At 69.0% G+C, this 55972-nt stretch carries 61 protein-coding genes and 1 tRNA gene (2 of these 62 running past the window's edge); 49 read left to right on the forward strand and 13 right to left on the reverse strand.

The window, feature by feature from the left end:
* Window positions 1-230, forward strand: the 3' end of a protein-coding gene (pdxH, locus tag RIE08_02885; protein ID MEQ8716530.1) for a pyridoxamine 5'-phosphate oxidase. Its footprint begins 406 nt before the window's first position; only the last 230 of its 636 coding nucleotides appear in the window; the start codon falls outside the window, past its left edge; its stop codon occupies window positions 228-230.
* Here the strand turns inward: pdxH and RIE08_02890 are convergent.
* The 6 genes from RIE08_02890 to orn all read right to left on the reverse strand — a co-directional run bounded on the left by RIE08_02890 (window position 182) and on the right by orn (window position 4753).
* The gene (locus tag RIE08_02890) at window positions 182-1354 is read right to left on the reverse strand and encodes a cytochrome c biogenesis CcdA family protein (protein MEQ8716531.1); all 1173 of its coding nucleotides are present in this window, start codon (window positions 1352-1354) and stop codon (window positions 182-184) included. The genes pdxH and RIE08_02890 overlap by 49 nt on opposite strands.
* 37 nt (window positions 1355-1391) lie before the next feature.
* Window positions 1392-2039: a TlpA disulfide reductase family protein gene (locus RIE08_02895; GenBank protein MEQ8716532.1), complete on the reverse strand. Its 648-nt coding sequence runs from the start codon at window positions 2037-2039 to the stop codon at window positions 1392-1394.
* Window positions 2040-2326: 287 nt separating this feature from the next.
* Window positions 2327-2755 carry a WhiB family transcriptional regulator gene (locus RIE08_02900; GenBank protein MEQ8716533.1) on the reverse strand — a complete coding sequence of 143 codons (429 nt, stop codon included), beginning with the start codon at window positions 2753-2755 and terminating at the stop codon, window positions 2327-2329.
* Window positions 2756-2853: 98 nt separating this feature from the next.
* On the reverse strand, window positions 2854-3021 hold the full coding sequence (locus tag RIE08_02905) for a hypothetical protein (GenBank protein ID MEQ8716534.1): 168 nt from the start codon (window positions 3019-3021) through the stop codon (window positions 2854-2856).
* An 86-nt stretch (window positions 3022-3107) separates the two neighbouring features.
* Window positions 3108-4187: an MBL fold metallo-hydrolase gene (locus tag RIE08_02910; GenBank protein MEQ8716535.1), complete on the reverse strand. Its 1080-nt coding sequence runs from the start codon at window positions 4185-4187 to the stop codon at window positions 3108-3110.
* Window positions 4184-4753, reverse strand: a complete 570-nt coding sequence (gene orn, locus RIE08_02915) for an oligoribonuclease (GenBank protein MEQ8716536.1) — start codon at window positions 4751-4753, stop codon at window positions 4184-4186. Before orn ends, RIE08_02910 begins: the two co-directional genes overlap by 4 nt.
* A gap of 91 nt (window positions 4754-4844) precedes the next feature.
* Here orn and dut point away from each other — a divergent pair, with 91 nt between their 5' ends.
* Entirely contained in the window at window positions 4845-5285 is a 441-nt protein-coding gene (gene dut, locus RIE08_02920; GenBank protein ID MEQ8716537.1) for a dUTP diphosphatase, read from the forward strand.
* Window positions 5286-5315: 30 nt separating this feature from the next.
* Here the strand turns inward: dut and RIE08_02925 are convergent, their stop codons facing one another.
* Window positions 5316-5699, reverse strand: coding sequence for a hypothetical protein (locus RIE08_02925; protein ID MEQ8716538.1), 384 nt, complete (start codon window positions 5697-5699; stop codon window positions 5316-5318).
* A gap of 67 nt (window positions 5700-5766) precedes the next feature.
* Here RIE08_02925 and RIE08_02930 point away from each other — a divergent pair, with 67 nt between their 5' ends.
* Together RIE08_02930 and RIE08_02935 are read left to right on the forward strand one after the other, a co-directional pair.
* Window positions 5767-6360, forward strand: coding sequence for a DUF4031 domain-containing protein (locus RIE08_02930; protein ID MEQ8716539.1), 594 nt, complete (start codon window positions 5767-5769; stop codon window positions 6358-6360).
* Between the two features lie 23 nt (window positions 6361-6383).
* Window positions 6384-7178: a DUF108 domain-containing protein gene (locus RIE08_02935; GenBank protein ID MEQ8716540.1), complete on the forward strand. Its 795-nt coding sequence runs from the start codon at window positions 6384-6386 to the stop codon at window positions 7176-7178.
* Between the two features lie 77 nt (window positions 7179-7255).
* Here the strand turns inward: RIE08_02935 and RIE08_02940 are convergent, their stop codons facing one another.
* Window positions 7256-8143 carry a hypothetical protein gene (locus tag RIE08_02940; GenBank protein ID MEQ8716541.1) on the reverse strand — a complete coding sequence of 296 codons (888 nt, stop codon included), beginning with the start codon at window positions 8141-8143 and terminating at the stop codon, window positions 7256-7258.
* Window positions 8144-8210: 67 nt separating this feature from the next.
* Between RIE08_02940 and RIE08_02945 the strand changes: the two genes are divergently transcribed.
* The gene (locus RIE08_02945; GenBank protein ID MEQ8716542.1) at window positions 8211-9437 is read left to right on the forward strand and encodes a glycoside hydrolase family 3 N-terminal domain-containing protein; all 1227 of its coding nucleotides are present in this window, start codon (window positions 8211-8213) and stop codon (window positions 9435-9437) included.
* A gap of 1 nt (window position 9438) precedes the next feature.
* On the opposite strand, the gene RIE08_02950 is transcribed toward RIE08_02945, so the two are convergent.
* Window positions 9439-9511 (reverse strand) — tRNA-Lys (locus tag RIE08_02950).
* 83 nt (window positions 9512-9594) lie between these two features.
* Here RIE08_02950 and RIE08_02955 point away from each other — a divergent pair.
* A complete protein-coding gene (locus RIE08_02955) occupies window positions 9595-11040 on the forward strand; it encodes an AarF/ABC1/UbiB kinase family protein (protein MEQ8716543.1) in 1446 nt (481 codons plus the stop codon).
* A gap of 27 nt (window positions 11041-11067) precedes the next feature.
* Here the strand turns inward: RIE08_02955 and RIE08_02960 are convergent, their stop codons facing one another.
* The gene (locus tag RIE08_02960; GenBank protein MEQ8716544.1) at window positions 11068-11670 is read right to left on the reverse strand and encodes a histidine phosphatase family protein; all 603 of its coding nucleotides are present in this window, start codon (window positions 11668-11670) and stop codon (window positions 11068-11070) included.
* A 68-nt stretch (window positions 11671-11738) separates the two neighbouring features.
* On the opposite strand from RIE08_02960, the gene RIE08_02965 reads away from it, so the two are divergent.
* The 8 genes from RIE08_02965 (at window position 11739) to RIE08_03000 (ending at window position 17900) form a co-directional block, all read left to right on the forward strand.
* Window positions 11739-11978, forward strand: a complete 240-nt coding sequence (locus RIE08_02965) for a MoaD/ThiS family protein (protein ID MEQ8716545.1) — start codon at window positions 11739-11741, stop codon at window positions 11976-11978.
* 39 nt (window positions 11979-12017) lie between these two features.
* Window positions 12018-12566 (forward strand): hypothetical protein, encoded by a 549-nt coding sequence (locus RIE08_02970; protein MEQ8716546.1) that lies wholly within the window; start codon window positions 12018-12020, stop codon window positions 12564-12566.
* A gap of 110 nt (window positions 12567-12676) precedes the next feature.
* Window positions 12677-13819 carry a glycosyltransferase gene (locus tag RIE08_02975; protein MEQ8716547.1) on the forward strand — a complete coding sequence of 381 codons (1143 nt, stop codon included), beginning with the start codon at window positions 12677-12679 and terminating at the stop codon, window positions 13817-13819.
* A 42-nt stretch (window positions 13820-13861) separates the two neighbouring features.
* Window positions 13862-14329, forward strand: coding sequence for a YbjN domain-containing protein (locus RIE08_02980; GenBank protein MEQ8716548.1), 468 nt, complete (start codon window positions 13862-13864; stop codon window positions 14327-14329).
* Between the two features lie 238 nt (window positions 14330-14567).
* On the forward strand, window positions 14568-15872 hold the full coding sequence (locus RIE08_02985; GenBank protein MEQ8716549.1) for a peptidoglycan DD-metalloendopeptidase family protein: 1305 nt from the start codon (window positions 14568-14570) through the stop codon (window positions 15870-15872).
* Window positions 15873-15880: 8 nt separating this feature from the next.
* The gene (proC, locus tag RIE08_02990) at window positions 15881-16681 is read left to right on the forward strand and encodes a pyrroline-5-carboxylate reductase (GenBank protein MEQ8716550.1); all 801 of its coding nucleotides are present in this window, start codon (window positions 15881-15883) and stop codon (window positions 16679-16681) included.
* Between the two features lie 118 nt (window positions 16682-16799).
* Window positions 16800-16994 carry a helix-turn-helix domain-containing protein gene (locus RIE08_02995; GenBank protein ID MEQ8716551.1) on the forward strand — a complete coding sequence of 65 codons (195 nt, stop codon included), beginning with the start codon at window positions 16800-16802 and terminating at the stop codon, window positions 16992-16994.
* 54 nt (window positions 16995-17048) lie between these two features.
* Entirely contained in the window at window positions 17049-17900 is an 852-nt protein-coding gene (locus RIE08_03000) for an SAM-dependent chlorinase/fluorinase (GenBank protein ID MEQ8716552.1), read from the forward strand.
* A gap of 105 nt (window positions 17901-18005) precedes the next feature.
* On the opposite strand, the gene RIE08_03005 is transcribed toward RIE08_03000, so the two are convergent.
* A complete protein-coding gene (locus RIE08_03005) occupies window positions 18006-19463 on the reverse strand; it encodes an AMP-binding protein (protein MEQ8716553.1) in 1458 nt (485 codons plus the stop codon).
* Window positions 19464-19617: 154 nt separating this feature from the next.
* Here RIE08_03005 and RIE08_03010 point away from each other — a divergent pair, with 154 nt between their 5' ends.
* The 10 genes from RIE08_03010 to RIE08_03055 all read left to right on the forward strand — a co-directional run bounded on the left by RIE08_03010 (window position 19618) and on the right by RIE08_03055 (window position 29411).
* Window positions 19618-20370, forward strand: coding sequence for a CAP domain-containing protein (locus tag RIE08_03010; protein MEQ8716554.1), 753 nt, complete (start codon window positions 19618-19620; stop codon window positions 20368-20370).
* Between the two features lie 64 nt (window positions 20371-20434).
* Window positions 20435-20965, forward strand: coding sequence for a hypothetical protein (locus tag RIE08_03015; GenBank protein MEQ8716555.1), 531 nt, complete (start codon window positions 20435-20437; stop codon window positions 20963-20965).
* Window positions 20962-22092 carry an HTTM domain-containing protein gene (locus RIE08_03020; GenBank protein MEQ8716556.1) on the forward strand — a complete coding sequence of 377 codons (1131 nt, stop codon included), beginning with the start codon at window positions 20962-20964 and terminating at the stop codon, window positions 22090-22092. The genes RIE08_03015 and RIE08_03020 overlap by 4 nt, the downstream gene beginning before the upstream one ends.
* A gap of 55 nt (window positions 22093-22147) precedes the next feature.
* Window positions 22148-22816, forward strand: a complete 669-nt coding sequence (locus tag RIE08_03025; protein MEQ8716557.1) for a redox-sensing transcriptional repressor Rex — start codon at window positions 22148-22150, stop codon at window positions 22814-22816.
* Complete coding sequence (locus tag RIE08_03030) at window positions 22806-23456, forward strand: bifunctional precorrin-2 dehydrogenase/sirohydrochlorin ferrochelatase (protein ID MEQ8716558.1); 651 nt, start codon at window positions 22806-22808, stop codon at window positions 23454-23456. Before RIE08_03025 ends, RIE08_03030 begins: the two co-directional genes overlap by 11 nt.
* Window positions 23432-24691: a glutamyl-tRNA reductase gene (gene hemA, locus RIE08_03035; GenBank protein ID MEQ8716559.1), complete on the forward strand. Its 1260-nt coding sequence runs from the start codon at window positions 23432-23434 to the stop codon at window positions 24689-24691. Before RIE08_03030 ends, hemA begins: the two co-directional genes overlap by 25 nt.
* 22 nt (window positions 24692-24713) lie before the next feature.
* Window positions 24714-25616, forward strand: a complete 903-nt coding sequence (hemC, locus tag RIE08_03040) for a hydroxymethylbilane synthase (GenBank protein ID MEQ8716560.1) — start codon at window positions 24714-24716, stop codon at window positions 25614-25616.
* A 69-nt stretch (window positions 25617-25685) separates the two neighbouring features.
* A complete protein-coding gene (gene cobA / locus RIE08_03045) occupies window positions 25686-27167 on the forward strand; it encodes a uroporphyrinogen-III C-methyltransferase (GenBank protein MEQ8716561.1) in 1482 nt (493 codons plus the stop codon).
* A 10-nt stretch (window positions 27168-27177) separates the two neighbouring features.
* Entirely contained in the window at window positions 27178-28155 is a 978-nt protein-coding gene (hemB, locus tag RIE08_03050) for a porphobilinogen synthase (GenBank protein ID MEQ8716562.1), read from the forward strand.
* On the forward strand, window positions 28152-29411 hold the full coding sequence (locus RIE08_03055) for a glutamate-1-semialdehyde 2,1-aminomutase (GenBank protein MEQ8716563.1): 1260 nt from the start codon (window positions 28152-28154) through the stop codon (window positions 29409-29411). Before hemB ends, RIE08_03055 begins: the two co-directional genes overlap by 4 nt.
* Window positions 29412-29415: 4 nt before the next feature.
* Here RIE08_03055 and RIE08_03060 read toward each other — a convergent pair whose 3' ends face one another.
* Together RIE08_03060 and RIE08_03065 are read right to left on the reverse strand one after the other, a co-directional pair.
* Window positions 29416-30669 carry a geranylgeranyl reductase family protein gene (locus tag RIE08_03060; protein MEQ8716564.1) on the reverse strand — a complete coding sequence of 418 codons (1254 nt, stop codon included), beginning with the start codon at window positions 30667-30669 and terminating at the stop codon, window positions 29416-29418.
* A gap of 23 nt (window positions 30670-30692) precedes the next feature.
* A complete protein-coding gene (locus RIE08_03065) occupies window positions 30693-31529 on the reverse strand; it encodes a c-type cytochrome (GenBank protein MEQ8716565.1) in 837 nt (278 codons plus the stop codon).
* 379 nt (window positions 31530-31908) lie between these two features.
* On the opposite strand from RIE08_03065, the gene RIE08_03070 reads away from it, so the two are divergent.
* From RIE08_03070 to RIE08_03190, 25 genes are all read left to right on the forward strand, one after another.
* The gene (locus tag RIE08_03070; GenBank protein MEQ8716566.1) at window positions 31909-32511 is read left to right on the forward strand and encodes a hypothetical protein; all 603 of its coding nucleotides are present in this window, start codon (window positions 31909-31911) and stop codon (window positions 32509-32511) included.
* Window position 32512: 1 nt separating this feature from the next.
* Window positions 32513-32929 carry a 4Fe-4S binding protein gene (locus RIE08_03075; GenBank protein ID MEQ8716567.1) on the forward strand — a complete coding sequence of 139 codons (417 nt, stop codon included), beginning with the start codon at window positions 32513-32515 and terminating at the stop codon, window positions 32927-32929.
* Between the two features lie 97 nt (window positions 32930-33026).
* The gene (gene extP, locus RIE08_03080) at window positions 33027-33803 is read left to right on the forward strand and encodes a selenite/tellurite reduction operon b-type cytochrome ExtP (protein MEQ8716568.1); all 777 of its coding nucleotides are present in this window, start codon (window positions 33027-33029) and stop codon (window positions 33801-33803) included.
* Between the two features lie 19 nt (window positions 33804-33822).
* Window positions 33823-34635 carry a menaquinol-cytochrome c reductase cytochrome b subunit gene (locus RIE08_03085; protein ID MEQ8716569.1) on the forward strand — a complete coding sequence of 271 codons (813 nt, stop codon included), beginning with the start codon at window positions 33823-33825 and terminating at the stop codon, window positions 34633-34635.
* Window positions 34636-34685: 50 nt separating this feature from the next.
* On the forward strand, window positions 34686-35549 hold the full coding sequence (locus RIE08_03090) for a Rieske 2Fe-2S domain-containing protein (protein MEQ8716570.1): 864 nt from the start codon (window positions 34686-34688) through the stop codon (window positions 35547-35549).
* Complete coding sequence (locus RIE08_03095; GenBank protein ID MEQ8716571.1) at window positions 35546-36817, forward strand: cytochrome c; 1272 nt, start codon at window positions 35546-35548, stop codon at window positions 36815-36817. Before RIE08_03090 ends, RIE08_03095 begins: the two co-directional genes overlap by 4 nt.
* Window positions 36817-38046 (forward strand): hypothetical protein, encoded by a 1230-nt coding sequence (locus RIE08_03100; GenBank protein ID MEQ8716572.1) that lies wholly within the window; start codon window positions 36817-36819, stop codon window positions 38044-38046. The genes RIE08_03095 and RIE08_03100 overlap by 1 nt, the downstream gene beginning before the upstream one ends.
* A gap of 11 nt (window positions 38047-38057) precedes the next feature.
* Window positions 38058-38516, forward strand: a complete 459-nt coding sequence (gene ndhC, locus RIE08_03105; protein ID MEQ8716573.1) for an NADH-quinone oxidoreductase subunit A — start codon at window positions 38058-38060, stop codon at window positions 38514-38516.
* Complete coding sequence (locus tag RIE08_03110) at window positions 38516-39124, forward strand: NADH-quinone oxidoreductase subunit B family protein (GenBank protein MEQ8716574.1); 609 nt, start codon at window positions 38516-38518, stop codon at window positions 39122-39124. The genes ndhC and RIE08_03110 overlap by 1 nt, the downstream gene beginning before the upstream one ends.
* Window positions 39121-39693: an NADH-quinone oxidoreductase subunit C gene (locus tag RIE08_03115; GenBank protein ID MEQ8716575.1), complete on the forward strand. Its 573-nt coding sequence runs from the start codon at window positions 39121-39123 to the stop codon at window positions 39691-39693. The genes RIE08_03110 and RIE08_03115 overlap by 4 nt, the downstream gene beginning before the upstream one ends.
* A gap of 31 nt (window positions 39694-39724) precedes the next feature.
* Complete coding sequence (locus RIE08_03120) at window positions 39725-40990, forward strand: NADH-quinone oxidoreductase subunit D (protein MEQ8716576.1); 1266 nt, start codon at window positions 39725-39727, stop codon at window positions 40988-40990.
* The gene (locus RIE08_03125; protein ID MEQ8716577.1) at window positions 40990-41601 is read left to right on the forward strand and encodes an NAD(P)H-dependent oxidoreductase subunit E; all 612 of its coding nucleotides are present in this window, start codon (window positions 40990-40992) and stop codon (window positions 41599-41601) included. The genes RIE08_03120 and RIE08_03125 overlap by 1 nt, the downstream gene beginning before the upstream one ends.
* Window positions 41598-42935, forward strand: coding sequence for an NADH-quinone oxidoreductase subunit NuoF (nuoF, locus tag RIE08_03130; protein MEQ8716578.1), 1338 nt, complete (start codon window positions 41598-41600; stop codon window positions 42933-42935). Before RIE08_03125 ends, nuoF begins: the two co-directional genes overlap by 4 nt.
* Window positions 42932-45454, forward strand: a complete 2523-nt coding sequence (nuoG, locus tag RIE08_03135; GenBank protein ID MEQ8716579.1) for an NADH-quinone oxidoreductase subunit NuoG — start codon at window positions 42932-42934, stop codon at window positions 45452-45454. Before nuoF ends, nuoG begins: the two co-directional genes overlap by 4 nt.
* Window positions 45454-46662, forward strand: coding sequence for an NADH-quinone oxidoreductase subunit NuoH (gene nuoH / locus RIE08_03140; GenBank protein ID MEQ8716580.1), 1209 nt, complete (start codon window positions 45454-45456; stop codon window positions 46660-46662). The genes nuoG and nuoH overlap by 1 nt, the downstream gene beginning before the upstream one ends.
* Entirely contained in the window at window positions 46662-47285 is a 624-nt protein-coding gene (gene nuoI / locus RIE08_03145; protein MEQ8716581.1) for an NADH-quinone oxidoreductase subunit NuoI, read from the forward strand. The genes nuoH and nuoI overlap by 1 nt, the downstream gene beginning before the upstream one ends.
* Window positions 47285-48064: an NADH-quinone oxidoreductase subunit J gene (locus RIE08_03150; GenBank protein ID MEQ8716582.1), complete on the forward strand. Its 780-nt coding sequence runs from the start codon at window positions 47285-47287 to the stop codon at window positions 48062-48064. Before nuoI ends, RIE08_03150 begins: the two co-directional genes overlap by 1 nt.
* The gene (nuoK, locus tag RIE08_03155; protein ID MEQ8716583.1) at window positions 48064-48369 is read left to right on the forward strand and encodes an NADH-quinone oxidoreductase subunit NuoK; all 306 of its coding nucleotides are present in this window, start codon (window positions 48064-48066) and stop codon (window positions 48367-48369) included. The genes RIE08_03150 and nuoK overlap by 1 nt, the downstream gene beginning before the upstream one ends.
* A 1-nt stretch (window position 48370) precedes the next feature.
* On the forward strand, window positions 48371-50257 hold the full coding sequence (nuoL, locus tag RIE08_03160) for an NADH-quinone oxidoreductase subunit L (protein MEQ8716584.1): 1887 nt from the start codon (window positions 48371-48373) through the stop codon (window positions 50255-50257).
* Entirely contained in the window at window positions 50257-51897 is a 1641-nt protein-coding gene (locus RIE08_03165; GenBank protein MEQ8716585.1) for an NADH-quinone oxidoreductase subunit M, read from the forward strand. Before nuoL ends, RIE08_03165 begins: the two co-directional genes overlap by 1 nt.
* The gene (locus tag RIE08_03170; protein ID MEQ8716586.1) at window positions 51897-53477 is read left to right on the forward strand and encodes an NADH-quinone oxidoreductase subunit N; all 1581 of its coding nucleotides are present in this window, start codon (window positions 51897-51899) and stop codon (window positions 53475-53477) included. Before RIE08_03165 ends, RIE08_03170 begins: the two co-directional genes overlap by 1 nt.
* A 109-nt stretch (window positions 53478-53586) precedes the next feature.
* The gene (locus RIE08_03175; GenBank protein ID MEQ8716587.1) at window positions 53587-53952 is read left to right on the forward strand and encodes an NADH-quinone oxidoreductase subunit A; all 366 of its coding nucleotides are present in this window, start codon (window positions 53587-53589) and stop codon (window positions 53950-53952) included.
* A gap of 13 nt (window positions 53953-53965) precedes the next feature.
* Window positions 53966-54466 carry an NADH-quinone oxidoreductase subunit B family protein gene (locus RIE08_03180; protein MEQ8716588.1) on the forward strand — a complete coding sequence of 167 codons (501 nt, stop codon included), beginning with the start codon at window positions 53966-53968 and terminating at the stop codon, window positions 54464-54466.
* Entirely contained in the window at window positions 54444-55142 is a 699-nt protein-coding gene (locus tag RIE08_03185; protein ID MEQ8716589.1) for an NADH-quinone oxidoreductase subunit C, read from the forward strand. The genes RIE08_03180 and RIE08_03185 overlap by 23 nt, the downstream gene beginning before the upstream one ends.
* A protein-coding gene (locus RIE08_03190; GenBank protein ID MEQ8716590.1) for an NADH-quinone oxidoreductase subunit D 1 crosses the window boundary here: on the forward strand, window positions 55139-55972 show its 5' portion. The gene runs 336 nt beyond the window's last position; only the first 834 of its 1170 coding nucleotides appear in the window; the start codon lies at window positions 55139-55141; the stop codon falls past the right edge of the window. The genes RIE08_03185 and RIE08_03190 overlap by 4 nt, the downstream gene beginning before the upstream one ends.

The following is a 55972-nucleotide window of genomic DNA, read 5'->3' on the forward strand; positions in this document are numbered from 1 at the left end:
CGTCGGACCAGAGCGAGGTCATCGGCGGACGCACCCATCTCGAGAGCCGGGTGGCGGAGATGAAGCGGCACTTTGCAGGTGGTGCCGTGCCCCGGCCGCCGTGGTGGGGCGGACTCCGGGTGGCTCCGAGCGTCGTCGAGTTCTGGCAGGGGCGACCCGACAGGCTCCATGACCGTCTGCGCTACCGGTTGGTGGACGGCTCCTGGGTGCTCGAGCGGCTCGCACCCTGAGGCGTGACCGGCGGGCGGTACCGCCGGGCACCGAGTCTGCGTCGGGCACGGAACGTGACGAACACCGCCACGATCACCGCCGCGAGCACCTCGAAGAGCGCGGGCCAGCGCAACGGGTCGGTGAACCAGTTCCCCATCCGCTCGGGGACGTCGACAGCGGTGCGGGCGACCGGCAGGATGAACAGCTCGAACCGGTAGTTCACGGACTCGACGAGCGCCCACAGTGCGAAGACGCCCCAGCTCACGACGCGACCCTGGAGAGGATCGAGGATCGGGCGGACGGCCCATACGACGAAGCCGGCGAGGATGAACGACGCTGCCACGGCGATCTTCGTCGGGCCGACGTCGCTGGCCCAGTTCTGAAGTGTCGACTGGAACTCGAGCGACTCGCGCACCAGGGGATTCGTCGAGATGTTCCCGCGTAGTGTCTGGATCTCCCACCAGCCGAAGACCACCAGGAAGACACCGGCGAGGACGAGGAAACCCCCCGACACGCGGTTCACGTACGGAAGGAATCTGCGCAGGAACGTGGCGATCTCGGTGCGGGCCATCGACATGCCCAGGGTGAGCACCATGATGACGAGGCTCATCCCGGCCCCGTAGGCCAGGAAGACGAGTGTCCCGTCCACCACGCTGCGGCTGGTGAAGGAGGTGACGACCGTCCCGAAGAAGATCGCGGCCGTACATCCCAGGGAGACCACCGCATAGGACACGCCGAACAGGAACACCGAAGGCAGGTCGCGGGTACGGCCGCCCTTGTCCAGCCGGGGCAACATGAGCTTCGGCTCGTAGCCCGCCAACATCGAGATGCCGAGCGGCACCATCGCAGCGCCGAGTACGAGGGTCGCCCAGGCGATCCTGCTCTCGATCGCGGAACGGCTGACGATCGTGGACGCGACCACACCGATGGAACCGAAGAACACGAGGAATCCCGCGGTCAGTGTCAGCCCGACGACCAGACCACGGATGATGTTGCGAGCCGGGTTCGTCTCGTCGTCGGACTCGAGGCCGAGGAAGTACGAGAGGTAGGCCGGCAACATCGCGAACCCGCAGGGGTTGAACGCCGCCACGACGCCCTGGGAGATGGCGAGGGACAGCAGGGTCGCGAGCCCGATCTGCTCCATCAGCGAACACCCGGTGCGGCGAAGGGACCGGCGGACTTCACACGCCGAACTCCTCGGCGATCAGCTCACGGAGCTGGTCCGCGGTGAGTGGTCCGGCCCACCGTGTGGCGATGGTGCCGTCGGCGTCGACGAGGACCGTCGTCGGCATGGCGAAGCCGCGGAAGGCCTGAAAGATGCCCTGCGTGTCGTCGCGCGCGAGGGCGTAGCGCACGCCCGTTCGTTCGACCAGGGCGTCGGCGTCGGCCGGATCGTCCAGGACGTTGAAGCCGATGAACGGCACCTCGGCACCGACCTCCTCGAAGACCGCCTGGAAGTCCGGCATCTCCGCGACGCAGGGTGCGCACCACGACGCGAAGAAGTTGACCACGAGTGGCTGTCCGGCGAAGTCGTCGAGGGTTCCGGCGGTCCCGTCGAAGTAGGTGAACTCGATCCGGGGCGCGGGTGGATCGTCGCTCGTGTCCTCGGCGCCGACATCGGGTGCCGCGTCCGGGTCGTCGGGGGTGATCGTGAGGCCGCCGTCGTCCCGGTCGCCCGGTGAGTCCGCGCCAGCCGATGTCGCCGAATCGTCACCGCCGCAGGCGGCGGCGATCAGAGCCATCGCCAGGGCGGCGATGAGCAGGCGGGGGCCGCGCGCGCGACCCGGGTTCGTCGAGGATGGTTCACGGCGGCTGCGTCGGCGGGTCATCGGGCTCGTCTCACGGTTCGGGGGTCGGACCGTCGCCTGAACCCTAGGGCCGACGTGGGGGCCGGCGGCAGTCGGGCTCGCTGAAGTCGGCGACGTGGGGTGAACCCTGAACCGGTGATGGCGTATTCCGCCCTGTTCGGACCGCGCCGGGCGGATTCCGCCGCCGGGCCGGGGCTCGACGAGACGTCGCCCCGGCCCGGGATGTCGGCGGAGACCGTCCGGGGCCACGGGTCATCGGGGCGGGTGGCCCGACGGGGGTCGGTCGGGCCACCCGCCCACCCTCTGGCTCAGGCGGTGAGCAGGTACTCCAGGTGATCGGGGACCGGGAGCATCGTGTAGATGTCGTCGGCACGGGGGTTCTTGGAGGGCCGTCCACGCCGTCGCTTGACGGTCACGATCCGGCCGTCTTCGAAGAGCTGCCCGCCCCACACGCCGGCCGCTTCGCCGCGGGCGACCGCGCCCTCGAGGCAGGGCACCATCACCGGGCAGCCGGCGCAGATGCGCTTTGCCGCCGCGATCGAGGGCAGGTCTTCGGAGAAGAAGAGGTCCCGTGTCGTGGGGTCGGCGTCGCGGCATGCCGCAGCGAGCCTCCATGTCTCGTCGACCGTCCGGGCCGCCAGGTTGGCGGCGGGGCCTTCGTCGATCGTCATCTCGAGATCGAGAGTGGAGAGGTCGGTGAGGGTCTCGTCTGGGTGTCGGGTTGCCGGGGCGAACATCGGATGTTTCCTCCAGGTTCGGTTCGCGGGCGAAAATGCAAGAAGGCCGCCGGATTTCCGGCGGCCTTCGGAGTCGTTGTCGTTCTGTCAGCGGGTGCTCACAGGGGCGACTCCTCAGGCCACGGGTCGATCGTGATGGCGTAGCCGGTACGGAAAAAACCGGCAGGGGCCACGACGAGACCCTCGAGATGCGCGCCGTTCCAACGCAGGACGCGCGCGGCGGACCGGGCGGTCCGCTCATTCGTCACGTGGAGTTCCTGCTTCATCGAATCGGCTTCCTGGGGGGCTGTTCGTCCGGGGACAAGGTGAACACGCCTGCCTGCGGGCGTCAACCGAATAATCGGAAGAGTTCTCAGCCGGCGTCTCGCGGGCCGGAATCGGCCGGATCCGACGAGGTCGCGTCGTAGACGAGGACGCCGTCACGGTCGGAGACGGTGACGTGTCCGTGCAGTCGCAGATGCTCGAGGTGCGTGTACGTCTCGCTGTCGGCCAGGTCACCCCACACCGCCGGCCGGAAGATCTCCTTGGACAGTTCCCGGACGGTGGCGGAGCCATGGCCGACGGCCGCCTCGCGGAGGCGGTTCAGACGCTCGCGATGGTGATCGGCGATCTCGTCGGCCCTCCCCGCCAGATCGCTGAACGGGTGCCCGTGGGCGGGTGCCACGACCGACACGTCGCTGAAGTCGTGCATGCGCCCCAGCGAGTCGAAGAAGGCGTCGAGGGGATCGGGCTGGCTGTTGAACCCACCGATGTGGGGGGTGATCGTCGGAAGGACGTGATCGCCCGAGAGCATCACGCCCTCGACGGGGTCATACAGGCACAGGTGGTCGTGGGTGTGCCCGGGCGTGTGGACCGCGACCCAGTCGCGCCCTGCGAGGGAGATGACGTCGGCCTCGACCAGGCCGACGTCGCGCGTCGGTGTGCGGTACCACCGCTTGTCCACCCCGAGCGCGTTCCACCGGTCGACCTGTTCGGGCCTGGGCTCGCGGCGTGAGCCCCACGGAGTGACGACCGATCGCGCCCAGGGCGGGACCACCTCGGGCTCCTCCGGATCGACATCGTCGATGTCGAGCATCTCCGCCGCCTCTGAGGAATCCCAGAAGGAACGGAACGAGGCATGCGCGACCACCCGCGCCCCGGACTCGTCGCGCAGCCGCGCCGCGCCACCGAAGTGGTCGTAGTGGGAGTGGGTGACGATGATCGTGTGCACCCGCTGCACGGATTCGCCCGCCTGACCGAGACGGTCGACCAGCGCCTGCCACGACTCCTCGCCGGGAAGTCCGGGGTCCACGACGGCGACGCCGTCAGCGTCCGGGAGGATGTAGCAGTTCACGTGGCCCAGTCCCGGTAGCTCCACCGGCAGCTGACTGCGAATCACGCCGGGAGCGAGTTCGGTGAGTTCCGCCGTGGCCGGTTCGGCCTCCTGCTTCACGGCGTCTGCGCCGCTTCGGGCGCGGGGTCGTCTGCCGGCTGGAAGATCGTCGAGCGGTAGTACCGGAGTTCCTCGATGCTCTCGCGGATGTCGTCGAGGGCGCGGTGGCCGGTGGCCTTGCGCGGGGCGCCCGACATCGCTTCGGGATACCAGCGGCGGCCGAGTTCCTTGATGGTCGAGACGTCGACCGAGCGGTAGTGGAGGAACTCCTCGATCTCGGGCAGCCACGCGGTGAGGAAACGTCGGTCGGTTCCGATCGAGTTACCGCACAGCGGCACCGAGCGCTCCTCGCTGATGTGCTCACGCAGGAACGACATGGTGGCGTCGCCGGCGGTCGTGAGATCGACGGTCGATTCGCGGATCGCCGCCAGCAGGCCACTGCGCTGGTGCATGTCCCGGACGAAGTCGCCCATGGTGGCGAGAACCTCGTCGGGTTGGTGGATCACGAGGTCGGGCCCCTCGGCGATCACGTTCAGATCGTCGTCGGTCACGATCGTGGCGATCTCGACGATGTGGTCCTTCGTGGCGTCGAGGCCCGTCATCTCGAGGTCCATCCAGGCCAGCACGGCTGCCGAGGGTACCCCGCCGGTCGCGTCGCCGCCCGGAGTCACTCTGCGGCTCACCGTGGAGCCGGGCGCGACGGGTACTCTCGCCGACATGTCCGAGATCCCCATCACCCGCCTCGACCCGGATCTACCACTCCCCGGCTACGCGAAGCCCGGCGACGCGGGCGTCGACCTGCGCTCCACAGCGGACGTGGTTCTGAGCGCCGGCGGCGGCCGATCGCTCGTGCCCACCGGCGTCGCGATCGCGATTCCGGAGGGGTACGCCGGCTTCGTGCAGCCCCGCAGCGGCCTCGCCCTGAAGCACGGGGTCACCTGCCTGAACACCCCCGGCCTCATCGACAGCGGCTATCGCGGTGAGCTGAAGGTTCTGCTGGTCAACACCGACCCGACAGCGGACTTCACGGTCACGCGGGGCGAACGCATCGCGCAACTGGTGATCCAGGCCGTCGAGCACGCCCGGTTCGTCGAGGTGGACGAGCTACCTGACTCGGAACGGGGCGCAGACGGATTCGGATCGAGCGGAAAGCACTGAGGTCGGTCCGTCGGCGCCCGCCGAGCCCGTTCAGTCCCCGTCGTCCTCGTGGTCGTCCCGTGCCTTGACCAGCAGGATCTTCGGCCTCTCCCGGTCGATCTCGTAGAAGTCGACCAGGCCGCCGGCGATCTCCGCGAAACGTGCGGCCCTTTCGGCAGGGATGTCCCCCCCGTCGAGCACGGCGAGCTCGACCGTCACCCTTGCCGGTTCGGCATCGAAGGCGACCGACATTGCCGTGTCCTGCGCGGCGGGCCCGAGCAACGCGATCACGGCTTCGTCCATGGCGAGGCGGAGGTCGTCGATCTCGGTGAGGGTGTAGCCCCGACGCAGCGCGAGGTTCGCGGCCGCAGCGCGGGCGACCCGGCCGTACTCGGCTCGTGCCGGGAGCTCCATCGAGATGCGGTCACCGCTCATCGGGACCAGCTTGCCATGACATGGTCGTGCGCGCCGTGAGCATCCATCGAGTTCCCGGCCTCCAGCCGTGACCGTCTACGTCGATGCCGCCCGCTGGGAGTGGAGCGGTCACCTGTGGGCGCACCTCGTGAGCGACGAGGACCTCGATGAGCTCCACGCCTTCGCCCGCGAGGTGGGGCTGCGGTACCTGTCCTTCGGGCTGGACCACTACGACATCCCCGAGTTCGCGTTGGATGTCGCGATCGGCCTCGGGGCCGAGGCCGTTTCTTCGCGCGAGCTCGCCCGTCGACTCGTGAGCTCGGGGCTGCGTCGCCGCGTCGGCCATGGGGCGCGCCGTTGGCGACTGGCCGCCGGTGGTGCCGCCCCGTTCGACCCGAAGGTCTTCGCATCCGTGGAGGTTCCCGGTGGTGGGGTCACAGCGGGGTCGATCGTGCGCGCCGTCGATGCGGGGCTCGCCCACGTTCCCGGTGGCGAATGGCGTCTGCTGTGGCGCCCCTCCGAAACCGTCGTGATGTTGCAGTGGGATCCCTCCTCGGTCGACGCGGCTGATCACGCCGACGTGGCAGGCGTCGTCGCCGAGCTGGCCGGCGACACCGCCGACCGTGTCGTGACGGCGCGCGACCCGCGTGGGGCGACGGTGGAACTCGTCGTCGTGGCGTGAGCGCCTCCGGTACCGTCCGCTCCATGGACGAACCTGCCATCCGGGTCGGGCTCATCGGACACGGTGCGATCGGTTCGGTGATCGCCGACGGGCTGGTTTCCGGCACGGTCGACGGTGCGGTGCTGGGCGGGGTCCTGGACCCGGTGGCGCCGCGCGTGGGCCACGTCGTCGCCTCGGTCGATGAGCTTCTCGAGACCGCTGATCTCGTGGTCGAGGCAGCCGGCCACTCCGCTCTCGCGACCTACGCACCGACCGTGCGTTCCGCGGGGGCCGACCTGCTCGTCGTCAGTGTCGGCGCGCTCGCCGATGACGAGCTCCGGGCGGTCGTGACGGCCCCCGCTCCGGGGCGGGTGTTGCTCACGACGGGAGCGATCGGAGGGTTCGACACGCTCCGCGCGGCCATGTTGCTGGGCCGTCTGGACACGGTCTCCATCACCTCGACCAAGCCCGCCCGCAACCTCGTCCGGGACTGGATGGCGCCTGGGACGGTCGACGCGCTGACAGCGGGCAGTGAGCGCGTCGTCGCCTTCGAGGGCACGGCCCGGGAGGCGGCCCGACGGTTCCCGGAGTCGGCCAATGTGTGTGCGACTCTCGCCCTGGCCACCGTCGGGCTCGATGCGACGGTGGCGCGCCTCGTGGGTGATCCCACGGCGACCACCGTGCGCCATGTCGTGGCTGCCGAAGGCGCCGCCGGTCGCTACGAGTTCTCCTTCGAGAACCATCCGTCGCAGGCCAACCCCAAGACCTCCGCCATCACGCCGTATTCGGTCCTGCGCGCCCTGGGGGATCTGACGAACCTCACGTGGAGCTTCGTGTAGCACCCACGGGTTACGCCGTGTACATCTCTGGCGCAGCTCTGCTGCGCGAGGACGTCACTGGTGACGAACGGGGCCTGCTACTCGGAGTCCTCTTGCTCCTCTTGTTCTTCTCGGGGGAGGGCCGGGGGGTCGAGGGTGGCGCACTCGTCGGGAGCGAAGTCGATGTAGAGGTCCCGGCCGCTGCGGAACGAGACCACCTCGCCGAGTTCCACTTCGAACACGATGCGGAAGTCCGCGTCCGTCTCGTCGGTCGGGACGAACGTGGCGGTGACGCCGTCCTCGCCGTCGCTCACCGTCTCGAGCGCAGAACCGAGGCCGGATTCGAGTTCGTCGAGCGTCGTGCCCACGCCGTACCCCGACCTCGTGCGGATGTCGGGGTTCGTGATGTCCACCCGCTCGATCGTGTTGCGGATCACGTAGAAGGTCACACCATCGGGCCCCTGGCTGGGCGTCACCGGGACGCAGGGCGGGAACGGCGGATCCGGTAGCCCGTCCCAGGTGGTCGCCGCGGCCACGGCCGCCTCGTCGGGGGTCATTCCGAAGATGATCTCGTCGAGGCCGACCGTCGACACCGCCGAGTCCTCGGTGAAGGCCTCGTCGGCGAGCTCGTAGGTCGTGGTGGTGGTCGGACCGGGGTCGGTCCCGTCGTCGTCTCCGGCGTCGTCACCGTCATCGGTCGACCCGCTGGCATCATCGGTCCCGTCGTCGCCGTCTCCGGTGGACCCGTCGCCGTCTGTCGAGGCGCCGTCGTCGGCCGTGTCGTCGCCTCCTGCAACGGGGGGAGTGGTCGTCGTGGTGGTGGAGTCGCCGGTCGCCGTGTCACCGTCGGTGGCGTCGGCCGTGTCGTCGCCGGCGGCCGACGTGTCGTCGTCGCCACCCCCGCAGCCCGCGGCGAGTACCGAGACGGTCGCGATGACCGCGAGAAGGGCGAGGATCGGTCGGGCGGGGCGGTGGCGGCCGGTCACGCTTCCAAACTACGTGAGCGTGACGGGCGCGTAGCGTCACCCGGCTGCGCTCCTACAGTGGCGCTCCGTGTTCCGCCGAACCCCGTGCATCGTCGCGATGGCCATGTTCGTCGCGGTCGCCCTGGTCGGTGGTGCCTGCGGTGGCACCGACGAAGCGTCCTCGCCTGCGCCGACGACGGTCCTGCCGACGACGACGCTTCCGCCCACCACGACGGTCCCGCCGACGACGACGCCTCCGCCCACCACGACGGTCCCGCCGACGACCACGACGGTCCAGCCCACTCCGACGGAGTGCGCGGCCGCACTGCCCCTGCGGGTCCGGCTCGGTCAACTGCTGGTGCCCCTCGCCACCGAGGCCGATCTCGCCGACGCGACCGTCGCGGCAGCCGGTGGCGAACTCGGCGGGGTGGCCCTGCTCGGCACACCGGGGCCCGGTCTGGCCGACGCACTGGCCGCGCTGCGCGCCGCCGCGCCCTACGACCTGCTCGTGGCTTCCGACGAGGAGGGTGGCACCGTCCAACGCCTCGACGGGCTGCTCGGACGACTGCCGTCAGCGGCGACCGTGGCCGCCACCGTCGATCCGGATGCCGCCCGCGAGCAGGCACGCGTATACGGAGAGGGGATGGTCGCGCTCGGTGTGAACGTCGTATTCGCACCCGTCCTCGACGTCGGTGGGGGCCCCGGCATCGGCACGCGGTCCTACTCCGCCGACCCACAGGTGGTGGCGGACTACGGCACAGCGGTGGCGGCTGGTTTCGCCGACGCCGGCGTGGTGCCGGTCCTCAAGCACTTCCCGGGCCACGGTCGCGCGTCGGCCGACTCGCACGTCTCCCTTCCCACGGCGCCGCCCGTCGACGAGTTGCGCGCCGTTGACCTCGTGCCCTATGAGCGGGCCTTCGCGGAGCTCTCAGAGCCCGTCGCCGTCATGGTCGCCCACCTCGACGTGCCGGGACTGACCGACGGGACGGCGACGAGCCTCTCCCCGGCGGCCATCGACGGGCTGTTGAGAACCGAGCTCGGGTTCGACGGCCTCGTCTTCACGGATTCGCTGACGATGGGGGCGGTGGCGTCCCTGGGCATCGTCGAGGCCACCCGGCTGGCGCTGGTCGCGGGTGCCGATGTCGCCATCGTCTCCAGGGTGGCCGACGTACCACCGCTGATCGACGGCCTCGTCGCGGCGGTCGATGCCGGCAGCCTCGACGGCGCGGTGATCGACGACTCCGTGGCCCGGGTGTTCGCCGCGAAGGGTCTGGATCCCTGCGACGTCGCACCCGGGGTGTTCACAGGTGGGTGAGTGGGCCGCCTGGGGCTCGAACCCAGCACCTTGAGATTAAAAGTCTCCTGCTCTACCCGATGAGCTAGCGGCCCGGCGTAAGGGTAGTGCCGCCCGCCTCGCACACTCCGGCCCGCCGGGCTCCACCAGCGTCCCCGGCGCCCAATATGGTGTCGCGGTGCCAACCGCCCGTCGAAGCGTCACCGCAGGAGTCGCCGTCGTCGCTGCCGGAGCGGGTGCGGTGGTCGCGGCGCTCTCGGACCCGACCCGCAAGGCCCAGGCACAGCGCTGGATGCGGATCTCCCGGCTGTCCGCACGCCGGGCGGTCACCTACGCGTCGACCAGGGTCCGCGGCCGCAACGCCGACGAGGAACGCCGCCGGGAGTTGGATTCGCAGTTCGTCATCCGCACCGCCGAGGACGTCACCCGTGAGCTCGGCCAGATGAAGGGCGCGGTCATGAAGGTCGGGCAGCTCATGTCCTTCATCGTCGAGGGGCTCCCGGAGGCTGCCAAGGAGTCGCTCGCCAGCCTCCAGGCGGACGTTCCGCCGATGGCGCCGTCTCTGGCCGCTGAGGTCATCGCCACCGAACTCGGCGATCTGCCCGAGAAGATCTTCCTCGACTGGGAGCCCGTCCCACGCGCGGCCGCCTCCATCGGTCAGGTCCACAAGGCGGTGCTGCGCGACGGTCGTGAGGTCGCCGTCAAGGTCCAGTACCCCGGTGCCGGCGATGCCATCCGGGGTGACCTCGCGAACGCGAAGGTCCTCACGCGGGCGTTCTCGATGTTCGCCTTCAAGTCGCTCGACGTCGAGACCATGGTCACCGAGTTGCAGGCCCGCATGGGCGAGGAGCTCGACTACGAGCTCGAAGCCTCGCGCCAGGACCGGTTCCACCACCGCTACCGCGACCACCCGTTCCTGGCGGTACCACGGGTCATCGACGAGTTCACCACCGGCAGGGTCCTGACCTCCGAGTGGGTCGACGGCATGTCCTGGTCCGAGTTCGAGGCCTACGCCGGCCACGACCTCCGCCAACGCACCGGCGAGGCCCTGTTCCGGTTCCAGCAGGGCGCCATCTACCGGGCCCACGAGTTCAACGCCGACCCACATCCCGGCAACTACCGTTTCTGGCCCGACGGCCGGATCACGCTGCTCGACTTCGGGTTGGTCAAGCAGTGGACCGAGGAGGAGCGGGCCTCGCTGTGGCCGATCATCGATCCGCTGCTGGACCGTGACGTCGAGGCCACCGTGAGCTGCCTCGTGGCGGCCGGCTTCCTGGTACCCGACCACGGTCTCGACCCCCAGCACGTCTTCGAGTACGTGTCGACGCCCTACGAGCCGTTCCTGGTCGAGGAGTTCACCTTCACGCGTGAGTTCACGAAGGCGGCGCTGAGTCGCATCGCGGACCTCAACGGCCCGTACGCGGACGTGATCAACTCGATGACCCTCCCGTCGTCGTTCGTGCTGCTCGACCGGGTGGTCTGGGGAATCGCGGCGATACTCGGCCGCCTCGAGGCGACCAACCGCTGGCGCGGCATCCTCGCGGAGTACCGCGCTGAGGCGGAGCCGTGTACGGAGTTGGGCCGGTTGGAAGCGGCCTGGTTGGCTGACCGTCGCGGCTGGTGACAGGGGCGGTTGCGGGAGACGCAGCCGTCAGATCTGGGCCGGCGTGGTGGCGCGTCGGTCGTTCTCGTCGATGAGCTCCACCCGTTCGCCCAACTCGACAGCGTCCGCGGTCACCATGACCCACCGGCCCGCCAGGTTCGGGACGCGTACCCAGCTGTGGCCGTCCCGGCGTTCCAGTGCGTTGATGACCCCGCCGTGGGTGACGACGAGCATCGGCCCGGGGGCGCCCGAGGCGATGTCGCGCAGCGCCGTCGTGACGCGCCCGACGAGGTGGGCGTCGTGTTCGTAGCCGGGGGGGCGTCGTCCCTCGTGGAGGTAGCGGGGCCACCGGACTTCGATCTCGCGGCGGGTGAGTCCCTCCCACGGGCCGGCGGTCCGTTCTCGTAGCCCTTCTTCCACCCGTACCAGATCCTGGCCGGTCTCGGCAGCGACGATCCGCGCGGTCGTGTGGGCCCGGTCGAGATCGCTGGATGCGATGCCGACGAGATCGCCCATCCTCGCGACCTGTGTCGCGGCGAGCGCGGCCTGTCGTTCCCCCAGTTCCGTCAACGGAGGGTCGGCCTGACCCTGCCAGCGGCCGACGGCATTCCACGTACTCTGGGCGTGGCGGATGAGAAGCAACCGTGTCACGGGGCGACACGCTACCGGCCGCGTCGTGAGCAGTTCGTCGCCGCCCTGCGGAGCCGTAGGATCTGGTCATGGCCACGCTGCGACTCTTCGCGTCGATCCGGGAAGCCGCCGGCACGGGGACCGAGGAGATCGACGCCCCGACGGTCGGTGCCGTGATCGACGCGGCGAGCGAACGCTATGGCCCCGGATTCACTGCGCTGTTGGGAACGTGCCGGATCTGGCTCAACGGCGAGCCCGCCGACCGGTCCGACATCGTGGGTGTCGGCGACGAGGTCGCCGTGCTGCCGCCGGTCTCGGGTGGGGCCTGAGCGGGCGCAGTCCCGCCCGGCGCTAGCCTGATCATCCGGATGGAACCGGGCATCGACACCATCATCTCGGAAGGCTTCGTAGCGGGCCTGGCCGACCTCCCCCTCGAAGAGGTCCGCGCCCGTCGCACCGCTGCGCAGCGCTTCGAGAACGCCGTGTCCTACGTGCGTCGTCTCGCCCACGGCCGCCTCGACATCCTCGGTTCCGAGGTCGCCCGGCGCGACGACGGCGCGGGCGTGTTCGAGGACCTCGTGGGGGCACTGCGGTCCTCTCTCGGCGGGGGTGCGCAGAGCCGTACCGCTCCCGAGTTCGGCCTGCCGGCGCGCGCCCCCCAGGACCTCGAACCGACGGCGGAGGCCGACCCGCTGGTGGCCGACCTCGACGTCGCCGTCAGCCCGGGTCTGATCTCCGCCGTGGCAGAGGCCTCCGATGAGGAACTCGCCGCGGCTCTGGTGCGACTCAACGCGTTCGAGGACTCGATCTCCGCCCGCCGCCGGGCGCTGCACGAGACGTTGGACGCCCTCCAGGCCGAAATCGTCCGGCGTTACCGAGACGACGGTGTCGACGTGAGCTCGGTTCTCGGCCGGTGAGTTCGCTGGATCCGTGCGCGGGCGAAGGGACGGACCGCCCGACGCGTGTCGCTGTCCTGTCGCTGCACACCTCCCCGCTCGTGCAACCTGGATCGGGGGACAGCGGCGGAATGAACGTCTACGTCCGTGAGCTCGTCGCTGCGCTCGCCCACGTGGGGGTGTGCGGCACCGTGTATGTCCGGCGGTGGTCCCGGGACCTCCCCCGGGTCGTCGGCGTCGAGCCGGGCGTACGTGTGGTCCACGTCGACGCAGGCCATCCGGATCTCCCCAAAGAGGAACTTCCCGGGATCGTCGACGCCTTCACCCGTGGGGTGGTGGACGACATCGTCGCCACGGGCGGTACCGATGCCGTCCACGCGAACTACTGGCTGTCGGGTGTCGCCGGTCACGCCATCAAGCACGAACTCGATCTGCCCCTGGTGTCGACGTTCCACACCCTCGCGCGCGTCAAGGCCGAGAACGGCGACCTCGAACCGCACAGGCGTGTGGCCGAGGAGACCCGTGTCGTGGCCTGCAGCGACCGGATCACGGCGTCCTGTGTCGCCGAGGCCCACCAGCTCCAGCGCCTCTACGGGGCCCCGGCCGACCGGATCGAGTTGGTCGCCCCGGGTGTCGACCATGCGCTGTTCTCGCCTGGCGACCGCACCGCGGCGCGCCGCGCGCTGGGCCTCGACGACCGCCCGACACTTCTGTTCGTCGGGCGTATCCAACCCCTGAAGGGTCTCGGCGTCGCGGTGGCCGCCCTGGCTGCCCTGGAGGACGAGACGGCCCGCCTGGTGGTCGTCGGTGGCCCGTCGGGCCCCGACGGGCCGGAGGAGTTCGCACGGGTGTTGGATCTGATCGCCGCGCACGGTCTCGCCGATCGGGTGGTGTTCGTCCGACCTCAGCCCCATCACCTCCTGTCGACCTACTACCGCGCGGCCGACGTCTGTGTCGTGCCTTCCCGCAGCGAGTCCTTCGGCCTCGTCGCCCTCGAGGCGTCGGCGTGCGGCACCCCGGTCGTGGCGGCTGCCGTCGGCGGTCTGCGGACGCTCGTCGACCACGGCCGCACGGGGTTCCTCGTGGAGTCGCGTGATCCGGCGCGCTACGGGGCCTTCATCGACGAGATTCTCGCCAACCCGATCGTCGCCGCCGAGATGGCGATGGACGCCGCCAGCGCCGCCCGGGCCTACACGTGGTCGACGACGGCGGAGCGGCTTGCGGGCGTGTACCGCGAGCTCACGAGTTCCCAACTCGTCGACTGCGCGATGTAGGGGGCTGGGCGCACCTGTGCGGGTTCGCCCATGATGCATCCCATGAACGTCGATCGCCCGCCATCGAACCAGGACCTCGACCGTGTCGAGGGCGTCATCGCCCGCTGGGCTGCCACCCAGGAGGCGGAGAACCCGGCGGTCGTCGCCGCAGAGCGCGGTGAGCCCGGGCAGCGGCGCTGGTACCTGCGACTCCGCGGTGAGAGCCGGGACGTGTTCACGGTCTGGCTGACCGTGCGCCAACGGACGCTGCGTCATGAGACCTACTTCATGCCGCCCCCGGCCACGAACGCGCAGCGCCTCTACGCCCACCTCCTGGGTCGCAACCACGCGCTGCGTTCGATGCGTTTCTCCATCGGCGACGAGGATGCCGTGTTCGTCGTCGGGGAGTTCGCCGTCGACGACGTGGACGAGACGAGCCTGGATCGGATGCTCGGCGGTGTCTATCAGGTGGTGGAACAGAACTTCACGGCGGCGATGCGGATCGGATACGAGGGGACCTTCCGGGGCTGATTCAGAATCTCTTGCACTTTCAGTCTATTTCCATCTACTCTGATCTCCGTCCGGAGGGCTCGGGGTCGCTTGGGGAAGAGGCACCGGCCCCTCTGGACGCTCCCGCGCCGGTGTCGGAGGGGCGTTATTTGGACCATTACCGTTCTGTTACGCTTTCATGCGGTTGCCGGATGGCATGGGGCCGCTACAGTCCGGCACCGACGTACCGACGCCGTTTCGTGGCGTGCGGGTGGAGGACATGGGACGAACTCGACTGATCGCGATCGTCGCAGTCGCGGCGTTGTGCGCCGGACTCGGTATGGGTCTGGTGGCAGCCCAGACCGACGAGATCGACGACGCCAAGGCCCAGCGCGACGAGATTCGCGCCCGTGCGGCCGAGTGGGCGTCCGCCCTGGATCCCCTCGTCGCCGAGAACGACGAGCTCGAGGCCGCTGTCGCGACCCTCACCGCCAACGTCGAGACCCAGCAGGCCGAACTCGAGGGGATCCGCTCGGCTCTGGAGCAGGCCGAACGTGACGTCATGATCGCCGACGAGGCGGTCGCCGAGGCCGAGGCCGAGGTTGCGGCACTGCGCGAGCTGATCCGTGCACGCGCAGTCGAGGCCTTCATCAACCCTGACGACGACGTGTTCGAACAGGTCCTGTCCGCGACCGACATCGGCGAGGCGGCCCTACGTCGGGCTTTCATCCGCAGCGTGTCGATCAGCGACGCAGAGCTGCTCGACGAACTGCGGGTCGCGGAGGCCGAGGTCGTCGACCAGCGCGAGGCCGCCGCCGCCGCTCGCGACGAGGTCGGGCTCCAGCTGAATGCTGAGGCCGAGACGCTCGCCGAACTCGAAGTCGCCCTCGCCGACCAGCAGAGGCTCCGGGACGCGCTGGAGCAGCGCATCGCGGACTACAACGCCGAGATCGACGCGCTCGAGGCATCCGAAGCCGACGTCACGGCGCGGATCCAGGGCCTGATCGCCGACGAGGCTGCCCGCGAGGCGGCCATCGCCGAGGCCGCGCGTGTCGCCGCCGAACGCGAACGTCTCGCCCGCCTGCAGGCCGAACAGGAGGCCGCACGTGCGGCAGCCGCGGCTCAGCAGTCGCTCGCGACGGGCGAGGTCACCGTTGCGGAATCCACCGCGCTGGGTGCAGAAGCGTTCGATTCCGTGCCGCTTCCGGCGTCGGCCCCCTCGGCGCTGGTATGGCCCGTCGGTGGCGTCGTCACCTCGCCATTCGGACCACGCTGGGGTCGTATGCACGAAGGCATCGACATCGGCGCCCCCACGGGTAGCAGTATCGGTGCCGCGGCGGGTGGTGTCGTGATCTCGGCGGGCTACGACGGTGGCTACGGCAACGCCGTGATCGTGGACCACGGCGGCGGTCTCGTCACGTTGTACGGCCACATGAACGAGATCCTGACCTCGACCGGGGCGCAGGTCTCGACGGGCCAACTCCTCGGGACGGTCGGCTGTACAGGGTCGTGCACGGGACCCCACGTCCACTTCGAGACCAGGGTCAACGGGATTCCCTACGACCCGATGGCCTACCTCGGCTGAGGCCCCCGATGGCGACCCTCCAGTTCATCGGCGGTGGCCGGATGGCCACCGCACTGGTCGGTGGCCTCATCGATTCGGGGGGATACAGCGCGAGCGACATCGTCGTCGTGGAGCCCGTCGAGGATCGGCGCCGGGAACTCGAAGCGACCCATCCCGGTCTCGTCACCTCGGCGACACCCATGGGTGTCGCCGACGTCGTGTTGGCCGTGAAGCCCGATGTCGCGGCCGAGGCATGTCGGTCGCTGCGGGACACGGGCGTCGAGCGGTTGCTGTCGATCGCCGCCGGCGTGAGAACAGCGGACCTCGAGGCCTGGACCGGACAGGGTGTGCGGGTCGTCCGTGCGATGCCGAACACGCCCGCTCTCGTGGGTGCCGGCGCGGCGGGGGTGGCGCCGGGGGCGGACGCGACCACGGCGGACCTGGACTGGGCGGTCGAGATCGTCGGGGCCGTGGGCATCGTCGAGATGGTCACCGAGGCCGATCTGGACGCGGTCACGGCGGTGTCGGGTTCAGGCCCGGCCTACCTCTTCTATCTCGCCGAGGCGATGAACGCTGCGGCCGTGTCGCTCGGTCTGTCTCCGGAGGTCGCCGAACGGCTCGTGACGGCGACACTCGTCGGATCGGCGAGGCTCCTGGCCGACTCGGAGGACGGGCCGGCGGAGCTTCGGGCCCAGGTCACCTCGCCCGGCGGCACCACCGCCGCCGCCGTCGGGGTGCTCGAGGAAGCTGATGTACGCGCGGCGATCGTCGCGGCCATCGCGCGCGCCGCGCAGCGGGCGGTCGAACTCGGCGACTCGTCAGCGAGCTGACAGACGCTGTTCACGGGCGCTTCGCGTGCCTGTCGCCCATACCCATCACGTGTCCCACTTTCCACATCCGCAACAGTGGCCTAGAGTCTGCGCAGGCTGGAGTAGGGAGTTTCCTCCGATGGTGCATTCAGACGCGCAACCGCGTTTCATGACCGTCGCCGAGGTGGCGCAGTTGATGCGCGTCTCGACGATGACGGTGTACAGGCTGATCAAGGCAGGCGACCTGCCTGCGGTTCGCGTGGGCAAGTCGTATCGGCTGCGTGCCGAGGACGTCGACCGCTACCTGTCGAATCGCTACACCGAGGCGGGTTGACCCGGGGCGGTCCCGACCGCTCCGGGAGGTGCCGCGGGCCGGTAGGTTCGTGACGTGGCGCGCTACGAGACCATCTCGTTCATGTCGGACTACGGACGCGTCGACGAGTTCGTCGGCGTCGTCCACTCCGTGATCCGTTCGATCGTCCCCGACGTGGCGGTCGTCGACATCACCCACGACGTCGCCCACCACGACGTGCGGGGCGGCGGCCTGTTGTTGGCCCGCGCCGCCCAGTACCTCGTTCCAGGCGTGGTGCTCGCCGTCGTGGATCCGGGCGTCGGCGGCGATCGCAGGCGCATCGCGGTAGAGGTCGGTGGAGGGGTGTCGGTCCTCGTCGGACCCGACAATGGGCTCCTCGCGCCGGCCGTGGCGCTCGTCGGCGGGGCCGATCGTGCTGTCGAGCTGACCTCTGAGGACTTTCACCTTCCCGCCCCGGGCCCGACCTTCGACGGACGTGACGTGTTCGGTCCCGTCGCGGCGCACCTGGCCGCCGGCGTCGACCTCGCCGAGTTCGGTCCGCCACTGAACCCCGCGACCCTCGTCCCCGCCGTCGTGCCTGTGACGAGGACCGAGGACGACGGCGTACACGCGGAGGTGCTCTGGGTCGACACGTTCGGCAACGTGCAACTCAACGTGGACCCCGCCGAACTCGACGACATGGGTGAACGGGTCGCGGTCGCGACGGGAGGGACCACCACCGTGTGCCGGCGCTGCGACACCTACGCGGACATCGGCCCCGGGGCTGTCGGCGTCGTCGTCGATTCCTACGGGATGACGTCGCTCGCAGCGAACAGAGCCTCCGCAGCGGAAGCACTGGGTGTGACGAGCGGCGCGGAGGTCATCTTGTCGGCCGCCACGGACGAACCCTCGGTCACGACCGCCGTCGAGTTGGGCAGGCGGTCATGAGGCCGGCCACGACGCTCGTGATAGCGGTCCTGCTGCTCCTCATTCTCGGCGCGGCGGTCCTGCAGTTGTTCATCCTCGCCCGCTGACGCCGGTGGGCCCCGACGCTCACAGAAGGCGTCGGCGGACCTTGCCGCCGAGTCCCGTCGGGAGTTCGTCGACGAGCACGATCTCGCGGGGGCACTTGTGCCCAGCCAGAAGGGTTCGGCAGTGCGCCAGGAGGTCGCGGGGGTCGACTGTCTCTCCCGCGGCGGCGACCACGTACGCGACCACCCGTTCCCCCGTGTGTCCGTCGGGGCGCCCGACGGCTGCGGCGGCCCTCACCGCCCGGTGGGAGCTGAGCGCGTCCTCCACCTCACCGGGGTGGACATTGAAACCCGACACCAGGATCAGTTCCTTGGCGCGGTCGACGAGATAGAGCCAGCCGTCGTCGACGACCCCGATGTCGCCGGTGTGCAGCCAGCCGTCGCGAAGTACCGCAGCCGTCGCATCCGGGTCCTGCCAGTAGCCCGGGAAGACGTTGGCGCCCCGCACGAGGATCTCCCCGGTGTCGCCCGCGAGCGTGTCGCTCCCGTCGGCGTCGACGATGCGTACCTCGACGCCGGGAACCGGGAGCCCGACCGACAGAGCGGGGCAGTCGAGGCCGAGGCCGAGCGAGACCGTCGGGGACGCCTCGGTGAGCCCGTACCCCTGGGTGAGCCTGATCCCCAGGCACTCCTGCGCCGCCGACACCGTCGTGGCGTCGAGAGGGGCCGCTGCGGACACCGCCGTTGTGATGGTTACGAGGGGTCCCGGTCCCGGGTCGGCGGCGGCGAGCGCTGACCACAGCGTGGGAGGGCCGACGAGAGCCGTGGCTCGATGCCGATCCACGGCATCGAGCACCGACGCGGCGTCGAAGTCGTCGCGGAACACCACGGTCGCACCGGACCGCAGGGCCGCACCCAGAATCGAGTTGAGGCCCATCACGTGGAACAGGGGCACCGAACAGACGGTGGTGTCGTCGGGGCCGAGGATGCTGCGGCGTCCATCCACGTTCTCCAGGTTTGCCCGGAGGTTGCCATGGGTGAGGACCGCGGGCCGGGGCGCGCCCGCTGTGCCGCTGGTGAAGAGGAGCACGGCGGGTGCGTCTGCGGCCGCCTCCACGACCGGCCGCGGCGCGGCTTCGAGCATGGACGCCGTGCCGTCGTCAGCGGCCTCGTCGTCGCCGATGACGACGGACCGGGTCCGCAGCATCGCGCCCGCACCGGGATCGCGTAGACCGGCGACCACGGCCACGTCGGCGCCTACCGCGGCGACTTCGGCGTCCAACTCGGCAGCGGGCGCCCGGCGGTTGAGCGGCACTGCGATGGCGCCGAGGCCGAGCACGGCGAGGTAGGTCTCGACGAACAGGGCGCCGGCAGGCGTGATGATGGCCACCCGGTCGCCGGGAGCCACGCCGGCCGCCGCGAGTCGACCGCGTCGTCGGGCCGCACGCTCGCGGAGCTGGCCGAACGTCCACCCCCCGTCGTCGTCGACGACCGCCTGAGCGTCCGCTGGGTGTGCGTCGACGACCGTCGCGAGGTTCATCGCACGAATCGTAGGCCCCGGGACCGGTCCGGAAGTCGGGAACTCCCGGTCCGACACCGCTCACAGGCCCCTCAAGGCCGGTGTCTTCGCGGCCGATATGACACACAGGAGGATCGGATCGATGCGATCGGCAAGGACGGCTCAAATGAGAACGATGAAGCGTCGGCACCGCCTGGCGGCGACCGTGGTGCTGGTGGTCACGGCGATGCTCGCGCCCCTCGGCCCGCTGTCGGTGGCCACGGCGGACGCGGCGACGCTGGCGACGGGTGACGAATCCGCTTTCGTGGCGAACATCAACGCCGCCCGTGCCGCTCAGGGTGTGCCCGCCCTGGTCGTGTCGGGTTCGATGACCGGCGCCGCACGCAGCTGGTCGGAGTGGATGGCGAACAACCAGACACTCGCACACTCGTCGGACATCACGAGCGGTGCTCCGGCAGGTTGGCGCAAGGCCGGCGAGAACGTCGGCCGGGGTCCCAGTGTCTCGTCGGTCTGGCAGGCCTACATGGCCTCGTCGGGCCACAAGGCCAACATCTTGGACGCGGAGTTCACCCACCTCGGCATCGGGGTCTACCACGACGACAGCGGCCAACTCTGGAACACCCAGCGGTTCGCCTACGTGCCGGGAGCGGCCCCGGCTCCGACGCCGGCTCCGACGCCTGCGCCCACGCCGGCTCCGACGCCTCCGCCCACGCCGGCTCCGACGCCTCCGCCCACGCCGGCTCCGACGCCTGCGCCTACTCCGGCTCCGACGCCTGCGCCCGTCCCGTCGACACCGCCGACCCCGTCGGCCACGCCTGCGCCCACGCCGGCTCCCGAACCCGGTGAGACCGAGGATCCCGACGTCGTGGAGGCGAAAGCGGAACGGGCGATGCGTGTCCTCGACGTCCTGTCGATGATCGAGGGCTGAGACCCGCCCCCCGGCGCGCCGCCTGCCACGTCGGCGCACCCGTCGCCGGGTAGCTTTGGCCGACGTGGCGACGGGGGATGACCACAGCGATCTCGGGTTCTTCGCCGCGAACCCGGTGGGGCGCGTCCTGTTGTCGGCGTTGCTCGCCGGTTTCGTCGCCACCGTCGTGGTGTGGAACCTTCCCGACGGGGACGTGCAGGACGAGCTCGCCGGCGAGATGGCCGACCACGTCAACGCCCTGCACATCAACCAGAACTGGGCCCTGTTCTCCCCCAATCCGTCGACGACGTCGATCGAGACCTATGCCGTCGTCACCTTCGACGACGGCACCACCACCGAGTACCGGTTCCCCGACGGCGACCCGTTGGTCGGCGCGTTGCGCGAGTACCGCTGGCGCAAGTTCGAGGGCCGGGTCCGCCTCGACCGCAACAGCTACCTGTGGCAGCCCACGGCGGAGTGGATCGCAGACCGCTACGACGACCCGGTGGACACGGTGGTGTTGATCCGACGCTGGTCCGAGACCCCCGAACCAGGCACCGACGAGCAGCGTGAATGGCAGGAGTTCGCCTTCTACACGCTCGAGGCGACGCCGTGACGTCCAGGCGTGACGGACGTGCGGCGAGCCCCGGCGTTCACGGCTCAGAGGTGCGCCCGGTCGTCAGCCGGGAAGGGGTGGATCTCGTTCGCCTCGGATCGGCCATCGTGATCGTCGGCGTCGGCGTGCTGGCGGATGCGGCTCTCGGCATCGCCCACGGCGCTCTCGTCGGCGGACTGGTCGCCGTGGGGTACCTCGGCGTGACCTTCGGGTGGTGGCGCCGTTTCTGGCTCGAACCCACGTCGGCCGCCACGCTCACCGTCATGCGCGTCATGATCGGCGCAACGGTGTTCGCCTACGGCCTGTCGCTGTCGCGTGACGTCACCGTCTTGTTCTCCGAGGACGGCCTGCTCCCTTCTCCGACCTACCGGGACGGACGCTTCGGCGTGTTCCAGTGGTGGGAGGGGGACGGGGCGCTGTGGACGATGTACGCCGTACTGCTCGCCAGCGCCCTGGCGGTCATCGCGGGCCGCGGGGTGCGGATCGCGGCCCCCCTCATGTGGCTCGCTGTGATGTCGTTCCATCAGGACAACCCGTCGCTGCTCAACGGAGGCGACGACCTGCTGCGGATCTGGACGGCCTACTTCGCGGTCTTCGCCGTCCTGACGCCGTCGCGGTTCCTGTCGGTGCCGTTGTTCGGATGTCGCGACGAGCACGGCGTGCGGCGTTGGCCGCTCGCGCCGACCTGGATCGTCAGGGTCGCCCAGATCCAGTTGACCGTCATCTACCCGGCGACGGTGATAGCGAAGCTCCCCGGGGAGACCTGGCGCAACGGCACGGCCTCGCTGTACGCCCTCGGCCTACAGGACTTCGAGCGGTTCTGGATCCCCGACTTCATGAGGACGTCCGTCTACCTCGGTACGTTCATGACGTGGTTCACGCTCGCGGTGGAGATCTCGCTGCCCTTCCTGTTGTGGACACGGCGGACCCGCTGGATCGGGATCGTCGCCGGTCTCGGGATGCATCTCGGTTTCGACTACACGATGCGGGTCGGCTTCTTCATGTGGTCCCTGGCCATCGGCTACGCGTCGTTCGTGAAGCCCGAGGAGTTCGAGCGGGCGCTGCGTCGGCTGGCCCGCGTCCCCGCCCGGATGACCCCGAGCGGTCGGCGAGTCGCGCGGACCTGAACGCTCCCGGCCGCTTGTGCGTTCGTGCAGTGCAGCGGACTACCGTGCCCGGGTGATGGACGATCGACGTCGCAGACCCATCCCCGAGGCCTCTGTCGCACGTCTTCCCGTCTACCGGCGCAGCCTGATGGAGCTGCGGGAGGCCGGTGTCGCCACCGTCTCGTCCGAGCGCCTGGCCGGTCTCGCCGGCGTCAACGCCGCCAAGGTCCGCAAGGATCTCTCCTACCTCGGCTCGTACGGCACCCGTGGCGTCGGCTACGAGGTCGAGTACCTGCTCTTCCAGGTGAGTCGGGAGCTCGGCCTCACCCACGACTGGCCGGTCGCCATCGTCGGCATGGGCAACCTCGGGCAGGCCCTGGCCAACTACGGGGGCTTCCGTGAGCGTGGCTATCCCACCGTGGCCCTGGTCGACGCGGACCCCGACAAGGTCGGTACCGAGATCGCGGGCCTGGTGGTCTCCGACATCGCCGACCTGGCCGAGACGGTCGCCGGGACCGGCGCGAGCATCGGCATAATCGCCACGCCGCCCGGTGCTGCGCAGGATGTGGCCGACGCACTCGTGGCGGCGGGCATCAACTCCATCCTCAACTTCGCGCCGGCGGTCGTCCAGGTGCCCGCGGACATCTCGATCCGCAAGGTCGACCTCTCCGTCGAGTTGCAGATCCTGTCGTTCTACGAGCACCGCCACGCGGCCCTGTCGCCGCTCGCTCCCGATGCCGGCTGACCCGCCCGCAGCGGCGACCGGTGGCTACCCGGTGTCGCTTCGGATCGCGGGCGAGCGCTGTCTCGTGGTCGGCGGGGGACCCGTCGCCGTGTCGAAGGTCGCCGGGTTGCGCGAGGCGGGCGCGGTCATCGACCTCGTCGCACCCGTCGTCGACCCGAGGCTCCGGGATCTGCCCGACGTCACCGTCCACGAGCGTCGTTACGACTCCGCCGACATCGCAGGGCACCGACTGGTCATCACCGCGACCGACGACCCGGCCGTCAACCGGCAGGTCTTCGTGGATGCCGAGGCGGCGGGCGTTCTCGTCAACAGCGCCGACGATCCGCAGAACTGCCGCTTCACGCTGATGTCGCGTTTCCGGCGCGGTGCGCTGCTCGTGACCGTCTCGACCGACGGACGCAGCCCGGCGGTGTCGGCCTGGTTGCGTCGCCGGATCGAGGCCGGTATCGGCGAGGAGTACGGAATCCTGGTCGAAGTCGCGGCCGAGGTCCGGTCCGGGATTCTCGCGTCGGGCCGCTCGAGTGAGGGCCTGGGTTGGAAGTCCGCGCTGGATTCGGGAATCCTTGAGTTGATCCGCGAAGGTCGCGTGACCGAAGCGAAGGAGCGTCTCGAGACGTGTCTCTCGTCGTCATCGGACTGAACCACCGAACCGCGCCGCTCGAACTGCTCGAGCGGCTCTCCATCCCGCGTACCCGAATGGAGAAGGCCCTCGCCGACGTCTCGAGTCGTGAGAACGTCCACGAGGCCGTCGTGTTGTCCACGTGCAACCGCACGGAGGTCTACGTCGACGCGGACAAGTTCCACGCCTCCTACGGCGACGTGCGGGACTTCCTCGCCGAGAGCGGGCACATCGCGCCCGAGGAGTTCTCCGAGAGCCTCTACACCTATTACGACGTCGACGCCGTCACGCACCTCTTCTCGGTGGTCTCGGGTCTCGACTCCGGCGTGCTGGGTGAACACGAGATCCAAGGCCAGGTGAAGCGCGCGTGGGAGGACTCCCTCGACAACGACGCGTGTGGTCCGACCCTGAACGTCGCGTTCCGTCATGCGCTGGAGGTCGGCAAACGCGTCCGCACCGAGACCGGTATCTCGTCCAACATCGCGTCGGTGTCGTCCGCTGCGGTCGCGATGGCGGCCGACCGCCTAGGCGGCTTCGCCGGGCGCACGATCCTCGTCGTAGGTGCCGGCGAGATGGGTGGCGGTATGGCCGCGTCCATCGCATCCATCGACGGCGCCGAGGTTCTCGTCGCGAGCCGCCGCTGGTCACGCGCCAACGAGGTCGCTGTCAGCGTGGGCGGCCGGGCCGTCCACCTCGACGAGATGGCCGAGGTCCTGCTGACGGCCGACGTCATGTTCACCTCGACCGGTGCGAGTTCGATCATCCTCGAGCACGGCCAGATCTCCGAGATCATGGAGCGTCGCGGGGATCGCCCGCTCCTCATCGTCGACACCGCCGTTCCCCGTGACGTGGACCCGGCGTCCGACGAGATCTCCGGCGTCACCCTCCTGGACATGGACGACCTGCGGGCGTTCGCAGATGCCGGCGTGCGCGAACGCGAGAAGGAGACGGGCCGCGCCCGCGAGATCATCGACACCGAGCTCGCCCGCTTCCTCGGCGACCGGTCGGTCCGGGATCTCGCGCCGCTCATCACGAGCTTCCGTCGTCGGATCTGCGACATCTCCCAGAACGAGTTCGAACGGTTCGAGGGGCGCCTCGGTTCACTGGACCACGATGAGCTCGAGATGGTCGAGGCTCTCGTGCACGGCATCGTCAACAAGGTTCTCCACGAGCCGACGGTGCGCCTCAAGGAGGCCGCTGACGGCCCCCGGTCGGATCGCCTGGCCGACGCGCTGAGCGAACTGTTCGACCTCTGAGCCCGATGGGCGTCGGCTCACCGTGCGACCGCTGAGAGTCGCCACCCGCGGCAGCGCACTCGCGCTCTGGCAGGCCCGCCACGTGGCCACGCTGATCGCGGCACGTGGCGGACCCGAGGTGGAGCTCGTCATCACCGAGACCAGCGGCGATCTCCGCACGGACGTCCCGATCCATCAGATCGGCGGGACCGGCGTGTTCGCCAAGGAGGTCCAGGCGGCGGTGACGGGGGGACTCGCCGACGTGGCCGTGCACTCCGCCAAGGACCTGCCCTCGACGCCCACCCCGGGGCTCGTCATCGCAGCCGTGCCGCCGCGCGGCGACGCCCGTGACGCGCTCGTCGGCTGTCGCCTGGAGTCCCTCCCCTTCGGTGCGGAGGTCGCGACCGGGTCGGTGCGGCGGCGCGCGCAGCTCGCGGCCCTGCGACCCGACCTGCGCTTCGCCGAACTGCGCGGCAACATCGGGACGCGCCTCGCCCGGGCCGCCGACCACCACGCCATCGTGGTGGCCAAGGCCGCCCTGGACCGCCTCGGTGAGACGCCGACGGTCGTGGACCCCCTCGCCGTGGCGGACATGGTCCCCCAGGTCGGGCAGGGTGCCCTCGCGATCGAGTGCCGCACCGACGATGCCGAGGTGGTCGCGCTGTTGAGGGCCATCGAGGACGAGTCCACCCGGCGCGCCGTCGACGCCGAGCGGGCCTTCCTCGCGACACTCGGTAGCGGCTGCGACCTCCCGGTCGGCGCCCACGCGGTCGTCTCGGTCCACGGGGCGATCGTCATCGACGGTCTCATCGCGGCCCTCGACGGCGCCACCGTCGTGCGGGGCTCGTCGTCGGGGGAGGAGCCCGTCGAGGTAGGCCGACGGCTCGCCGAGCGGCTTCTCGCCGACGGAGGGCGTGAGCTGCTCGCGGCCGGCGACTCCACCTAGGGGCCGCGCCGCGCACCCCGCCGAGCGGGAACCCTCCGGTGCGCCGGACGGCCCCGTTAGGATCCGGCCGTGACCGTCTTCCTCGTCGGCGCCGGGCCCGGTGATCCGGGACTCCTCACGGTCCGGGCGGCCGAGGTGATCTCGCGGGCAGATGTCGTCGTCTACGACCGTCTCTCCGTGGGTGGCGTCCTCGAATCGGTGCCCGAGACCGCCGAGCGCGTGTACGTCGGCAAGAAGCCCGGCGATCCCCGCACCCGCCAGGGTGAGATCAACGACCTGCTCGTCGACCTTGGCCGCCGTCACGGGACCGTCGTCAGACTGAAGGGGGGTGACCCGTTCGTGTTCGCCCGCGGCGGCGAGGAGGCGGCCGCCCTCGCGGCGGCGGGGGTCCCCTTCGAGATCGTGCCGGGGATCACCTCGGCGATCGCCGTCCCCGCCTATGCCGGCATTCCCGTCACCCTGCGGCACTCGTCCACCTCGTTCACGGTGGTCACCGGCCACGAGGATCCCGACACGCCCGACAGCGTCGACTGGTCCGCCGTCGCCCGGGTCGGTGGGACCATCTGCATCCTCATGGGGGTCATGCGCTGGGAGCGGATCGCGGCCGCGCTGATCGACGGCGGCCTCGACCCGCACACGCCGGCCGCGGCGGTGCACTGGGGTACCCGACCGAACCAGCGGACCACCCGCGCCACGCTCGCCACCCTGGGCGACCACCCTCTCGAGTCGCCTTCGGTGGTGGTCGTCGGCCGGGTCGCGGCCACCGACGTCGCCTGGTTCGAGACGAAGCCGCTGTTCGGGATGCGGGTCGTCGTCACCCGGACCCGCGATCAGGCATCCGCGCTCAGCGCCCGGCTCGCGGAACTGGGCGCCGACGCGGTGGAGATCCCGACGATCGCCGTGACCGAACCGGCCGACGGCGGTGAGGCACTCGCTGCGGCGGTGGAGGAACTGAGGGCCGGTGCCTACGAATGGATCGTGTTGACGTCGCCCAATGGCGCCGATCGTCTCCTGCGTGCACTGCACGACGCCCGCGATCTCGTGGGTGTGAAGGTCGCCTGTATCGGCCCGGGCACGGCGGCGCGCCTCGCGCAGGGCAACGTCGTCGCCGATCTGGTTCCGGGGCGCTTCATCGCCGAGGGGTTGCTGGAGGCGCTGACGGCCCACGAGCCGGGGCGGGCGTTGATCGTGCGGGCGGCGGTCGCCCGCGACACGCTGCCCGAGGGCCTGGCGGCAGCGGGGTGGGAGGTCGACGTGGTCGCCGCCTACCGCACCGTCCCCGCTGAGATCAGCGACGTTGCCCGGGAGGCGCTCGCCTCGGCGGACGCGATCACCTTCACGTCGTCGTCCACAGTCGAGAACTTCGTCGCCGCCACCGGCGCCCCGTCCACCCCGCCGATCGTCGCCTGCATCGGGCCGATCACCGCCGCCACCGCCACCGCGGCGGGGATCGACGTGACCGTCACGTCACCGGTGCACACGATCGACGGTCTCGTCAGCGCCCTCGTGGAGGCCGTCGGCCGCACGGGCGTCGACGACGACCGGACGTAGGATCGAATCCGTGAGCTTCCCCACCCACCGGCCGCGTCGCCTGCGCACCACGGCGGCCCTTCGCCGCCTCGTCGCCGAGACACGCCTGGACGTCGACGACCTCGTCGCCCCGCTGTTCGTGCGCGAGGGCATCGGCGAACCTCAGCCGATCGCATCGCTGCCCGGCGTCGTCCAGCACAGTCGGGCCTCGTTGCGCGCGGAGGTCCGTGACCTGGTCGCGAAGGGTGTGCCCGCCGTGATCCTCTTCGGCATCCCCGAGACGAAGGACGCTGTGGGCTCGGAGGCCTGGAATCCCGACGGCGTCGTGCAGGTGGCCCTGCGTGACCTGCGCGAAGACAACGGCGACGCCGTCGTCGTGATGGCCGATCTCTGTGTGGACGAGTACACCGACCACGGCCACTGCGGTGTGGTCGCCGACGACGGCACCGTGGACAACGACGCCACGCTCGAGTTGTACGCCCGGGCCGCCGTGGCCCAGGCCGACGCGGGCGCCCATGTCTGCGCACCGTCGGGGATGATGGACGGTCAGGTGGGCGCCATCCGTACCGCCCTCGACGAGGCCGGCCACGGCGATGTGGCGGTCCTCGCCTACGCCGCCAAGTACGCCTCGGCCCTCTACGGCCCGTTCCGCGATGCCGTGGACGTCACCATCGCCGGGGGAGGGGACCGCAAGGCCTACCAACAGGACTGGCGCAACGCCCGTGAGGCGCTGGCGGAGATCCACGCCGACATCGCCGAGGGCGCGGACATGGTGATGGTGAAGCCCGCCGTCACCTACCTCGACATCATCGCCCGGGCCCGGCCCGAGGTGGACGTCCCGATCGGCGCCTATCACGTGTCGGGCGAGTACTCGATGATCCGCGCGGCCGGGGCCAACGGCTGGATCGACGCGACGGCGGTCGCAGTCGAACAGTTGACGGCGGTGCGACGCGCCGGTGCCGACTTCATCCTCACCTATTTCGCCTCGGAGCTCGCGGAGATCCTGTGACCGGTACCAATGAAGAACTCTTCGCCCGCGCGTCGGCCGTCATCCCCGGAGGGGTGAACTCGCCGGTGCGGGCGTTCGGTTCGGTCGGCGGCACGCCGTACTTCGTGGCGCGCGCCGAGGGGCCCTTCGTGTTCGACGCCGAGGGGCGCCGCCTGATCGACTGGGTCCAGAGCTACGGGCCGGGAATCCTCGGTCACGCCCACCCCGCGGTGGTGGCGGCGATCACCGCCGCGGCGGCTGACGGCTCCACGTACGGTGCCCCGACCGAGCGTGAGGTCCGCCTCGCCGAGGAGATGATCGAGCGCGTGCCCGGCCTCGAGATGGTCCGAATGGTCTCGTCGGGCACCGAGGCCGCCATGTCGGCCATCCGCCTCGCCCGGGGTGTCACCGGCCGGTCCAAGATCCTCAAGTTCGCGGGTTGCTACCACGGTCATGCCGATGCCCTGTTGGCCGCCGGCGGTTCCGGTGTCGCCAACCAGGGTCTGTCGGGCTGTGACGGCGTGACCGACGGCGCCGTGGCCGACACCGTGGTCGCGCCCTACAACGTCGTGCCGACGCTGGACGAGAGCTTCGCGGTCGTGGCGGTCGAACCCGTTGCCGCGAACATGGGCGTCATCGAGCCTTCTCCCGACTTTCTCGCAGGCCTGCGGGCCGAGTGCGACCGTGTGGGCGCACTGCTCCTGTTCGACGAGGTGATCACCGGCTTCCGCCTCGGTCGGGGTGGGGCCACGGAGTGGTCGGGCGTGACGCCCGACGTCTGGTGCTTCGGCAAGGTCATCGGCGGCGGTCTGCCGATGGGTGCGTTCGGTGCAAGCCGCGCGGTCATGTCGCACCTGGCTCCGCTGGGCGGGGTCTACCAGGCGGGAACCCTGTCGGGGAACCCACTGGCCACCGCCGCGGGCCTCGCTACCCTCGCGCTACTCGACGCTGACGCCTACCTGCGGCTGACCGCCACGGCGCGACGCCTCGCCGACGGTATGACGGCGGCCTTCGCTGCGGCGGGTGTCCCCGCGGTCGTGCCCCGGATCGGCCCGATCGTCGGGCTGTTCTTCACCGACACGGCGCCGACGAACTTCGACGAGGCCTCGGCTGCCGCCGACAACGGCGTGTACCCCCGCTTCTTCCACGGGATGCTCGACCGGGGAGTGGCGTTGGCGCCCGGCGCCTACGAGGCCCTGTTCCCGAGCCTCGCCCACGGCGACGACGAGGTGGACGCCACCGTCGCCGCGTGCGCCGAAGTGGCCGTCACCCTCTGATTCTCTATTCCGGCGTGACCTTCACGATTGCGGCGATGGCCCTGTAGGCCGCCTCGGCCGGGCCGACCTCGTCGGGGCGCAGGAGGTTGGCCATGATCCGCAGTGCCCACTCCATGAGGGGCCGGGACTGCATCCCGGCCCGGGTCAACTCCGCGATGAGGCGGGGGTTGCCGATCACCTTCGCGAAGATGCGGGCGACCTTGAAGTAGAGGCCGTACTCGTCGTCGAGCCAGCGCTCGTAGCCGTTGAGGATCAGTCCGTCGTCGGCCGCGTGGGCGGCCGCGATCAACTCAGCGGCCTTGCGGCCGGTCTCGTAGGCGTAGTCGATCCCCTCGCCGTTGAACGGGTTGATGGAACCGGCGGCGTCGCCGATCACCACCCAGTTCGGGCCGAGCTTGGGGTCCACCGATCCCGCCATCGGTAGACGACCACCGGTGGCGTCCTGCAGGGGAGCGGTCGGGTCGATCCCCCAGTGCTCCGGGACGGCGTGGGCCCACTCCTCCATGAGGTGCGAGGTGTTGACGGACTTGTAGTCCCGGAAGGTGGACAGCAGCCCGATCCCGACGTTGATGGTCCCGTCGCCGAGAGGGAAGATCCAGCCGTACCCGGGCAGGGAGTTCCCCTGGCGGTCCCGCACGTCGAGTGCGGACTCGATCCACGGGTCCGTCGAGAGTGGACTCTCGAAGTAGGTGCGGATCGCCATGCCCTGGGGCCAGCTTCGTTCCCGGGAGCAGCCGAGCGCCCGGCCGAACCGGGAGTTGGCGCCGTCCGCGATGATGACCCAGCTGGCGCGGATCTCCGACGTGGCGTCCGAGGCGACGTCACGAACCTCGGCGCCGCGCAGCAGGCCGGACTCGAGGATCGGCCGGGTCGCCTCGGTGCCCTGGAGGACCTTGGCACCCGCCGCCTGGGCGTGTTCGGCGACCATGGTGTCGAGGTCCCGACGTCGCACGACGTAGCCGTAGGACGGATGCTCGGGATGGTCGGGCCACGGCAGCTCGAGGGTGCGGCCGTGGGCGATCGTGCGCAGACCGTCGTGGCGGTGGTGGGACCCGGCGATGCGGTCTTCGAGCCCCATGGCCGCGAGTTGGGTGACGGCACGCGGGGTCAGACCGTCACCGCAGGTCTTGTCACGCGGAAAGGTCTTCTTCTCGACGACGACGACGTCGAGTCCGGCCCGGGCCGCCCAGTACGCGGCGGCCGAACCCCCCGGACCTCCCCCTACGACGAGCAGGTCGTGTCGGGTGGCCTCGGTCATGGCGGTGTCTCCTCGGGTGGCTGTCAGCCTCCGCCGCCGGCCGTCTCGGCATCGCCGGTCGCTGCGAACGCAGGTGCCAGTGTCGCCTGGATGTCGGCCACGGTCACGTCCAGCGGCCAGTTCTCCGGCAACACGATCTCGCCGGCTTCGATCTGCTCGAGCAGGATGGTGGCCAGGGTCTCGTCGGCGGCACTCATGCCGTGCTGGACGCGCTCGTAGAGGACGACCGCGAGCAGTTCCTCGGCGGTGATGGACTCCCCGAACCCGGGCATGACGCCGAACCAGCCGCCGACGCGGCCGCGCTCGGGACTGCCGTAGGGCGTCCCGGCGCCGATGCCGTTCGTGCCCTTGACGACCCACTCGACCATCTGTGCGAGGCCCAGGCCGTCGGGGTCCGCGGGGAAGGTGATGAGGACCTCGCCGGCGTTGAGCTGCGGGCCGGCGTTGGCCCCGGCGCCGCCGGCGCCGTGGCACTGCGCGCAGTTGGCGATGGCCTCGTAGACCTCGGCGCCCTCGCCGAGGAGGCCGACAGCGCCCTGCTCGGGTTCTTCGAGAGTCCCGAAGTAGATGAAGGCCCACAGGGGGAGGAACAACAACACGGGCATCACCCAGTAGGGGATGCGCTTGCGCTTCCTGGCGGCCTCGACCCACGGCCGGGTGGGGGCGGGCGGCTTGGGCTTGGCCGGTTCGATGTCGAAGGCCGGCAGGCTCGGCGCCGCAGGTGCCGAGGCGGCCGGGGTGGCCGCGCCGGCGGCGGCCGGAGCAGCGGCGTCGCCGCCACCGTCGTCGTCGCCACCCAGACCGAGGGCCTTGCGGCGGTCCCGCGAGCGTTGCAGCAGGTGCTCGGGTACTTCGGTCAAGGGATTCCTCGCTCGGTCGGTCTCGTGCTGTCTCGTCCGTGGCGTTGCGTCTCGCACCGCTGCCGTGCCGGCGTGGTCGGGGACCTCTCCGACGGACGGAGCGTACTGTAGGTCGGCGCCGAGTCGGGGGCCCAAATCACACAGACGCTCTCGCGCGTCGGCCGACACCGGGATCTGTCGGCTCCCCGCCGCGAAGTGCCCGCAGACGCGTCCGGGGGAAGAATGTGTCAGCTCCGCGTCACGCGTGGTAGACCGAAGCCCGAACCGAAACGGCGAAGCGGGCCCGCCTAGACTCGTTTGTGCGTGGATTCACGATCTACGCTGGACGCACGGCCGCCAGCCGACCGAACCCGATTCCCGAGACACGACGAGGAGCGACGTGGCCACTACCCGACCGATCGACCGCGCGGTCCTGATGTTCTACGGCGCCATGGCTGCGACGACCATCGGGCTGTTCGGCATCATCGCCCTGTGGACCGGCGTGAACGGTGACGTCGACAAGCCCTACGTGAACGTCGGGCTCGGCGCATCGTGGGTCATCACCGTCATCTGCACCGTCGCCATCCTCGAGTACGCACGACGCCGTCCCGACGGGCGACCCGTCACCTGGGGGGAGGCGATGTTCGGTGCAACCTTCGCGTTCTTCGTCATGTTCTGGATCTACGGCGTGGTCCCGCACCAGTGGCTGGTCTTCGCCGACTCCGAGCTCAACTGGCGTTCGGACCGCCTGGTTGTCGGCTGGGGCCTCCCCGGTTGGTGGCCCGGCGCCGAGAACCAGGGAATCCTCGAGTGGGCGCTGCCCTTCGAGCTCACCTACCGTGTGGCCCGTGACGTCATCGCCACCGTCATCTACGGAGCCTTGCTCGTGGGACAGGTCGCGCTGCACATCGTGTGGCAGAACCGCGGCAAGGTCGCAGAGGCGGCACCGGTGCCGACCTCACGCTACGGCCGCCCGATCGTACGAGAGGGTGTGAACGCCTGACATGGCTGTCACCGACGCCAACCCCCCGATGCCCGAGTTCCGCGGCGACTACGTGCTCGCCGAGGTCGACGCGCAGTGGCTCACCTCCGCGGTGAAGCCGAAGCAGTTCATCCACATCGACCAGTCCGAGTGCATCATGTGCGAGGGCTGCGTCGACATCTGCCCGTGGAAGTGCATCCACATGGTGTCGCCGGACGCGATCGAGTCGTCCATCGGGACCGAACAACCCGGGAGCGACCCGAGCGACCACGTGATCTTCACCATCGACGAGGACGTGTGCACCCGGTGCGCGCTGTGTGTCGACCGCTGCCCGACCGGTGTGATCATCCTCGGCAAGCTCGGTGACGGTGGCGGAGCCGGTGACATCCACCAGCGGATGCCCTCGTACGGATACGGCTACGGCATGCGATTGGCGTGAACCCCCCGCGAGCGACTACCACCTCACGCGGCCCGAGTGGCCCGTGACGACCACCTGAACAGAACGACCGAGGCGAGACGAGAGAGGATCCGACAGCGTGCCGAAGCTTCCCACCGGCGCCGATGTGCGTGACAAGGCAGGCGACCTGACCGACAAGGTCCAGGCGTCGCAGGCCTGGACGTCCATCTTCCGGCCCGGCTCGATCTTCCGGAAGGGCTACACGGACAGCCCGCGGAACCGGTCGTACGTGATCATGAACAGCGTGCTCTACCACCTTCACCCCGTGAAGGTGAAGCGCCACGCCGTGAAGGTGTCCTACACCCTGTGCCTGGGCGGACTCAGCTTCTTCCTGTTCATCTTGTTGACCGTGACGGGCATCTTCTTGATGTTCTTCTACCGTCCGACCGCGGCCGCGGCCTGGGACGACATCTCGACGCTGCAGACCTCGGTGACGTTCGGTCTGCTCGTGCGGAACATGCACAGATGGGCCGCCCACCTCATGGTGTTGACGGTGTTCCTGCACATGGCCCGCGTCTTCTACCACGGCGCCTACAAGTCCCCGCGTGAGTTCAACTGGGTCATCGGCGTCATCTTGTTGACCCTCACCCTGTTGCTCTCGTTCACCGGCTATCTCCTGCCCTGGGACCAGTTGGCGCTGTGGGCGGTGACCGTCGGTACGAACATGATGGGGTTCACCCCGGTGTTCGGTGATCAGGTCAGATTCGTGCTGCTCGGTGGTGTCGAGATCGGCACGGACACTCTCCTACGGTGGTATGTGTTGCATGTGTTGATGCTGCCGTTCGTCATCGTCATCTTCATGGCGATCCACTTCTGGCGGGTGCGTAAGGACGGAGGTATCTCCGGGCCGCTGTAGGCCACGGAGAGCAAACACCATGACCGAAGTCCCCGAACACCTCCTGAAGCGGGCCGCCGAGGCCCGGGAGCGTTCCGCCGCCAAGAAAGGCGGCGGCAGCGACGGCACCCCGTCCGCGGAATCGGGCGGAGCGGAATCTGCCGGCGAAGGTGCAGCCCAGCCGGCATCGGCTGCCGGTGGTGCCGCAGCCGGGGCCGGCAGCGACAGCGCAGGGAAGATTCCCGCCCACCTGCTGGACCGCACCAAGTCGGCCAAGGACGCCCCCCCGACGGCGGTTGCCGCCGGTGGTGGTGCCGTCGCCGCAGCAGCCCCGCCTCCTCAGCCGACCGGTCCGGGTGGTCACACCCAGCGCCTGCTCACGGTCGTGAAGTCCGGGTCCATCCAGGACGTCAAGGCCGTCCCGCAGGACAGGGTCCACACCTGGCCGCACCTGCTCGTCGTGGAGTTCGTGGCGGCCCTGTTCGTGACCGGATTCATCCTCGTCTTCTCGGTGTTCGTGAACGCGCCGCTCCTGGAACTGGCCAACTTCAACGAGACGCCCAACCCCTCCAAGGCACCGTGGTACTTCCTGGGTCTTCAGGAGCTCCTCACGATGTTCCACCCGATGGTGGCCGGCGTGATGTTGCCGGGGATGGCGCTGTTCCTGTTGATCCTGGCGCCCTACATCGACAAGAACCCCCACCCCCAACCCGAGAAGCGCAAGTTCGCTGTGTCCGTCATGACCGTGCACCTGATGTTCTGGGCGGTGCTGGTCCTGATCGGCTCGTTCTTCCGGGGCCCCGGCTTCAACTTCGTGTTCCCGTGGGTCGAAGGCCTCTTCTTCGAGTTCTGATGCCGATGACGTACCTGCCCCCCTCACCCGAAACGGAGTGCTGATCGGCCATGGCCGTTCTCGCGATCGTCATCCCAATCCTGGTCGTCGCCGCGGCGATCCTGTTGTTCGCGTCGTACCGACGTCGCGACACCCGCGCTGCGACGGGTCACCTGTCGCGTGAGACGCGCTCGCGTGACACCCACGAGGTGATCGACGTCGGTGACGAGACCGACGCCCTCAGCGGCCGCGAGGTCGAGAAGGCCGCCGCTCTCGCCCGACGCGACGCCGAGAAGGACCTCGTCAGGTCCGAGGCTGCGCTCCCCGCCGAGTGGGTCGAGCCGGACCCTGAAGCGGTTGGCGTCTCGCGCCGCCAGTTCTTCAACCGCTCGATCGTCGCGTTCATGGGGCTCGGCCTCAGCGGTTTCGGTGCCGCTGTCATCGCCTTCCTGTGGCCGCCGTTCGTCACCGGTTTCGGTGCGGACTTCAACCTCGGCGAGGTCGACGACCTCAAGGCGCAGGTGCGTGACAACAACGGCTTCCTGTACCGCCCCGAGGCGCGTGCGTGGCTCACCGAGTACCCGGTGGAGGCTCTGGAGAAGGCACGGGCCACCTACTCGGCAACCGAGTTGGTGTCCATGGAGGTCGGTCTGATCGCGCTCTTCCAGAAGTGTCCGCACCTCGGTTGCCGCGTGCCCGAGTGCGTCCCGTCGCAGTTCTTCGAGTGTCCGTGCCACGGCTCGCGCTACAACCGCGTCGGTGAGAAGCGGGCCGGTCCGGCACCGCGGGGCATGGATCGGTTCGGAACGAGTGTCACGGGCGGCAACGAGCTCGTCGTTCAGACCTCGGTGATCATCCAGGGTCCCGCCATCGGCACGAACACCACGGGCCAGGAGCCAGAGGGCCCGTCCTGTCTGGGAGATTCGTCGCATTGATCACTGTCCTCGCTGCTTCGACGCAGCGCAACGTCGGCGCGGTCATCGCCGCTCTCGCCATCGGCGGGTTCCTCGTCTACTGGTTCTTCAACTGGTTGCAGGGGCGCGGCGAGACGGGCGCGGAGTTGGAGCTCGCGTCCAACCGCAAGCCGTACATGTCCGACGACGAGCTCGAGACGAAGAAGCTCGACGTCTCACTCGCCGCGGGCCTCGCCTGCCTGGCCGTCATCGGCGTCGCCCTGCCGCTCTACTGGCTCGGTGAACCGGGTCGTCACGAGGGTCGTGAGGAGCTGAACGACACCATCTCGGAGAGCCGGGGCGAAGAGCTCTACGCCGCCAACTGCGCCCAGTGTCACGGCACCGTCGACGGCGCCGGCGGGCTCGTCGATTTCGTGCTGGTGGACGACAACGGCCTCTTCGTCGAGAACGTCCAGTGGAAGGCGCCGTCGCTCAACACCCTCATGTACCGCTTCTCCAAGGACGAGGTCACCTACGTCCTCAACTTCGGTCGTCAGAACTCGCCGATGCCGGCGTGGGGTGCGCCCGGCGGCGGTCCCCTGACCAGCCAGCAGGTCGAAGAGGTCATCGACTACATCACTCTCGAGCAGATCCCGCTCGCGGAGCTGCGTGAGCGGGTCGAGGCCGGCCTCGACGACACCGCCCGGGTGCTGGTACTGCGTGAGAATCCCGATCTCGAAGGCGATGACGCTGCGATCGACGCAGCTGTCGCGGCAATGCTCGCGGAGGCAGAGGTCGACCCGACCGTCCTCGGCGAACTCCTCTTCAACAACGAGGCGGATGCCGGCGTCTACGGCTGCGCCCGTTGCCACACGGCCGGTTGGAGCTACAACGCGACCGACCTCGCCGTGGAGAACCCGCTGGTCGCACCCGAGGTGCCCGGAGGCGGCGGGTTCGGCCCGAGCCTCGTCGGTGGTGCCACCCTGCGGCAGTTCGACACCGCCGAGGAACAGGCCGGCTTCATCGAGGTCGGGGTGATCGAGGGTCAGGCCTACGGCAACTTCGGTCAGGGCGACGGAGGCGGTCAGATGCCCGCCTTCGGTCTCTGCGTCGGCGACAGGATCTCCGACGAACGCGACATCATCGTGCGCAACGACTTCTGTGAGACCGTCCTGATCGAGGGTGAAGAGGACATGACACCTGAGGAGTTCGACGCCGCTGTGGAAGCCGCGCTGGCCGAACACGGTGGTAGCGGCACCCTCACGACCGAACAGATCGCGGCCATCGTCGCTTACGAGCGGGGTCTCTGATGAGCCTGGGAAACCTGATCATCGCCGGCATCGGCTGGGAGCCCGAGATCCGCGGCATGTTGACCGTCGCGCTCGCGGCGGCGGTTCTGTGTGGTTCGGTCTGGCTGCTGTTGATGACCAACATGGGCACCCGGCTGGGGGCCATGGTCGCGCTCGCCGGCTTCTTCGGCTGGATGGCCATCATGGGTCTCGTCTGGTGGGTCTACGGCATCGGTATCGCCGAGCAGGGCGACCTGCCGAGCTGGCAGTACATCGAGGCGTTCGCAGACGAGCCTGGTGCGGAGCCCGGAGGCCTCGAGGCCGCGTTCGTCGGCAACGTCGGCGATCTCCCCGACCCGAACTGTGACAACGACCCGATCTTCCCGCCCTACAAGACCGGGTGGACCTTCACCGCACCGGCCGACGGATGCCTCCCCCGTGCCATCGGTCTCCTGTTGGAGTTCCCCGAGGGCCCGGTCAAGGACCGCATCGTCGAGGAGATCGCGACTGTCGACGAGGAGGCCATCCGCGCCACCGTCGTCAGCCGCAACGATCTGATATCCGACGACGACCCCCGCAAGCTGGACGCCGCCGGGATCGACGCGGAGGTCGCCGAACAGGTGGAACGACGCGAGGCCCGCATCGACCAGGAGACCCTGTCGGAGCTGGCGGCGGTCGGTCCCGAGGTCATCGAGTGGGCGGTCGACGAGGGTTACCTGGTGCTCGACGGTTGGAACCTTCTCGCCTCGACCGCCTCGGGTGAGGCGGTCGCCTCGGCCGAGGCCTTCATCGCCGAGGAGTCCCTCTTCGACTTCGTCACGGGGACGCTCGTGGTCGACGGTGAAGAGGTGAATGCAGCAACGTCGGACTTCATCATCGTCGACACGTTCCAGCAGGGCGGCAAGCCCAAGCGGACCGATAATTCGGTGTGGGGCCGCGTCTGGCACAAGATCGAGAACTCGGCGCGGTTCACCCACCCGACGAACTACGCCGTCGTCCAGGCGCGCGCGGTCCTGCCCAAGGCTCAGGAGCCCGGGGCGCCGCCGCCACCCGACGAGGTGGACCGCGACTCGCCCACGATCTCCATCGTGATGGAGCGGGATCTCGGTAACCGGCGCCTGCTGCCGGGCCTGGTCACCATCGGATCGCTGTTGATATTCCTCGCCCTGTCACTCAACCTGCACATCCGCGACCTCGCGTTGTGGCGAAAGCAGGAGGAGTTCGAGGCGAACAACGGCGCGACGCCCTAGGGTCCAAGGCGATGCTCGGCCAATACCTCCCGGTCCTCGCCATGATCATCCTGGCGATCCTGTTCGCCGCGCTCAGCTTCGGTGCGTCGAAGCTGTTGGCGCCGCGTCGGCCGACCTCCGCCAAGGAGGCGCCCTACGAGTGCGGCATCGTCCCGGCGCGCGAGGTCCCCGAGCGCTTCCCGGTGAAGTTCTTCCTCGTGGCCATGATCTTCATCGTCTTCGACATCGAGATCATCTTCCTGTACCCGTACGCCATGGTCTTCAGCGGGCTCGGCCTGTTCGGCCTCGTGGCGATCCTGATATTCGCCTTCGCGGTGTTCGAGTCCTTCGTGTACCTGATCTCCAACGGCGCCCTCGACTGGGGCCCCATTCGGGCTGCCCGGCCCGGTGTGAGTGCGCAGCGCACGGCTGCATCGACGGTTCGTCGCGTCGGCACCGACGGCCGCGGCGCGCAGACCGAGGCGGCCTGATGGTCAAGGTCCCGCTTCTCGGCGAGAGCCAGAACATCCTCGACGAGGGTCTCGAAGGCCTCGAGCACAACTTCCTCACCGCGAAGGTCGAGGACCTCGTCCAATGGTCGAGGGCGCGCAGCGTCTGGCCCGCCACCTTCGGCCTGGCGTGCTGTGCGATCGAGATGATGGCGGCCGGCGGGGCCCACTACGACCTCGCCCGCTACGGCATGGAGGTCTTCCGGGCGTCACCGCGTCAGGCGGACCTCATGATCGTCGCGGGACGGGTGAGTCAGAAGATGGCCCCCATCCTGCGCCAGATCTACGACCAGATGGTCGAGCCCAAGTGGGTCATCTCGATGGGTGTGTGCGCCTCGTCGGGTGGCATGTTCAACAACTACGCAATCGTCCAGGGCGTCGACCAGATCGTCCCGGTCGACGTCTACGCACCCGGCTGTCCCCCCGGACCACAGACGCTCATGCATGCGATCCTGACGCTGCACGCCCAGATCGAAAACGGTGAACTCGCTCGTCGACGCGACGAGACGGGAAGCGGTGCCGGCATCACGGTCGAGCAGCGCGACGGCCAGACGGCCACCTCGACGATCGTCCCTGTCCACGCGCGATGACCGACGACTCGAGCCCCGACGAGGCACCAGAAGGCCCTGACGCGCCTCCACCCGACGCGGTGGGCGGGTCCGCCGAAGGCGGCGAGGACCAGCCCACCCGTCACGGTGTGCCGGTGGTGGAGTCGCCGGGCCAGACGGTGCTGCACCCCGACCGCGAGTCCTACATCGGCGTGGTCGAAGCTCTGCGCGACGAGGGCTTCACGGTCTGCGTCGACGTCTGTGGGGTCGACTACCTGCACCACCCGGGCCGCGCCGACCTTCCCGCCGGCGTGATCGGCGAACGCTTCGAGGTGGTCGTGGGCCTCATCTGCCATGACCCGCCGCAGCGGGTGCGCCTGCGGGTCCAGGTACCCGCCGAGGACCCCACCATCGCGTCACTGTTCGACATCCATCCCGGTACGGAGGCGCTCGAGCGCGAGACCTACGACATGTTCGGCATCGTCTTCGATGCCCACCCCGACATGACCCGCATCCTGATGCCCGAGGACTGGGAGGGCCACCCGCTGCGCAAGGACTTCTCCGTCGGCGCCGTCCCCGTCCAGTTCAAGGGCGCCCCGCCGCCGCGTTGAGCGGCCCGACCGACGAGGAGGCGATGACCACATGGCGGTGACAGACGAGACCCCCCGTAGCCGGGTGCGTGATCGCGACGACAGTCCGGTACTGCGGTTGTCCGAAGCGGCTGCGCAGGAGTTCGTGCCATCCGACGGCCGGATGATCATGAACATGGGGCCCCAGCACCCCAGCACGCACGGCGTGCTGCGACTCATGCTCGAACTCGAGGGCGAAACGGTCCTGCGCTCGAAGCCGGTCATCGGCTACCTCCACACCGGCATGGAGAAGACCGGCGAGACGCTGAGCTACATCCAGGGTGCGACCAACGTCACGCGCATGGACTACGCCTCGCCGTTGTTCAACGAGTTGGCGTTCTCGCTCGCCACCGAGGCGCTACTCGGCATCGAGGTTCCGCCGCGCGCCGTGTGGATCCGCATGCTGTTGACCGAACTCAACCGGATGACATCGCACCTGCTGTTCCAGGCCACCAACGGCATGGATCTGGGCGCGGTGTCGATGATGATCTACGGGTGGCGCGAGCGAGAGCCGGGCCTGCAGCTTCTCGAACGGATCACCGGCCTGCGGATGAACCACAACTTCATCCGTCCCGGCGGTGTCGCTGCGGATCTCCCCGACGGGTGGGAGGACGACGTCGCCGCGTACCTCGACGCCGTCGAGCCCCGCCTCGACGAGTACGACGTGCTGCTCACCGGCCAGCCGATCTACCGCGAGCGGCTCCAGGGCGTCGGCGCCATCTCCGCGGAGGACTGCCTTGCGCTCGGTGTCACCGGTCCGATCCTGCGTTCCACCGGGTACGCCTGGGACCTGCGCCGCGACATGCCCTACCTCGCCTACCCGGAGCTGGACTTCGACGTCATCGTCGGCAGCTACGGCGACTGCTTCGACCGCTACGCGATCCGCCTCAACGAGATCCGCGAGTCCATCCACATCATCCGCCAGATCATCGAGGCGATGCCGTCAGGTGACTATCGGATCCAGGACAAGAAGGTGACGCCGCCGCCGCGGGCCCGCATCGACGAGTCGATGGAGGCCCTGATCCACCACTTCAAGATCTTCACGGAGGGGTTCAAGGTCCCCGCCGGCGAGGTCTACGTCGCGGTGGAATCGCCCCGGGGAGAGCTCGGGTGCTACATCGTGTCCGATGGCACGTCGAAGCCGTACCGCATGCACATCCGTGGACCCAGCTTCGTGAACCTGCAGACGCTGCCCCACATGATGGAGAACGCGCTGGTCGCGGACGCCGTGGCCATCATCTCGTCGGTGGATCCGATCATGGGTGAGGTGGACCGCTGATGGCGCGTCTGTCCGACGAGAACCTCGTCGTCGCGCGTGAGATCATCTCGCGCTATCCGCGGCCCAAGTCGGCGCTGATCCCCCTTCTGCACCTCGCCCAGGAACAGGACGGCTGGGTGACCGATGAGGCGATGGCCCACATCGCCGAGCTCGTCGGTGTCACCTCCGCCGAGGTCCTCGGTACCTGCTCGTTCTATGAGATGTTCAAGCGGCACCCGGTGGGTCGCTACCAGGTCAACATCTGTCACGGCATCGCCTGCCACCTGTTGGGTGCCGACGATCTCATCCACCACGCCGAGCAGTCGCTCGGGGTGCGCGAAGGCGGCACCACCCCCGACGGCGCCATCACGATGGAAGGCGTCGAGTGCATCGCAGCGTGCACCGAGGCACCGTGCCTACAGGTGAACTACCGCTACGAGTACCGGGTGACCAACGACGACTTCGACGGCCTCGTCGACGATCTCCGTGAGGGGCGTCGGCCCGAGATTCCCCCGCACGGGACACTGGCCAGGGTGCGCCAGCACATCCCGGCCGCGTCGGCAGCGGGCAACGCCGATCCCGACTCCGGCTCCGAGCCCGCATGGCTCGCCTCGCCCGGAGGTGACGAATGACCGTCACCGACGCATCACCGATCATCACGACCCGCTTCGACGTCGCCGACGGCCACACGATCGCCGGATACGAGCGCACCGGTGGCTACCAGGGCCTGCGCAGGGCTCTCACCATGGCGCCGGGTGAGGTGCACGAGGAGGTCAAGACCGCGAGCCTGCTCGGGCGCGGCGGTGCCGGCTTCCCGGCCGGCATCAAGTGGGGCTTCTGCCCCCCGGGTGTGTGGCCGCGCTACCTCGTCGTCAACGGTGACGAGTCCGAGCCCGGCACCTACAAGGACCGCCTCCTCATGGAGCGCGACCCCCACCAGCTCATCGAGGGTTGCCTGATCGCGTGTTACGCGGTCGGCCTGTCCCAGTGCTTCCTCTACATCCGCGGCGAGATGGCTGACGCCCAGGAACGGGTGGCGGCCGCGCTCAACGAGGCGTACGAGGCCGGCTACGTCGGGAAGAACATCCTCGGCTCGGATCTCTCGGTCGACATCGTCCTTCACTGGGGTGCCGGGGCCTACATCGTCGGTGAGGAGACCGCACTCATCGAGAGCCTCGAGGGCAACCGCGGTATGCCGCGGCTCAAGCCACCGTTCTTCCCCGCGGCCATCGGCGTGTACGGAAAGCCGACGATCGTCAACAACGTCGAGACCCTGTCCAACCTGCCGTGGATCGTCTCCAACGGCGGCGACGCCTTCGCGGACATCGGCGCGGAGAACTCCAAGGGGACCCGCGTCTTCGCCGTCTCGGGCCACGTGAAGAACCCCGGCGTGTTCGAGGTGGAGTTCGGCGTCACGACGTTCCGCGACATCATCTTCGACGACCGCTACGCCGGCGGCCTCCTCGAGGGCCGGTCACTCAAGGCCTTCATCCCCGGTGGCGCGTCGGCCATCTGGTTCTTCGAGGAACATCTGGACCTGCCGCTCGAGAAGACCGCAGTCGACAAGGCCGGGTCCATGCTCGGCTCGGGCGCCATCGTCGTGATGGACGACACGACGGACATGGTCAGGGCCTGCCACAACATCGTGCGCTTCTTCGCCCGGGAGTCCTGCGGCAAGTGCACGCCGTGCCGTGAGGGCACCTCGTGGCTCGAACGGATCCTCGCGCGGGTCCTCGCCGGCCAGGCCCGGCCCGCCGATCTTCGGCTCCTGCGCGACGTGTGTGACAACATCTCGCCCGGCATGGAGTGGCCCCCGAAGATGACGACCATCTGCCCGCTCGGGCCGTCGGCGGTCTCGCCGATCATCTCGGTGCTGGATCGCTTCGCGGACGAGTTCGACACCTACGTCACGCTTTCCGACCGCGTGACCATTCCGGTCACCGCGGCTGCCGGAGGCACCCCGTGACCGACGTCGCCGACGAGAAGGCCCAGAAGACGACGGTGACGATCACCGTCGACGGCAACGAGTTCGAGGCCGAGCCGGGCCGGATGCTCATCGACGCCTGCGAGGATGCCGGCGTCTACATCCCGCGCTTCTGCTACCACCCGCGGATGCGACCTGTCGGCATGTGTCGCATGTGCATCGTCGACGTCGACACCGGGCGCGGCGCCGCCCTGCAGCCCTCGTGCATGCTCAAGGTGGCCGACGGCATGGTCGTCGACACCGAGTCCGATCGCACGAAGAAGGCCCAGGACGGGGTCCTCGAGTTCCTGCTCGTCAACCACCCGTTGGACTGTCCCGTCTGCGACAAGGGCGGCGAGTGTCCGCTGCAGGACCAGACGATGTCGCACGGCCCCGGCGAGAGTCGTTTCGTCGAGGAGAAGCGCCACTTCGAGAAGCCCATCCCGATCTCGGGGCTGGTGGACCTGGACCGGGAACGCTGCATCCTGTGTGACCGTTGCACCCGCTTCGCCAAGGAGGTGGTCGGCGATCCGCTGATCCACTTCATCGACCGCGGCAACCAGACCCAGGTCAACACGTTCCCCGACGAGCCGTTCTCCAGCTACTTCAGCGGCAACACCGTCCAGATCTGCCCGGTCGGTGCCCTCACCGCGAGCAGCTACCGCTTCAAGGCCCGCCCCTGGGATCTCGACGAGGTGCCGGGCACCTTCCCCAACCCGATGGGCGACCGCGTCACCATCCAGGCGTCGCGCAACCGTGTGCTGCGCTATCTCGGCGTCGATTCCGACGCCGTCAACTGGAGCTGGCTCACCGATCGCGACCGCTTCTCGTTCACGGCCATCCACAGCGAGCAGCGCCTCACGGAGCCGCTCGTCCGCAGCGCCGAGGGCGACCTCGTGGCCGCGTCGTGGTCGACGGCGTTGACCACGGCCACCGACGCCATCCGCGCCGCTCTCGACACAGGGGGCCCGACCTCGGTCGGCGTGATCGGCGGGGCCCGCCTGAGTACCGAGGACCAGTACGCCTGGGCCCGCCTCGCCAAGGGTGTCATCGGTACCGACAACGTCGATGCCCAACTCGCCGACGGGCTCCCCGTGGACCTCGTGCTCGGCGCGCCGCGGGCCACCATCGCCGACGCCTGTGAGCCCGGGGGAACGACGCTGCTGTTGTCGGCGGACCCCAAGGAGGAACTCGGGACGCTGTTCATCAGGCTGCGCCACGCCGCCACCGAAGACCGCGCCACCCTGGTGGAGCTCACGCCGACAGCGACGGGCCTATCCGATGTCGCCGCCCATTCGCTGCGTGTGCGCCCCGGCGATCTCGCCGAGGTGGCCCGCCGCCTCGTAGGTGCCGGTGGTACCGGTGATCTCGGACCGACCGGTGACGACGCCATCGCATCGGCGCGGGCGGCACTCGGCGACGGCCCGGTCACGCTGGTCGTCGGGCGGGCATCCCTGGCGGAATCACCGGCGGTGATCGCCGACGCCGTCCGCGTCCTGCTCGACGGACTCGACGGCTCGCGGGTCCTTCCCGTCATGCGCCGTGGCAACGTGTTCGGCGCGCTGGACACGGGCCTCGTTCCCGGTCACCTACCCGGCCGGACCACTCTCGCCGCGGCCGGCGACTGGTACCGCGAAGCCTGGGGTCAGGTTCCCGCCGAGGTCGGCCTCGACACCACGGGCATGCTGCGTGCGGCCGCGGCCGGTGACCTCGACGTGCTCGTGCTCCTCGGCGCCGACCCACTCGTCGACCACCCTGACCGCGAACTCGTGCGCTCGGCCCTCGCCGGCGTCGGCACGGTCATCGCGCTCGACCTGTTCGCAACCACCACCGTGGACCGCCACGCGGACATCGTGTTCCCCACAGCCGGTTTCGCGGAGATCGACGGAACCCACACCAACCTGGAGGGGCGTCTCTCGCCTCTGGGTCGCAAGGTCACCCCACCGGGGACCGCCCGCAGCGACTGGATGATCGCAGCCGAACTCGCCCACCGCCTGGGCGGCGATCTCGGGTTGGACTCGGTGGACGCCGTGTGGGACGAGATCGAGGCGCTGTCACCGCTGCACGCCGGCGCCACCCGCTCCATCGTGGCCGAGTCCGCCGACGGTGTCGTCGTTCCGATCGCCGACGCGAACCGCGACGGCCGGCCGCCGATGGTCACCGGTCTCGCTCCTGTCGATCCCGTCGCCGCGGTGCGCGCCGACGCCTATGCGCTGCGTCTCGTCGTGGACCGTCCTCTCTACGATGCCGGCACGACTGTCTCCCACGCGCCCGCCCTGGCCGCCCTGACGGTGCCCGCCCGGGCGCGTCTGAACCCCGCCGACCGCGAGCGCCTCGGCGTGAGCGGCGATGCCGAGGTCACCGTGTCCACCGGGCGGGGATCCATCCGGATCGCGACGGTTGCAGATCACCGTGTCCCGCCGGGTTCGATCGCCATCGCGTTCAACTGTCCGGGTGCCGACGCCGGTGAACTCATCGACGTGGACGCCCCCTTCGCCGAGGCCCGGGTGCAGACGCGGTGATGGACACGCTGACCTTCGCCCTCGACCCGCTCTACATAGGCGGGGTCGGCCTCGAAGAGGTCATCATCACGATCGTCAAGGTCGTCGCCGCGTTCACGATCCTGCTCGTGGGCGTGATGTTGATGATCTGGTTCGAGCGCAAGCTGATCTCGGACATGCAGAACCGGGTCGGCCCCGATCTCGCCGGACCGTGGGGGATCCTCCAGACGCTCGCCGACGGGATCAAGCTGTTCTTCAAGGAGGACCTCGCCCCGGCCAGGGCGGAGCCTTTCGTCTACAAGCTGGCGCCGTACCTGTCGCTGATACCGGCCCTCGCTGTGTTCGTCGTCGTGCCGATCGGCGGCGATTTCGACAACGCCGGGGGCGCCGTGACGTGGTTCGGCAACACGACGTTCCTGCAGGTGGCCGACCCCCACGTCGGCATCCTCTTCGTCCTCGCCATGTCGTCGATGGCGGTCTACGGCATCATGCTCGCGGGCTGGTCGTCGGGTTCGAAGTACCCGCTGCTGGGCTCGGTGCGGGCCTCTGCGCAGATGGTCTCCTACGAAACGGCCCTCGGCCTGTCGCTCGTCACGGTCCTGTTGTTCAGCGGTTCGCTCTCCACCCATGACATCGTGGCCGAGCAGGCCGACGGGTGGAACTGGAACCTGTGGCTCACGGGCTTCATCCCGTTCTTCGTCTTCATGGTGGCCGCCACGGCGGAGTTGAACCGACCCCCCTTCGATCTCGTCGAGGCCGAGCAGGAGATCGTCGGCGGCTTCCACACCGAGTACACGTCGCTGCGGTTCGCGCTCTTCTTCCTGGCCGAGTTCATGAACGTGATCACGATGTCGGCGATCATGGTCACCCTGTTCTTCGGTGGCCCCGACGGGCCCATCCCGTTCTGGGAGAGCATCGGCTGGCTGTGGGGCGTCTTCTGGTTCTTCCTCAAGGTCGTGGCGTTCCTGTTCACCTTCATCTGGTTCCGCGCGACCCTGCCCCGGGTCCGCTATGACCAGCTCATGGACCTCGGATGGAAGTTCCTCATCCCACTGTCGCTCGGCTGGTTCCTGGTCATCGCCGCCATCCAGGTCGGTGACGACCGGGACTGGAACATCGCCGCGGTCCTCGGGATAGCGATCGGCGGGCTCCTGCTCGGCTCGCTGGTCCTGTTCGGGGCCATCCGCGAAGGTCGCTCGCGCCGCCTCGCCGGGGAGGGGATCGACTGATGGGACTCTTCGAAGGTTTCGGCATCACCTTCAACAAGATGTTCGAGGACCGGGTCACCACCAAGTACCCGACCGACAAGCGCCCCAAGCCCGAACGGCTGCATGGCCGCCACGTCCTCAACCGGTACGAGGACGGGATGGAGAAGTGCATCGGCTGCGAGTTGTGCGCCGGTGTGTGTCCCGCCCGCTGCATCTACGTGCGCGGCGCCGACAACCCACCCGACGACCCCGTGTCGCCCGGCGAGCGCTACGGCTTCGTCTACGAGATCAACTACCTGCGCTGCATCCACTGCGACCTGTGCGTGGAGGCCTGTCCCACCGAGGCCATCACCGAGACGAAGCTGTTCGAGTTCTCGTTCACCAACCGCGAAGACGCCATCTACACCCGCGACGAACTCCTCGTCGACGACGAGGGCCGTCCGAAGCATCTGCCGTGGGAGGACTGGCGGCCCGGTGAGGACGAGCACACCTCGGCGTGGATGCGGGCCACCTCACCGTCGGGATCGGCCGCCTACGAGGGCCGGGTCGCCTGGTCCGGTGAGCTCGGCTACGGCGTGCGCGCCCCCGAGCGGGGCCAGTCTGCACCGGCGGCCGACGCCGCGTCCGAGGAGGACGACGCCTGATGGAAACAGTGGTTTTCATCATCGCTGCAGTCATCGTCGTGCTCGGATCGCTCGGCGTGGTCCTCGCCAAACACACCGTGCACAACGCGCTCATGCTCGTGGCCACGCTCTTCGGTATCGCGGTCCTGTTCCTCGCCCAGGACGCGCAGTTCCTGGCGGTCGTCCAGGTGATCGTGTATGCCGGCGCCATCGTCGTGCTGTTCCTGTTCGTCATCATGTTGCTCGGCGTCGACAAGGTGGACGACCTGCGGGTCGAACCTCTCGGCGGGCAACGCCCCCTCGCCCTGGCGCTCGGGGTCGCCGTCATGGTCCTCGGCATCGTCTTCGTGGCTGTCGCCTCGGACAACGGATCGACAGGTCAGCCCGCCTCGACCGCGGCCATCGTCGACAGCGTCACCGGCCAGCCCATCGTCGACCCTCTCACGGGTGAGGACCTGCCCACCTCCGCGACCGAGTTGCGCGAGGACGATCAGGAGTTCGGCACCGAGACGGAGTCCAACATCCGCCAACTCGGTCGGGTGGTGTTCACCGACTACGTGTGGGCGTTCGAGATCACCGCGGTCCTGTTGACGATCGCAGTGGTGGCCGCCGTCGCCCTGGCGCGCCGACCCGACCCCGACGACCGCGAAGACATCGACGAGGGGTACGTGATCCCGCCGCCGGAGCGCCTGATCGACATGTCGCGCCTGTTCGGCCACCGCGGCGACGACGACCCGGCGGACGAAGATCCAGCTCTCGTGAGTGGACCCGATGACAGCGCTGACGGGGGCGAGGCCTGATGGAGGTCACGACCACCTGGTACCTGATCCTCGGCGCCGTCGTCTTCTCCATCGGCGCGGTGGGACTGCTCGTCAGGCGCAACCCGCTGGTGATGTTCATGTGCGTCGAGTTGATGCTGAATGCGGTCAACCTGACCTTCGTCGCGTTCGGGCGGGACCTGGGCGACCTGGGGGGTCAGGCATCGGTGTTCTTCGTTCTCGTGGTGGCGGCGACAGAGGTGGTCGTCGGCCTGGCGATCGTCGTCGCGATCATGCGACGGCGCCCCGGTGCGACAGCCGACGACGTGTCGCTGATGAGGGGCTGACGTGTCCGTGTCCGAACTGACAGAGCTCGTCTGGCTCGTGCCGGCCCTGCCCCTCGCCGGATTCGCCCTGCTCGTCGTGGCAGGTCGCCGTCTCGGTGAACCCGCCGCCGGTTGGATCGGCACCGCGGCGGTGGCGGGCTCGTTCGCCGCGTCGATCCTCGTGTTCATCGGGATGCTCGACCGCGGCGGCGAGGATCGGATCGTCACCCACAAGCTGTTCACGTGGATCCCCGCCGGGGACTTCTCGGTCGACATCGCGTTCCTGGTTGACCCCCTGTCGGTGACGATGATCCTGTTCGTCACCGGCGTGTCCATGCTGATCCATCTGTACTCGATCGGGTACATGCACGGCGACGCCGACTTCTCGAAGTTCTTCGTCTACCTCAACCTTTTCGTCTTCTCGATGCTGTTGCTGGTCCTCGGCGACAACATGTTGTTGACGTTCCTCGGCTGGGAGGGCGTGGGTGCGTGTTCGTACCTGCTGATCTCGTTCTGGTTCGGCGACGAGGCGAACGCCTCGGCCGGTAAGAAGGCCTTCGTCACGAACAGGGTCGGCGACTTCGGCTTCATGGTCGCCATGTTCTTCGCCTTCTTCACGTTCGGGTCGATCACCTACGGCGAGATGTTCTCCGGCGACATCTCCCAGACCACGGCCACCGCGATCGTCGTCGCGCTGATGCTCGGCGCGGCCGGCAAGTCCGCGCAGTTCCCGCTTTACCTGTGGCTGCCCGACGCCATGGCCGGCCCCACGCCGGTCTCGGCGCTCATCCACGCCGCCACGATGGTCACATCCGGCGTCTACCTGCTCGTGCGATTCAGCCCGCTCCTCGAGGCCGCCGACAGCTGGGTCCCGGCGATGATCGCCTGGATCGGTCTGGGGACCGCCGCGTTCGCGGCCACCATCGCCATCGGCCAGAACGACATCAAGAAGGTCCTGGCCTATTCGACGGTGTCGCAGTTGGGATTCATGTTCGTCGCCATCGGCACGGGTGCGTACGTCGCAGCCGTGTTCCACATGGTGACCCACGCGTTCTTCAAGGCGCTGATGTTCCTCGGGTCCGGTTCGGTCATCCACGGCATGGACGACGAGCAGGACATGCGACGCTACGGCGGTCTCGCCAAGGTGATGCCGGTCACCGCGGTCACGTTCATCGTCGGCTGGCTCGCGATCGCGGGTGTCCCGCCGTTCTCGGGTTTCTGGTCGAAGGACGAGATCCTTGTCTTCGCCTACAACGACAACAAGGTCCTCTACGTGCTTCTCCTGGCCACGGCGATTCTCACCGCCTTCTACATGAGCCGCCTCGTGTTCATGACCTTCTTCGGTGAGCGCCGCTGGGCCGACGACGCCCATCCCCACGAGTCGCCGTGGCAGATGACCCTGCCCCTCGCCGTCCTCGCCATCGCCGCTCTCGGCGCCGGTGCGCTGAACCTGCCGTTCACCAAGGACGTGCACTTCCTCGAGCACTGGCTCGAACCGTCGCTGTTCGGCAACGAGGCCGAGCTGGCCTTCAAGGGCGGCACGAAGTGGGTCCTCGCCGGCGTCGCGATCGTGGGCTCCACTCTCGGCATCATCGCCGGCGTGGTCGTCTACCTCCAGAAGCGGATCGCCGCGGCCAGGGTGGAACCGCCCGTCTTCGCCCGGGGCTGGTACTACGACGAGACGGTGAGCGCCGCGATGGGCGGACCGGGCCGCGCCGCCTTCCAGGCCACCGCGGATGCCGACACCAGCGTCGTGGACGGCATCGTGAACGGTGTGGCCAAGCTCGTGCGGGTCGGCGGCGGTTGGACCCGTCGCCTCCAGACCGGACTCGTGCGGTCCTACGCCCTCGGCATCACCTTCGGTGTCGTGGTCCTCCTCGGCTGGTTCCTCGCCAGGACGTCGTTCTGATGAACACACTCACCCTCGCGGACGCCGGAGCGAGCTGGCCCGTCCTTCCGACGCTCGTCGTCCTCCCCGTCATCGGCGCGCTCCTGATCGCCGTCATCCCGCGTTCGCGCACCGAGCTGGTGAAGCCCATCGCCGTGACGTTCTCCGTGGCGGTAGCCGCTGTCGCGGGCTGGATGCTCGCCGCGTTCGAGTACGACGCGGACGAGGTCGGCGACGAGGTGGCGTCGGGCTTCCAGTTCGTCTCCACCCACAGCTGGATCGAGCCGCTCGGGATCACCTGGAACGTCGGTGTGGACGGCATCTCGCTGTTCCTCATCGTCATGACCGTCGTGTTGTTCCCGATCGCCATGCTCGCGGTCTCGCCCGGGCACGACGACAAGCCCTACTTCGCGTGGCTGCTCGTCCTCGAGGCCGGTGCCATCGGCGTGTTCATCGCGCTCGATCTGTTCCTGTTCTTCTCGTTCTTCGAGATCGTGCTCGTGCCGATGTACTTCCTCATCGCCCAGTGGGGTCACGGCAACGCCCGGTACGCGGCGATGAAGTTCTTCCTCTACACGATGTTCGGTTCCGCGCTGATGCTCGTGGGGATCGTGTCGCTCGCGTTCCTGCACCGCGCCGAGGTCGGCGGCGACCTCACGTTCAGCCTCGTGGAGATCGCCGAGGCCCAGTCCATCGCGACGACGACGGGCCGTTGGATCTTCCTCGCCTTCGCGCTCGCGTTCGCCGTGAAGGTGCCGCTGTTCCCGGTGCACACGTGGCTTCCTGACGCACACACCGAGGCGCCCACGGCCGGCTCGGTCATCCTCGCCGGTGTCATGTTGAAGCTGGGCACCTACGGATTCCTGCGTTTCGGCGTGTACCTGTTCCCCGAGGCGGCCGAGTTCTTCGCTCCGGCGATGTTGACGCTCGGCGTCGTCGGCATCCTCTACGGCGCCATCGTGGCCACGATGCAGCGGGACCTGAAACGTCTCGTCGCGTACTCGTCGGTCGCCCACCTCGGATTCATCGTGCTCGGTACGTTCGCACTCAACACCGAGGGCATGACGGGCAGCCTTCTGCAGATGGTGAACCACGGTCTCTCGACCGGCGCGTTGTTCCTGCTCGTGGGTTGGCTCTACGAGCGCCGCCACACCCGACAGATCTCCGAGCTCAGCGGGCTCCAGAAGGCGGCGCCGATCATGGCGGCGGTCTTCACCGTCGTGATGTTCTCCTCGATCGGCCTTCCCGGCCTCAACGGTTTCGTCGGGGAGTTCCTCATCCTCCTCGGAACCTTCACGGCCGCCCGTTGGTGGGCCGTGGTCGCCACCGCCGGGGTCATCCTCGCCGCGCTCTACATGCTGTGGGCCTACCAGCGCGTCTTCCATGGGACGCCCAGCGGCGACAACGAGGACATGGCCGACCTGAACTGGCGTGAAGGTCTCGTCATCGCCCCGCTTCTCGTGCTGATCGTGTTCATGGGCGTCTACCCCCGCCCGGTCATCGAGCGGATGGAACCTGCGGTGGACCGCCTCGTCGCCCATGTCGAGACCCATGTCGAGGACTTCGACGAGCCGGTCAACCAGGGCCGCGCCGGCGGCGGTTTCGACGAGATCGAACACGGCCACCAAGAGGGCGAAGCAGCCGAAGGGGACGGTGAGTGATGAGCTCCCTCTTCGCCGCCGCCGTCTCCCCGCTCCTCGGGGCGCTGACCCACCTGGCCCAGGTGAACCCGATCGATCCCGGATCGATCGACACGCCGTCGGTCGACTGGACCGCGATCATCCCGCACCTGGTGCTGATGGGTGGTGGCGTCGTCGCGCTGACCCTGTCGTCGATCGCCGGGCGCTGGCTGCCCGACTGGTTCTGGTCGGCGTGGACCGCGGCAGTGGGAACCGGCGCCCTCGGCGGTTCGATCTGGCAGTGGTTCCGGGTGCAGGACGAGCCGTCGGGTGGCTTCTCCACGCTGGGCGGTGCCGTCGGGGTCGACGGCTTCTCCGTCTACCTGACCGGTCTCATCTCGGCCACCGTCGTGCTGACCGCGATCCTGGCCTACGACTACACGAAGCGCCGCGGCGTCGCCCAACTCGAGCTGTACGTCCTGTTGCTCTTGTCGGCGTCGGGTGGCGTCGTGATGGCCGGCGCCAACGACCTCATCGTCATGTTCCTCGGCCTCGAGGTCCTCTCGATCGCCGTCTACGTGCTCGCCGCGCTGGACCTGCGCCGTTTCCGTTCCCAGGAGGCGGGCATGAAGTACTTCGTGCTCGGGGCCTTCTCGTCGGCCTTCTTCCTCTACGGAATCGCTCTCATCTACGGCGCCGCCGGATCGACCAACCTCTTGGACATCGACCGGTTCCTGTCGACCAACCAGCTCCTCGACGACGGCCTGCTGCTCGGTGGCTTCGCACTGCTGCTCGTCGGTCTGCTGTTCAAGGTGGGGGCCGTGCCGTTCCACGCCTGGACGCCCGATGTCTACCAGGGCGCCCCCTCGCCGATCGTCGCCTACATGGCCTCCGGCGTGAAGGTCGCCGGCTTCGCCGCCATGTTGCGGATCTTCTGGCTCACCTTCGGGGACTACCGCACCGACTGGCAGCCGATCATCTACGCGATCGCCGCGATAACCCTGCTCGTCGGCTCGATCGTCGCCGTCGTGCAGACCGACGTGAAGCGCATGCTCGCCTACTCGTCGATCAGCCACGCCGGCTACATCCTGGTGGGCGTGCAGGCGGCCACCGCCGACGGCACGTCAGCCGCGTTGTTCTACCTCGGTGCCTACTCCTTCATGGTGATCGGCAGCTTCGCCGTCGTGACCGTCATGGGATCCGACGGCGAGTCCGCCCAGTCGCTGGGGGACTACTCCGGACTCGCCCGGCGTCGACCCGTCCTCGCTCTCACGTTCACCCTGTTCCTGTTCGCGCAGGCCGGCGTCCCCTTCACGTCGGGCTTCTTCGCGAAGTTCTACGTCATCAGCGCCGCCGTCGACGCCCGGTCCTACTGGCTCGCGGCGATTGCGATGATGGCCGCTGTCATCGCAGCGGTCCTGTACCTGCGCATCGTCCTCGCCATGTACATCGGGACCGGCGACGACACCGCCGACGCTCCCACCGGTGCGGTGCGCATCGCCCCCGGGGCGGCCTTCGTGCTGTTCGTCGCCGCGGCGATGACCGTCACCTTCGGCATCATCCCGTTCCCCATCGTCGATCTGGCCAGGGACGCGGTCCCCGTCCTCGTCGCAGCAGGTTGACCCGCTCAGCCGCGGGCCACGTGCCCACCGCCGGGCCGGTCGCGCCCCCACCGCAAGCCACCGAGCTTGCTTTGGTCACCTTCGCGACGGCTGGGTAGGCTCACCTGCCGTGTCGGAGTTCCTTCGCTCTTATCTCACCGTCGGCCTCTTCGCGGCCCTCGCCATCGGCATGGTCGCGGCCATGCTCGGCGCGGGCGCGCTCCTGCGTCCCGATCGGCCCCAGAGGCAGAAGTACATCAACTACGAGAGCGGCGTGGATCCCGTCGGCCAGGCGTGGGCCCAGAGCAACGTCCGCTACTACGTGTTCGCACTGCTCTTCGTCATGTTCGATGTCGAGGCCGTGTTCATCTTCCCGTGGGCGACCCGCCTCGAGGCCTACGGTCTCTTCGGGCTGGTCGAGATGGCCATCTTCATCTTCATCCTCGCCCTGGGGCTCTTCTACGCATGGCGCAAGGGAGTCCTCCGATGGGTCTGAACGGAGCCCGCTGATGGGACTCGTCGAGAGCGGCAAGATCCCCAAGCCCCTGACCACCCTGCTCAACATGAGCAGGAAGTACTCGCTGTGGGTCTACCAGTGGGGGCTCGCGTGCTGTGCCATCGAGATGGGCGCCGCGTTCGGCTCACCGCGCTACGACGTGATGCGCCTCGGCGTCATTCCGTTCCCCGCCAGCCCCCGCCAGGCGGACCTCGTGGTCATCTCCGGGACGGTGACCGACAAGATGGCACCGGCGATCGTGCGTCTCTACGAGCAGATGCCGGACCCCAAGTACGTGATCTCCATGGGTAGCTGCGCCAACTGTGGCGGCCCCTACTGGGACTCCTACTCGGTGACCAAGGGCGTGGATCAGCTGATTCCGGTCGACGTCTACGTGCCCGGGTGCCCGCCGAGACCCGAAGCGCTGCTCGAGGGCATCGTCCTGCTCCAGGAGCGCATCCAGAACGAAGACATGGCGCAACGTTGGAAGGGTGACCCCATTGTCGTCCAGTGACGTGGTCGACGACCCCCAGACCGACGGTGGCTCCGACGACGAGGCGGCCGTCGAGCCCGATCCGCGTCGCGACGCGCTGCTCGCCATCCTCACCGAGGGTCTCGGCGACGACCTCGTCGAGTCCCACCTCGTCGGTGGCGTCGACCTGTGGGTCCGCGTCCGCCGCGAGGCGTGGCGCCGCGCGGCCGACGTCGCCTCGACCGAGGCCGGTTGCCGCTGGTTCGACTGGCTCGGGGCGATCGACTGGCTGCCGTCGCCGTTCGGGCGCGACATGGAGTCCGAACAGGACTGGGCCGTTCACGGCCGCGAAGAGAAGGAACCCGTGGAGATGGTCACGGGCTTCGCCGGTGGCGACACCCGTTTCCAGGTGCTCATGCGGCTGTTCTCGATCACGAGCAATGTCGGCGTGACGATCAAGACCGACCTTCCCGACGACGACGTCTCGGTCGAGACGCTCATCCCGGTCTTCGCCGGCGCCAACTGGCATGAGCGTGAGACCCATGAGATGTACGGCATCGACTTCGTCGGCCACCCCGATCTGCGCAACCTCTACCTGCCGGGCGCTTTCGAGGGTTACCCGATGCGCAAGGACTTCCCTCTTCTGGCCCGGCGCGTGAAGCCGTGGCCCGGCATCGTCGACGTCGAGGCCATGCCCGGCGAGGGGGACGACGCGTGACCGCCACCGAATCCCAGAAGCTCGCCTACATCGCCGGCCAGGCCGCGGACGCCCGACTCAACGTCGAGCTCGAAACCGACGGCATGACGCTCAACATCGGTCCGCAGCACCCCGCCACCCACGGCACCCTGCGGATCGTCGCCCGTCTCGACGGCGAGCAGGTCATCGAGGCCGAGCCGATCATGGGTTACATGCACCGGGGCTACGAGAAGCTCACCGAGGTGCGGACCTACCCGCAGGTCACGACGCTCATCAACCGCATCGACTGGCTCGGTAGCTTCGCGAACGAGGTGCCGTTCATCCTCGCCGCGGAGCAGCTCATGGAGGTCGAGGCACCGCCGCGGGCCCAGTGGATCCGCACGGCGCTCTTCGAGCTCTCCCGCATCGCCAACATCGCACTGTTCCTCGGCGACATGGGTGTCCAGCTCGGCGCCATCACCCCCGTCTTCTTCGCCTTCCGTGACCGCGAGTTCGTCCTCAACCAGATCGAGGCCGTCACGGGTGGCCGTTTCCACCCCAACTTCGACCGCATCGGCGGCCTCAAGGACGATCTGCCCAAGGGTTGGATCGCCGAGACCAAGGCCGTGATGGAGAAGATGCGGACCTTCTGCGACGAGCTCGAGGACCTCGTGCTCGGCAACGAGATCTTCCAGTCCCGTTGCCGGGGGATCGGCGTCATACCGCCCGAGGTCGGGCTCGAGTACGGCCTGTCGGGCGCCAACATCCGTGCGTCGGGCGTGGACTGGGACATCCGCCGCGACGTCGAGTCCCCGCTCGTCTACGACCAGCTGGACTGGAAGGTGTGGACGCACCCAGACGGGGACTCCTTC

It is taken from the genome of Acidimicrobiales bacterium, assembly GCA_040219085.1.
Lineage (GTDB): Bacteria > Actinomycetota > Acidimicrobiia > Acidimicrobiales > JAVJTC01 > JAVJTC01.

Coding starts and splice junctions, on each gene's coding strand:
- RIE08_03120 (MEQ8716576.1), top strand. CDS start 39,725: ATGGCGGTGACAGACGAGACCCCCCGTAGCCGGGTGCGTGATCGCGAC.
- proC (MEQ8716550.1), top strand. CDS start 15,881: ATGGCGACCCTCCAGTTCATCGGCGGTGGCCGGATGGCCACCGCACTG.
- RIE08_02890 (MEQ8716531.1), bottom strand. CDS start 1,354: ATGGAGCAGATCGGGCTCGCGACCCTGCTGTCCCTCGCCATCTCCCAG.
- nuoI (MEQ8716581.1), top strand. CDS start 46,662: ATGGGACTCTTCGAAGGTTTCGGCATCACCTTCAACAAGATGTTCGAG.
- RIE08_02995 (MEQ8716551.1), top strand. CDS start 16,800: ATGGTGCATTCAGACGCGCAACCGCGTTTCATGACCGTCGCCGAGGTG.
- RIE08_03025 (MEQ8716557.1), top strand. CDS start 22,148: ATGGACGATCGACGTCGCAGACCCATCCCCGAGGCCTCTGTCGCACGT.
- RIE08_03100 (MEQ8716572.1), top strand. CDS start 36,817: ATGAGCCTGGGAAACCTGATCATCGCCGGCATCGGCTGGGAGCCCGAG.
- RIE08_03125 (MEQ8716577.1), top strand. CDS start 40,990: ATGGCGCGTCTGTCCGACGAGAACCTCGTCGTCGCGCGTGAGATCATC.
- dut (MEQ8716537.1), top strand. CDS start 4,845: ATGTCCGAGATCCCCATCACCCGCCTCGACCCGGATCTACCACTCCCC.
- RIE08_02975 (MEQ8716547.1), top strand. CDS start 12,677: ATGAACGTCTACGTCCGTGAGCTCGTCGCTGCGCTCGCCCACGTGGGG.
- RIE08_02985 (MEQ8716549.1), top strand. CDS start 14,568: ATGGGACGAACTCGACTGATCGCGATCGTCGCAGTCGCGGCGTTGTGC.
- RIE08_03030 (MEQ8716558.1), top strand. CDS start 22,806: ATGCCGGCTGACCCGCCCGCAGCGGCGACCGGTGGCTACCCGGTGTCG.
- RIE08_02970 (MEQ8716546.1), top strand. CDS start 12,018: ATGGAACCGGGCATCGACACCATCATCTCGGAAGGCTTCGTAGCGGGC.
- RIE08_03110 (MEQ8716574.1), top strand. CDS start 38,516: ATGGTCAAGGTCCCGCTTCTCGGCGAGAGCCAGAACATCCTCGACGAG.
- nuoH (MEQ8716580.1), top strand. CDS start 45,454: ATGGACACGCTGACCTTCGCCCTCGACCCGCTCTACATAGGCGGGGTC.
- RIE08_03085 (MEQ8716569.1), top strand. CDS start 33,823: ATGACCGAAGTCCCCGAACACCTCCTGAAGCGGGCCGCCGAGGCCCGG.
- RIE08_03150 (MEQ8716582.1), top strand. CDS start 47,285: ATGGAAACAGTGGTTTTCATCATCGCTGCAGTCATCGTCGTGCTCGGA.
- RIE08_03180 (MEQ8716588.1), top strand. CDS start 53,966: ATGGGACTCGTCGAGAGCGGCAAGATCCCCAAGCCCCTGACCACCCTG.
- RIE08_02900 (MEQ8716533.1), bottom strand. CDS start 2,755: ATGTTCGCCCCGGCAACCCGACACCCAGACGAGACCCTCACCGACCTC.
- RIE08_02965 (MEQ8716545.1), top strand. CDS start 11,739: ATGGCCACGCTGCGACTCTTCGCGTCGATCCGGGAAGCCGCCGGCACG.
- RIE08_02935 (MEQ8716540.1), top strand. CDS start 6,384: ATGGACGAACCTGCCATCCGGGTCGGGCTCATCGGACACGGTGCGATC.
- RIE08_03060 (MEQ8716564.1), bottom strand. CDS start 30,669: ATGACCGAGGCCACCCGACACGACCTGCTCGTCGTAGGGGGAGGTCCG.
- RIE08_02925 (MEQ8716538.1), bottom strand. CDS start 5,699: ATGAGCGGTGACCGCATCTCGATGGAGCTCCCGGCACGAGCCGAGTAC.
- RIE08_02980 (MEQ8716548.1), top strand. CDS start 13,862: ATGAACGTCGATCGCCCGCCATCGAACCAGGACCTCGACCGTGTCGAG.
- RIE08_03005 (MEQ8716553.1), bottom strand. CDS start 19,463: ATGAACCTCGCGACGGTCGTCGACGCACACCCAGCGGACGCTCAGGCG.
- nuoK (MEQ8716583.1), top strand. CDS start 48,064: ATGGAGGTCACGACCACCTGGTACCTGATCCTCGGCGCCGTCGTCTTC.
- RIE08_03115 (MEQ8716575.1), top strand. CDS start 39,121: ATGACCGACGACTCGAGCCCCGACGAGGCACCAGAAGGCCCTGACGCG.
- ndhC (MEQ8716573.1), top strand. CDS start 38,058: ATGCTCGGCCAATACCTCCCGGTCCTCGCCATGATCATCCTGGCGATC.
- RIE08_03075 (MEQ8716567.1), top strand. CDS start 32,513: ATGGCTGTCACCGACGCCAACCCCCCGATGCCCGAGTTCCGCGGCGAC.
- RIE08_02905 (MEQ8716534.1), bottom strand. CDS start 3,021: ATGAAGCAGGAACTCCACGTGACGAATGAGCGGACCGCCCGGTCCGCC.
- RIE08_03165 (MEQ8716585.1), top strand. CDS start 50,257: ATGAACACACTCACCCTCGCGGACGCCGGAGCGAGCTGGCCCGTCCTT.
- nuoF (MEQ8716578.1), top strand. CDS start 41,598: ATGACCGTCACCGACGCATCACCGATCATCACGACCCGCTTCGACGTC.
- RIE08_03010 (MEQ8716554.1), top strand. CDS start 19,618: ATGAAGCGTCGGCACCGCCTGGCGGCGACCGTGGTGCTGGTGGTCACG.
- RIE08_02895 (MEQ8716532.1), bottom strand. CDS start 2,039: ATGACCCGCCGACGCAGCCGCCGTGAACCATCCTCGACGAACCCGGGT.
- RIE08_03170 (MEQ8716586.1), top strand. CDS start 51,897: ATGAGCTCCCTCTTCGCCGCCGCCGTCTCCCCGCTCCTCGGGGCGCTG.
- RIE08_03090 (MEQ8716570.1), top strand. CDS start 34,686: ATGGCCGTTCTCGCGATCGTCATCCCAATCCTGGTCGTCGCCGCGGCG.